Genomic DNA, 57,671 nt, shown 5'->3' on the forward strand with positions numbered 1-57,671 from the left:
TGAAGTTCGTCTGACTACTGAGCAAGTATTGACAATAATCCAGTTTGCTAAAGGTCATGAGACGGTCGAGCGCTGCCAGCAATGGAGCTACTGTACTGGTTATTCTTTGGATTGGCTAGACCCTACCTATAGCGGACTTGCGTAAGTCCTGCTCCTCCGATTGCAACCTCTACTCCAACAACAGGGGATTCATATCAACATTTCTTGGTGCAAGATGTAAGTTGACTCAAATACAAAACCTAACCCCCTTCCCTGCTAGGGAAGGAGGAATATGTCGCTACTATCACCGTGCCGAAAGAGCGATCGCTTAAAATTCAGCCTCACCGTACAATATTAGCGACGGTGGAACTCGACGACATCGCGTTTAATCGTGACATCGTAATTGCCAAAGAAGTCGTGTCCTAACAATCCCATATCTTGTTCTGGGCCAGCGATCGCAACTAGCACTTTGTTAGCGACAGCACCATCCACGGCAATTGATTGCACATAGCCGACGGGAAACTCGACTCCCACCGCACTCGCCGTATCAGCTTTAACAGTCTTCACCGGCACCACTCGCAACGCTGATGCCATCTGGCGGGTAATCATCGTGCCGCTAGCCCCGGTGTCTACAATCATCTCAAAAGTCTGTCCGCCATTAAACATGACATCAATGACGGGTGTGCCACCGGCGCGGCGTTTGATTCTGGCTTGAAAGACTCGTTTGTTCCCCTCATCGGTACCGCAGAGACTCCCCAAGTCTATCGTTCTGCCCCCCGGTGCCACCATGAAGCAAGCCGCGTCCTGAGCCTTAGCCGCCTCTGGCACCCCCGCTACGGCTGCGTAGGAAACCAGCCCAGTTAGAGAAACTACCACGGTTAAAAATCGTTTCATCTTGCTTTCCTGTCTCATTCATTGAGCGCCCAGCAGATTGATTATTGCTCAATTCGTTAATTTCTGACGGCTGCTGAATAGTGTTACAACTCTGGCTTATGGCAAGGGCTTTTGTCGAGGGCGATCGCGCAGCTTATGCGCTTCTAGTCAGACTCCCCTGTAGAGACGCGATTAATCGCGTCTCTACTAATGAAAAATACGGTTTAAGCTCTCAAGAGGAGTGGTGCTTCATCTAGATGTTTGAAACACTCGAAACGCTGAAATATTTAAAATCGCTCCTAGAATCAACTTTAGCGCTGATGCTGGAACGATTCCAGCCAGCATTCCGCCGATAATTGCTCCAATCACTGACCCGATACTCATGGGAGTAATCGTATTTTTCAGCGGAGAGCGATCGCGGAATGCTCCCCGGCTAGCGTATTGAATCAACCCGACTAACACAGTTGGAAAACTGATGAGCAAACTCGCGGTTCCTGCTGTCTTCATATCTACACCGAAGGCAAAAACGAGTGTGGGGATGATAATTTCACCCCCAGCTACCCCTAATAGACTGCTAACCAGCCCAATCGCCAAACCAAACAGAATTCCGGCTAAAATACGCCAAGTTAAGGCAGCAGGTAAGAGAGCGGGTATCTGCTGAGGTAGAAAGCTCTCAACAATTAGAGCAATTCCAACTCCGACTAGCAGCACTAAGATAGTTCGCTCAAGCTGTTCATTTGACAGCCGTCCTGCCAAAGCTACGCCCAAAAAAGCTGTGATAATTGCTCCAGCAATCAAGGACAGCACCACAGGCAATAAAGGTAGCACTGAATCGAATGAGAGTGTTTTACCTCGAATTGCTAGGGATGCGGCAATTGTAATTAAGCTAACAGCCAAATTCAGCGGGACAGCCTGACGGACTGAATAGCCCAGCACACCAGCCAACACAGGTAATCGAAACTCCGCACCTCCTAAACCAATCAGCCCTCCCAGTGCCCCAATAGGTACAGCATAGAGAAATGCAAGTTGGGGATGATGTCGGACAAGAGAACTTCTGTTTGTCTCTACAACGGGTGCGTTGGGCTTCTCCATCGATTTTCCCCCACTACTCTTTCACTCAGATTAGTTGAAAGATAAGGGTTTAAGCGATTGGGCAAGTACAACTAACTTACTTTTACTGGCCTTCTAAATCTGGAAGCATAAGTTGAGGATCTCTCAACCTTGGCACCAGCCAGCACAAAATCTCGCCTTTGACTCGCCTTAGAAAGTATCCTGAAGAAGTGTTTCACCTCGCCGGTATATTTCACGAGCGTAGTCAGTCCACGCTCCTTGTCCCCAGTAACGAAAACAGCTTGTTTGAAGCAAAAGATTATTCATCAGTGCCTCTCGATAGCTGGATTGTTGGGTAATAGATTCCCCCGCCGAATGGCTTGATTCTGCTTCCCCTTGGAGCAATCGGTCGATTTTATCGTGGAATAAAGCACTGAGTTTATTCATCGGAGTCAAGACATTTTCATATCCATTCACCCAACTCAGGTGATTCGTCCAAGAAGCGCCATCCATGTGAAAGTTTGGATTAATCTGCTTCAATTCTGCAATCGCATTGGCAACCGCTTCTGGAGTATAATTTTCGGCGGTTACTCGCTCCCAAATTTGGTGTTGACCAATTGCTTGACAAGTTGGATAATTTTCAGGCGTGCAACCTGCGGCTTCTATGAGTTCCAAGTATTCTGTACCTGTCATTCCGACAACGCCTGTTTTTCCTCCGCCTTCATTTGCCATTTGATACCAGGCTTGGTTGAAAGCGCTAGGAAATTCATTCATCATCACGCCGCCATTTTCACCATCTCCAATCTGGGTAACAATGGGCGGTACCGAAACATTTCCTAACTGCTGCCGAGATAGGGTTTTAGCTTCGTAGTAAGGCTGCATTTGCGCCACTAATTTTGTATCGGAACCTTGAGTCTTAATCAGTGCCGTAATACTAATCGTTTCGCCATTAGAATTTCGCGCCACCAAGCGGTGAGGCAAATGCTTATAGGGCAAAGATTGACCCGTTAGGGTTTCAACAGAATGCTCTTGAACCATTACCCAACGGTATCCACATTCTTTCAGGGCTTTTACAAATTCATACAGCGTATCTGGGTGGTTGGGGAGGTGCATTTCTGGAGGAGAAAATCCTTTCACTCGCGCCAGTGCATCCCATCCAAAAATGGCTGCAAAATGATGTTGCCATGCTTGAATATGTAATTTGATATCGGGAATCGGGGTAGAAGGAACAACCGCATGACTCCACATTGTCCCCAGCCATTCTACATAAGGCTGGTAAGTGGGGTTACAGGTGATGCGCTTGAGATTTTCTAAGATGTCTCCTCGTCCCATTTGTCGCAGTCCCCAGAATAGATTCCCGGAGAAATCTAGCATGACGCGGGGATTGCAACCATTCGCAACCAATTCGGGAATAAAATCTGCCATACGGCTATAACAATAGGCAAATGGCCCTGCATTATGGTTGTCTCCTTCGTAGGGATGCTCAAACATATATTGCAGGTTGCTCTGGAGTTCGCCATTCGCCCCAGCGGGGATGGTAGGCTGGTGCATATGGAGCGCGATCGCAAATCCAGCCGTTACATCTTCTAACCGAATATTCGTAGTAGGTAAAAATACAGGGTTATCCTGGTTTACGACAGCACTAACTTCTTTTTCCCATCCGGAAATGTTAGGCAATCCATCAATTACTTCGGATAAAACGGGAAGCGTCGTTTTAGGAGATGAGGAAACCATTACAGATTGCTCTAATATTAGATGAATTTATTTAATTATTATATAAAGGATTAGTCAAATAATTATATTGTCTTTGGTACTCTAAATAGTCAAAAAGAAATTTCTTCAACCATTTACAGTACCAAAAACGATACAAAAATCGCACTAAAATAATGCGCGGTCAGTAAAGCGATCGCCTGTGGCATCGCTTTCAGATTGCTTTAACCTTTGGTTCGGCGAACATGATCGGAAATTCGCTGCTTGCGTTCCTCTGAGTTTCTAGGAGATGGTTTGATAAAATCCCCCGAACTCCGGGATAAATGTTCCATAATTCGCTTCTTGCGGTCATCTGCACTTGCCATAATTTACCTACTAAGTAAAAGTGTTATTGTGGGCTTTATTCTCTATTATTACTAATAATTTTTAAATCCGCATCCCGCTAAGGGGTTAAAAGTCTTATTACCCGTTTTTCGTTTCAATGAATTTAATGTTAAAGCTTTTACTCAGTTTTAACCGACATCTTGTATCAACAAAATTACTCTAAGTAAAACGATAGGTTAAATTTATAAATTCAACCCCATTCAGGTGGAATAAAGCGATTATAGCAGTTGTATTTTTTTTAGGAACCGCGAAGATGCAAAAAGCGCGCAGAAAGAGGAAGAAGAGAGTTCCAATATTTTATGAATGAATTAGGATTGCTATAGCCTATTTAAGATGCAAGCCGGATAAGAGCAACCTAATCCAACTCATTTAACAGATGACTCTAGCATCCGAATTGTATTCTGATTGGCATCAATTTCTACTGGCACGCCGACTGGCAAAGTAAATTTATCTTTAATATGACCAATCTGCGAACCATACCAAGCTGGAATTCCTAAAGGTTGAATGTGTTCTCTCAATACTTGCGATAAAGTTAGGTAAGGTTGATTATCTTTGGGTTGGCAATCGGTACATTGCCCAAAAATAAACCCAGAAATTTGCTCTAGAATACCGGCGAGTTTTAGCTGAGTCAGCATCCGGTCTATCCGGTAAGCTTCCTCCCCAATTTCTTCTACAAATAAGATACTTTGTTTCCAATCTGGCAGATAAGATGACCCCACCATTGCCGCCAGCACTGATAAATTGCCCCCAACTAATTTTCCCCTAGCCTTTCCAGGCGTAATTATTTCTACTTTAAAGCTAGCATTCGGGGGATTTTGCATTGTGACGGCTTCCCCATTAAATAGAATGCGTTTAACATAATCTACGGTAAACGGATTCCAAGTGGATGTGCCGACGGGGCCATGAAAAGTGACAACGCCACTTTTGGCATAAATTGCTAACAGCAGCGAAGTAATATCGCTGTAACCAATGAGGATTTTGGGAGAAGCTTGGATGAGGGGATAATTCAAGAGTGGCAAAATCCGATTGCAACCCCAACCGCCACGCACAGCAACAATCGCTTTTACAGAAGCATCGGCAAACATAGCGTTTACATCAGATGCGCGATCGCGATCGCTTCCTGCCAAATAACCGTAACGGTCGAGAAGATGCTTCCCTAATTTAACCTTTAACCCCAAACTTGCCAGGGTTTGCTGTACCTGTGCAATGTCTTTCGCGTCAATGGGACTAGCGGGATTAATTAATCCCACCGTATCGCCGACTTTGAGGCGGGGTGGTTTTAAGGCGGTTTTTAAAAATGGATTTGCGATCGCAATCTGCGGGAACTCAGTTGCGATCTCAGTTGCGATCGCGGAAAGCGCAACGGTTTTAAGAAACTGACGGCGATTAATAAGGAATGACAAATGACGATTAACGAATTACGATTAGCTATTGACAGTTTCCCACAGCGTCTTGAGAATCAGATAAGTAGAGGTGGCACCCGGATCTTGATGACCGGCACTGCGATCGCCTAAATAACTCGCCCTGCCTTTCTTCGCTACCAAGGGAATCGTCTGTTTCATCCCTTCCTCAGCCGCAGCTACGGCTTGTTGTAAGGCTTCTGCGGTGCTTGCACCAGCCGCGACAGCTTGCTGAAAAGTATCTGTAGCAGGTGATAGAGAATCCAGCATGGTTTTATCACCCAAATTCGCCTTACCCCGTTGCACAATACCTTCCACAAACGCTTGGAAAAGCGTCGCCATCTCCTCATCGGTCAGTTCCGACTTGCCTGCGACTGCCGTACTAGCCCGTAGGAACATCGTGCCATACAACGGCCCGCTGGCACCCCCAACACTGGAAATGAGCGTCATGCTGACAGTTTTGAGGATGTTGCCAATATCCTTATCTGCCACACTGGGTAGCTGAGTCGCCACTTTTTGAAAACCCCGGTTCATATTGATGCCGTGGTCAGCATCTCCAATTGCCGCGTCTTGTTCGGTTAGATAATCCTTATTTTGTTCTAAAACTACTGCTACGGCTTGCAACCATTGCAGGATTTGTTCTTTACTGACCATATTCAAAACTCTAAACTCAGACGCGATTTGTTGCGTCTCTACAACTCTAAACTCTTTTATATTCCCCACCTTAAAGCTGGTGTCTTCACGGGTGCATCCCAAAGTTGAATCATCTCATCATCTAACTTCAGTAGAGTGATGGAACATCCTTGCATATCCAAAGAGGTGATGTAAGGGCCAATTAAATTACGAACAATTTGAAGTTTTTTCTTTTCGCAGATTTCTGCTAGTTTTCGATAGACAATGTACAACTCAGAAAGGGGAGTGCCGCCCATACTGTTAACAAAGGCAAGAACGCGATCGCCACTTTCAAACGCAGGGTCAATGAGTTCCTGTTCCACCCATTCTCCCTTATCTGCATCCCACTCGCGCACAGTGCGGGTGTAATTTCTGTCTTCGATGATAGAAACCGCTAGCATCTCGGTAATTTCATCGGCTGACTTCAAGGACATTCGCTGTCGTCCCGGTTCTCCGTGAATGCCGATGCCGGATTCTATTTCATCATCCCCCAAACTAAAAGTCGGGCTACCTTTCGCGGGGACGGTACAAGAAGTCAGCGCCATACCCATGCTACGCCCGTTGAGATTAACTTGGCGACAGAGGTTGGCAACCTGCGTGAGATCGTAACCTTGTTGGGCAGCAGCACCGCAGATTTTTTCAGCGAGTACCGTCGCGCCGACACCCCGACGCCCTTGAGTATAAAGGCTATCTTTGACAGCGATATCATCATCGATCAAGATATTGAGTACCGAAATGCCCTCTGAGTGCGCGAGTTCTGCTGCCATCTCGAAGTTCATCACATCGCCGCTGTAATTCTTGACGATATTGAGGACACCCGCACCCCCCGTAACCATCTTGGCAGCTTCTAGCATCTGGTCAGGGGTAGGAGAAGTGAAGACTTCACCCGGACAAGCCGCATCCAGCATCCCCAAACCGACAAAACCGCCATGCATCGGTTCGTGTCCGCTACCCCCCCCGGAGATGAGGGCGACTTTGCCAGGAATGGGTGCCTCGACGCGATAGATAAAGTGGGGGTCAAAATGGACTTTAATCAGGTCGGGATGCGCTGCTGCCATTCCTTCCAGGCTTTCGCGCACTACATTATCGGAGTTATTGATGAGTTTTTTCATATCGTCTTAATTTCGCTAGGAATCACTTTTTAAGTTGATGAGTTTTTTCATGGGCGATCGCATGGTATCTTCAGCATCGGTCAGCTATCTTATTTTTCTTAACTCGCCTCAGTTTTAGGCAAGTGGGATGTTGCGATTCGGTGATGTCTCAATGTTATGCCAGACTGCAACTTTAACTCACCAGGCAACTGCGGGGTTTGCCGTTGTTGAAATCTGGAATCCTTGTATGACTGGCAATTCAAGGATAATTTTCGCAAAGATATTGATAAATAATCGCAATAAGTCTAAAGTAATTTCTAGTTTCCTGGTTGAGCGCACCAAAGCGGCGGTTTCTCATCGTTCCGAGGCGCTTGACGTTACGCCAGCATATTTAGGGTTGCAATAGCAATAAACAAACACAAGGCAGAAGGCATCGATATTGGCACCAATCCAGAAAATAGTGAAAAATCGGTTAATGGGGGAGGTTTTAGGATTTATACAGCCACGACCCTCTCTGCTTGTCGGCTTAATTCTGAGCCTCCTGATTCTCCTAATTTGCCTGGTGGTCAGTATTGGCTATGGTGCAGCCGACATTTCTGCAAGCACCATTTATGCAGCGTTGACAGCGTTTGATGGGTCTGCGGATCACCTGATTATTCGGACGATTAGGCTACCGCGATCGCTCATCGCCATCCTGGTTGGTGCCGCAATGGCGATCGCAGGTGCGATTATGCAAGGCATCACTCGCAACCCCTTGGCTGACCCCGGAATCCTGGGAATCAACGCCGGTGCCGCAATGGCAGTGGTCATCGCCGTATTTGCTTTCGGAACAACCGATCCGAGTTTTTATGCTTGGTATGCCTTTCTGGGTGCCGGTGCCGCTGCGATCGCTGTCTATTTCCTCGGTTCCTTGGGTCGTGGTGGACTCACCCCACTCAACCTCACCATCGCCGGTGCAGCGATTAGCACCTTCCTGTCTTCAGTGACAACCGGCATCCTGATTTTCAGCCAACGCACCCTTGATGAAATCCGCTTTTGGATGGCTGGATCGATTGCGGGGCGGGATTTCACGATTGTCTGGCAAGTACTGCCCTATATTACCCTCGGACTGATATTAGCCTTCGCTTTAGGCAAACAAATCACTACCTTGAATCTTGGTGAAGATGTCGCCAAAGGCTTAGGTCAACGAACCGCATGGGTAAAAATTGCCGCTGCTTTCAGTGTCATCTTACTGGCAGGCAGTGCCGTTGCTGCCGCTGGCCCGATTGGATTTATCGGTTTAGTCGTCCCGCACGTTGTCCGCTTGCTGGTTGGCGTTGATTACCGCTGGATTATGCCCTATTCTGCGGTTTTTGGAGCCATCTTACTGTTAACCGCAGATATCGGTGCCAGATTGTTGATTAAGCCGCAAGAACTCCCAGTCGGAGTCATGACTGCTTTCGTGGGTGCGCCCTTGTTCGTTTATCTTGCCCGCTTCAAGGTGAAAAAATGAACAACTGGTTGGTCGTTCGTTCTAAGGCACTTCCGGTATCCTTCCGGATCGATCGGCGTATCCCGACGATTCTGAGTATCCTGCTGTTCGTTACCCTGGCGGCGATGGTTGTCAGTGTTTCTTACGGGGAATATCCGATTCCCATCATCTCCGTCATCAAAACCCTACTCGGACTGGAAACCGGAAACGCTGACTATCCATTCATTATCAATACACTGCGACTGCCGAGAACCTTAGTCGCGGCTCTTGTGGGAGTGGCATTGGCGGTTTCCGGTACGATCTTGCAAGGCATTACCCGCAATCCCCTAGCAGACCCAGGCATCATCGGGATTAACGCGGGTGCAAGTCTGGCGGCGGTTAGTCTGATTGTTTTGTTTCCCAGTGTCCCGATTGCAATCTTGCCGGTGTCTGCCTTTGGGGGAGCATTGGCTGTCGCTTTTCTGATTTACTTTTTGGCATGGGATCGGGGGAGTTCTCCGGTTCGCCTAATTTTGATTGGTGTCGGGATTGCCGCAGTCATCGGCGCTTTGACTAGCTTGATGGTGACATTCGGTGAGATTAATAGTGTGAGTCAGGCGTTGGTGTGGTTGGCGGGGAGTGTCTACGGTCGCAGTTGGGAGGAGGTATGGTCTGTTGCACCTTGGTTCGCGGTGTTGGTGCCCTTGGCTTTGGGGAAAGCGCGACAGCTGAATGCTTTAAATTTGGGCGATGATGTTGCCAAAGGGCTGGGTAGTTCGGTGGAATGGGAACGCGGCTGGTTACTCGCGATCGCTACCGCGTTGACGGGTGCGGCAGTGGCTACGGCTGGTACGATTAGCTTTGTTGGGTTAATGGCACCGCACATCGCCCGTCAATTGGTGGGTTCAACTCATGAGGGGTTAATTCCTGTCTCGGCAACGATTGGGGCAATGATTGTAGTGGTTGCGGATTTGCTAGGGCGATCGCTATTTGCTCCCACCGAACTTCCCTGTGGTGTCATTACAGCCGTCATTGGCGCTCCTTACTTTATCTATGTGTTGGTGCAAAACCGCAAACAATGAACCCAAAGATGAACCGACTCTCCACCCGCAGGCTCACCTTGGCTTATGAAGGTGTGCCAATTATCAAAAACCTGGATTTGGCGATTCCCGAAGGGAAAATAACCGCTTTAGTGGGTGCCAACGGCTGCGGGAAGTCTACACTGCTGCGGGGCTTGGCGAGATTGCTCAAGCCACGGAACGGGACGGTTTATCTGGATGCGGCTGATTTGTTCAAGTTATCCACGAAAGAGGTTGCCAAGCAACTGGGAATTCTTCCCCAAGGGCCAGTGGCACCCGAAGGGTTAACAGTACGAGATTTAGTGGCGCTGGGGCGTTATCCTTATCAGAACTGGTTGCAACAGTGGTCAAAAGAAGATGAGCGGTTGGTCGCGTTAGCCTTGGCGACGACTGGGATGACCGAATTGGCAGAGCGATCGCTCGATACTCTTTCCGGCGGACAGCGGCAACGCGCTTGGATTGCAATGGCGCTGGCTCAGGATACAGAGATTTTACTCTTAGATGAACCCACAACTTTCTTAGACTTGGCGCACCAAATTGAGGTGTTGGATTTGCTTTTGGAGTTGAACCAGACCCAAGGACGAACGCTGGTAATGGTGTTGCACGATTTAAACCAAGCTTGTCGCTATGCAGATTACCTAGTAGCGGTAAAAGAAGGTTGCGTTTACGCCCACGGAACCCCGATGCAGGTGATGACCGAAGCAATGGTGCGCGAAGTATTTGGGCTGGGTTGTCGCATCGTGGAAGATCCCGTAGCCGGGACACCGATGTGTATTCCGCTGGGGCGGAAACTGAAGATAAGCCAAGAGGCTGTCTTGAAGGGCGATCGCTTTTCTTCTTGAAACTTTAGCAAATCCCAATTATTCACATTTTGATTGAGGAAAGAAGTCGATTACCAATTTGCAAAAAATGTAATGTTTAATTCTTAGAGGATGTCTCAAGAAGTGTCAAAAGTTGCTTCTATCCCCCTAACCCCCGCGAAGAGAGCGCCGCTACGCTAGAAAAAAGTGGGGATAATTTTTTCAAAGTCCTCCTTAATAAGGGAGATTTAGGGGGATTTCTACGGTTTAAGCGCCTCAATTATGACTTTCCAGAGAGCTAATTGCAGCAGATTTTTATTCAAGATTATTTGCCTTTTATTCATCAGTTTACAAAGGGTAGCATGCGCGATAAAACCGGACATTTGAAAAGAAAATTTTCTCGAATTTTCCCATTAATATTAGGTTTCATCTTTACTCTATTTTTGGGGAGCCAGAGTCTAAGCTTACCAGCAGCCTCGACTGAAATTCTCTGGGATACCTACGGCGTACCGCATATCTACGGCAAGGATGCAGGAAGCGCATTTCGCGCCTTTGGTTGGGCGCAGATGCAAAGTCATGGCAACCTGCTGTTGCGCCTCTACGGTCAGGCACGGGGACGAAGTGCCGAATACTGGGGAGAGGAGTACCTAGAATCAGATCAATGGGTACAAACGATGGGAATTCCCGAACGTGCCAGCGAGTGGTATAAAGCGCAAAGTCCGGCTTTTCGCAGTTATATAGATGCCTTTGCCGCAGGAATCAATGCCTATGCTAAGGAACATCCCCAACTGATTGATGATGAAGTGAAGGCGGTGCTGCCAGTCCAGCCAGTAGATATCCTGGCTCACGAACAGCGGGTGATGAATTTCACATTTATTGTCAATCCGCAGATTGTGCAAAGCCTTGCCGATAACAAATCAATGGGTTCTAATGCGTGGGCGATCGCGCCCACGCATTCTGCAAGCGGGAACGCGATGCTACTAGCGAACCCGCACCTGCCTTGGTCAGATTTATTTGTCTGGTATGAAGCCCAGATTACCGCACCAGGAATTGACGCTTATGGGGCGACACTCGTCGGACTTCCCGTACTCGCGATCGCATTCAACAATAACCTCGGCTGGACTCACACGGTCAATACCCACGACGGGTGGGACGCTTACCTACTGGAACTAAAAGACGGCGGCTATCGCTTTGACGGTAAAGTTCAAGCCTTTGAGATAGAAAAGAAAATCTTGAAGGTAAAGCAGGATGATGGCACACTGCGCTCAGAATCACTGGTCATACAACGTTCCCTCCACGGCCCTGTTGTCGCAGGCAAGGAGGGAAAAGCCGTGGCATTGCGGGTTGTGGGGCTTGAGCAACCCGGTGCGTTGGAGCAGTGGTACTCGATGGCGCGTGCCACTAAACTGCCTGAATTTGAGGCTGCCCTAAAGCGGTTACAGATTCCGATGTTTACCGTGATGTATGCAGACCGCGAGGGGCATATCATGCATCTATTTAACGGTCAGGTGCCAATTCGCACATCTGGAGACTTTGAATACTGGGAAGGCATGATTCCGGGCGACACGTCTAAAACCTTGTGGACGAAAACTCATCCCTACCGCGATTTGCCCCGCGTCATTGACCCACCTAGCGGCTGGTTACAAAATACCAACGATCCACCGTGGACAACGACTTTCCCCGTGGCGCTCAATCCAGCAGATTTCCCGCCTTACATGGCACCGCATTTCATGCACTTTCGAGCGCAACGCTCTGCGAGAATGCTGGATGAGGATAAACAGATTTCTTTCGAGGAAATGATTCAGTACAAGCACTCGACACGCATGGAACTGGCAGATCGTTTCCTGGATGACTTGATTCCGGCTGCACGGCAGTATGGAGATAAATTAGCGCGTCGAGCCGCTGATGTCCTGCAAGCTTGGGATCGGAATGCAGATGCAGATAGTCGGGGTGGCGTACTCTTTTACCTTTGGGCGGAAGAGATGGAATTCGATAATGCATTTAGTACCCCCTGGAACGAGAATTCCCCGCGCACCACACCCGACGGCTTGGCAGATCCTCAAAGCGCAGTTAAGGTGCTTTCTACCGCAGCAGCAAAGGTAGAGGCAGCTTATAAAACCCTAGATGTAGCCTGGGGTGAAGTTTTCCGGCTACGGTCGGAGGGTGTGGATCTGCCTGCGAATGGTGGCTCTGGAGACCTCGGTATCTTCCGCGTTGTCAATTTTGCTCCGACAAAAGATGGGCGCTTTCAAGCGGTCGGGGGCGATTCTTACATCGCTGCGGTCGAGTTTTCTAACCCAGTCAAGGCAATGACACTCATTAGCTACGGCAATGCAACTCAACCGCGATCGCTCCATCTTAACGATCAGTTACCGCTATTTGCTCGAAAACAGTTGCGTCCAGTATGGCGATCGCGTCAGGATATCGTTGCTCATTTGGAGCAGCGTAAGGTATTCTGAGGCGCATTCATGAAAATAAAGCCCCTAGCACTAACACTAGAGGCTTTGCGCTTCCAAAGGCGATCGCTCGTCATCAAAAGCGAAGTCGTCAGTGTTACTTTCCAACTGTGCTGATTAAGTTCAGTTCTCTAGAAAGGAATTGAAGCAGCAGGGGTTGAGCTGATTGCACAAAGAAATGGTCGCCGGGAAGCATTTGTAGCGAGAATTTAGCACTTGTCTGCTGTTGCCAAGCCTCAAGACGCTCAACGCTGACTTTGACATCCTGCAAACCACCAAAAGCAGTGATAGGACACTGAAGCGGCGGTTCGGCAGCATAAACATAAGTTTCAAGAACGGCAAAATCTGCCCGGAGGATGGGGAGAAGCAGTTCCATCAGTTCCACATTCTCTAGTACTGCTTCGGGAGTCCCGTTAAGACGGCGCAGTTCCTCGATAAAAGCGGGTTCTGGCAGAGCATGGATGGGCGGCTCTTTTGCCGGGAGTTGAGGGGCGCTGCGACCGGATACAAACAGATGGACTGGACTGATCCCATACTTTCTGCGGAGTAGACGAGCCACCTCGAAGCTGACGAGTGCCCCCATGCTGTGACCGAAGAAGGCAAATGGCTTGTCTAAGTATGGCAAAAGGGCGTGCGCGATCGCCTGCACCAGAGGTAAAGCCTGAGTAAATGGCGCTTCCAAAATCCGCTTTCCTCGTCCGGGAAGTTCGACAGCACAAACTTCGACACCCACAGGTAGACCCTGAGACCAGGTGCGAAAATTGAGCGCCCCACCACCAGCATAGGGAAAGCAGAACAGGCGCAGGCTGGAGAGAGGATTTGGCTTAGGACAATACATGATTGTTAAGGGTTGTTGCAGCGAATTCACCCACTGGGGGAGCATCCAGCAAACCGTTATCAATTAGGTAGGAAAAGTAGGGCGCAAACAACTCAGCCTCTAAGGGCGGACAAACAATAGAAGAACCGGCAAGCCCGTCTAGGGTATTCTGACAGTCAAACTGTAAAATTGCCGGAGTGGAGGCTGGTTCTTGTGATGTTGGTTGATTCATAAAATCCACTAGCGGAGACAAGGCATTTCCTGAAGATTTTTGAGCAGCCTCTAGTAGTTCGCCGTGCCACTGATCGTATGAAATTTCCCGAAGGGGATAGCCAAACGAGCGAACCCAATTAATAACCTGGTTCCAATGGGCGGGATAGGGATTGACGATGTGGAAATCCTTGTTTAAGGATTCTTTTTGCCTGGATAGATAAGCGATCGCTCTACTCGCATAATCTATCGGAACTAAATTCACCATTGCATCACGCTTGGGAACGCTACCGAGTTGGATGCAACCTTTTACCCATCTGAAGGTATTATCGCTTTTGTTGCAAAGCCCGGTTTGGCTATGCCAGGATATCCGTCCGGGTCTGTAAATACAGACCGGAATTCCGCGATCGCGTGCAATCGTTGCTAACTTTTCGGCAACCCATTTACTCTGAGCGTAACCAGTATCTATCACTTCCTCAGGATTGATAGAATCCTGTTCTCGAATGACCCTGACTCCAGAACCGCCCGCCGGAGAAACAGCATTAGTGCTAGAAATAAAATGCACTGGCTTAAGTTTAATTAAACTTGCCAATCTCAAAACTTCCTGAGTTCCCAGTACATTGGCGGCTTTAAGGGCAGAGTATGGGTAAGTAAAATTAACTAAGGCACCATTGTGATAGATGACATCGATTTGACTAGCCATGTCTCGAAATTGTTCATCCGAAAGCCCTAAAAGCGGTTTAGACAGCTCTCCCATAATCGGGATAATTCTGGAGCTGAAATTTTCATCCCAAAGTGAGTAGGATTCCAGGCTATTTTGTAGCCGTTCTTTCCCAGACTCTGCATTAGTAGCACGTACCAGACAATAGATATCTGCTTGTGTTTGTTGCAAAAGTTCGGAGAGTAAAAAAGCTCCTAAAAACCCAGTTGCTCCAGTTAAAAAGATGCAACTTTGTTCAGTGACTAACTCAACAGGTATAGAGTCAGGACGAATTGTCGGATCTAGGACAGCTTCAGCGTCTAGATTTAAATTCGAGGCGGGAGAAACAAAAGGAATAACTCCCTGTTTCATTTCGATGTTTTTCCCTAAATTGGCGATGGCAGGAGCATCAAAAAAATCGCGCAAGGTCAGTTCTATCTGGAAAGTTTCTCGCACCTTGGCAAGTAACTGAGGGATGAGTAAAGAGTGTCCCCCTAGGTCGAAGAAATTGTCATAAATCCCGACCTTTTGAAGTTTGAGAAGGTGAACCCAAATTCCGGCAAGTACCTCCTCAACGCTGTTGCGAGGAGCTACAAACGTATCTGCTACGGGTTTTATTGTCTCCGGTGCTGGCAGTGCCAAACGGTCTATTTTGCCATTTGGGGTGAGTGGCAACGCTTTCAGTATCACGAAAGCAGAAGGCACCATGTATTCGGGTAGCTTCTCTTTGAGGAAGGAACGCAGCTCGTTATCGTTAATGAGTGCTGAATTTGAAACGATATAAGCTACTAAACGCTGTCCCACATCCTCTCGCAGCAAAACAATACTCTGGCGTACCCCAGGATGTTGCGACAGTACCGTTTCAACTTCCCCTAACTCAACGCGGAAACCCCGAAGCTTCACCTGGTCGTCAATTCGTCCCAGAAACTCGATATTTCCATCTGGCAAATAGCGAGCCAAGTCTCCAGTTTTGTAAAGGCGGGATTCAGACCTCTCCTCCAACCCCTCCCCTACTAGACGAGGGGTGTAACTCTCCCCCTTCTCTTGCAGGGAAGTCTGTTGGGGGGTTAGGTTTTGATTAAACGGGTTGGCAATAAACTTTTGCGCTGTGAGTTCCGGTCGATTCAGATAACCACGCGCCAAACCAGCACCGCCGATGTATAACTCACCCGGTACGCCAATGGGAACTGGCTGAAGATGAGCATCCAAGATATAAATCTGCGTGTTCGGGATTGGACGACCTAGAGGAACTGTTTCAGAATTTCGCTCCGCTTTCTGACCTGCTACCTGATAGGTAAGTACGCCTACTGTTGCTTCTGTTGGCCCGTAATGGTTGAAGATTTGGCAGTTGGAAGCTAGTTTTTGAATTGTCTCAATCAAATTCCAAGTTAAAGCTTCACCACCAAGGATTAATCGCTTTCTAGGTAAGATGTGCGCGGGGTTAGAAGCTGTCAGTAAAGCCGATAGGTGAGAAGGAACAATTTTGAGGCAATCAATGGGATGTTTTTGAAAGTAATTTGTCAGTGCTTCTGGGTCAGTTGCGCGTTCTTGGGAGACTATATGGAGACACCCACCCGTACACAAAGCCGGGAAAAGAACTGTATGACCTAAATCGGCAGCGAAGGTGGAAATAATGGCATAACTAGCACCTGCTGGTAAATCTAGTCTATTAATAATACCGTTGACGTAATTCAGCAGTTGTTGATGCTCGACGGCAACTCCTTTAGGTGTGCCAGTGGAACCGGAGGTGTAGATTACATAAGCCAGGTTTGAGGGCTTTTGAATGGAGTTTTGACTTTCGACTTCTATGGTTTCCCAATCTGTATCCAGACATACGACCTTGGCGCTGTGTTGGGGAATTTCTAAAAACTGTTTTTGAGTTAACAACACTGGCACTTGAGCATCTTGCAACATCAAGGCGAGGCGTTCTTTTGGCATTGCCGGATCTAGCGGTAGATATGCACCGCCTGCCTTGAAAATGCCTAGCATTCCCATCACCATTTCTAGAGAACGTTCAACGCAAATACCAACGACGACCTCTGGTTTAACTCCCAAGTTTTGCAGGTGATGCGCTATTTTGTTGGCACGATCGTTGAGTTCTCGGTAGGTTAATTGTTGATTTTCAAATACAACGGCAATGTTGTCTGGCGTGCGTTCTACTTGTTCTTCAAACAGTTGGTGGATGCACTTGGATTGGTGGTAATCAGTTTGAGTGTTGTTGAATTCAACTAATAATTCGTGTTGAGAGCGATCGCTCAGTATATTTAACTCACCAATTGCGGTTTCTGGGCTGTTAGCAGCACTTTCCACTAAGCTATGAAATTGTTCTGCCAAGGCTTGAATCGCCTCTATACCGATGATGCCAGCATCATAGTCAAACTTGGCACTCAGCGACTCATCCCGACGCACGCAAGAGAGTTTGACTTTGAAGCGCTCGCAGCAGACGTACTGCTGGTAAATCGCAAATGATAAATCGCTAGCAGAATACTTGTTTAGCTGTTCTTCAAACTCGAAACCGAAGGGAAAGCCGGATAAGGTTGCAGTGCTAATATTTTCCTGGCAGAAATACTCTTGCCAGTTATTGGCATCGTTTACAGACTGCTGAACTTGCTGTACGATTTCACTAAATCTCAAGCTGTCTTCTAGATGAGTGCGAAGCGGTAAGAATTTGGCAAACAGTCCTAGTGCTGGCTCCAATTCTTCATATTTTCGACCATTAAAAGCAGTGCTAACGATGATATCTGACTGTCTAGTTAGTCGCCAAAGTAGAGTTTTCCAGCAAGCGAGTAAGACGGCTGAAATAGAAGTATTGTATTTTTGCGAGATCGCTGTAATTTTGGTAACTAAATCTGGCTCAATCTGGTACTCAATTGACTTGGGTTTAAACTTAGCTGATAAAGCAAGCAGTTTTTTCTCTAAAGGTAGCTTCAAATTAGCTAAGTTAGAAAATTGCTGTTTCCAGTATTTTTTACCCGTTAAATCATCCTCATCCTCAAGCAATTGATTCTGCCACTCGGAAAATTGCACGTACTGCACAACTTCTTCCTCGGCTATTTCCTCACCTCGAAGACTGGCGGTGTATCCTTTGCTAATTTCTTGTACCAGATTCTTCAATGTCCAACTGTCGGCGCAAAGGGAAGGCAAAGTAACAATTAAAATATGTTGGTCATCCGACAGAGTAATTAGGGATGCACGCAGTCGCGAACCAGTAGGTTCGGAAGTAGAAATTGAGCATTTTTCTTCTTGAAGAATTACCTTTATTTTTGCTTCTTGTTCCTGGGAATTACAATCGCTTAAATTGATAGAACACCAAGAGGTTGCGTCGATGCGATCGCTGATAACTTGGATCGGTATTTTTATCCCTGGTTCTCGATGAAAACTTGTTCGCAGGATTTCGTGCCGATTGATAATTTGCTGAACAGCTTCTTTTAAAGCTGTTGTCTTGAGATTGCCTTCTATCAAAATTGCACATTGGGCGAAATAAGCGGCGCTATCTTGTTGCAATAACCAAAGATATTTTTGCTGAGGAGACAACCGAAATCCATTTATAGTTTGCATTTTTTAATGTTCTCACTACGTATGCTGCTTGCTTAATTTGTAAAAAAAGTTAGACTTGTTACCAAACAATATTTGGTTATAAAACCGCAAAAAATATTTGAATTTTTTGCCAGATTCTACTTAGGCGTTAAGATAAAAACGCAAAAGTTGCTAACTTTTTTTTGCGTTTTTTTGCGTTAAAAAGCCTCTCTCTTAATTTCTTGGTCAGTTGTCATTTCCCCCATCGCTACTACAATCTTCCGCGAACCTATAAATGGGTTACGGCTGTGTGCAGCCAACATATTGTCCAACATTAAGATGTCTCCTTCCTGCCAAGGAAAACTAACAGATGCCTGTTGATAGACCTCTTGAAGTTCTGCGATTACAGAATCCTCGATGGTAGTACCATCTCCGTAATAGACATTCCGGGGCAGGTTTTCTTCTCCAAATACAGATAATAAAGAGGCGCGGACTGCTGGATCTAAGCAGGAGACATGGTGCAAGAAAAGTTGATTAAAAAATACCGTTTCTCCTGTTTTTGGATGCTTGGATATCGCCGAACGAATTTGGCGAGTTCTCAACCCATTGTCTTCTCTCCACTCAAATTCGATTGCCGCTTTCCGGCAATAATCTTCCACGACATTTTTATCGGTGGTTCTAAAAAACTCTTGCCAGCTAACATCTAATCCATCTGTATAGTTGCGGACGTACATAATTTGCTTTTGGGCAAATCTTTCTTTAAGTTGGGAATCGAGTAGCTGGTAAACTTTGCGGCAGTCGATAATCGGAGTTTCTCCGCCTTGCTGTGCAGCTTTGACGCAGAAAAACCAAATTTTTAAAGGCCAACGGTGTAAATGCGAACTCTCGTTATGAAACAAGATAGATTTATCCGCCGGATAAGGAGTGGAACCGTAAACTTGTCCGCTAACTCCTTCTCGGGGTAAGTCTCCGTATTCTCCGAACAAATGGGGACAAATGGCTTGGGCAAATTGCTCAAAAACGGACACTAAAGGTTCGTTAAAGCCTCGAAACAGAATTCCTCCATGTTGTAATAGCTTGGTTTGGATTAAGTCTTGGTTATTTTTTGCCCAATCAACGATATCAACCTCTTTTACGGTAGGTTTGAGAATTAAGGGGAATGTTTCACCTACTTGTAAATATTCAGTTTTGACTAATTCGCCTTTGGGCAGAGTAATTGCTTTTGGTTTAATGTTCTTGAATTTGCTGAAGTTACTCTTTTCGTGTTTAGTTTCTTGCATTGCTTGTTGTTTCTTTTCAGCTTCGGTGAGTGTTTCTAAACGATTGAGTCGCGTATCCGGCTGTGCGACGATGCTGTTGAGGAGAGTTTCAAAATGAGCGGATAGGCGAGCGATCGCATCCGCATCAAATAAATCGGCGTTGTACTTCCAACTGCCAACAATGCCATCCTCTGTTTCAGACACGAATAGCACTAAATCAAATTTTGCTGTCCCGCCCTCTACTTCGATTGGGGTTAAAGTTAAACTCGAAAGTTCTAAAGTGGGTACGGGCGTATTTTGCATCACGAACAACACTTGAAACAGGGGAGTGCGGCTCAAATTTCTTTCAGGACGCAGTTCCTCGACCAACTTCTCAAAAGGCAAGTCTTGATGGACATAAGCTTTTAAAGTGATGTCGCGCACTCGCTTCAGCAACTCGCGGAAACTGGGGTTGCCACGCATATCGGTGCGTAAGACCAAAATGTTGACAAAGAAACCAATCAACGATTCAGTTTCAACTTGAGTGCGATTGGCGACATCGGTGCCAACAATGATGTCATCCTGACTGGTATAGCGGTGCAGCAGCGTCTGAAAGGTTGCTAGCAGTGTCATGAAGAGGGTTACATCTTCTTGGCGGCTAAGTACATTTAGTGCCCCAGACAGTTTTGGAGATAGCTCAAAGGATTGAATGCCAGCTTGAAAAGTAGAAGCAGCAGGTTGTTTGGCGGGTAGTTTCATCTGGGGCGGATTGTGACCTAACTGCTGCTTCCAGTAATCAAGCTTGGTTTCCAAAACTTCCCCTTGCAGCCATTGTCGTTGCCAAACTGCATAATCTGCGTACTGTATGGGCAATTCCGGTAGTGGCGAGGGTTTCCCGGCACAAAAGGCTTCGTAGAGGGTTGCCACTTCCCGAATCAGTACCCCCATAGACCAGCCATCAGCAATGATGTGGTGCATGGTTAGCAGTACCGCATTCTCTGCCTCATCCAGTTGTAATAACGTGACGCGCAGCAACGGCAATTGAGTGAGGTCGAAAGGTCGTTGCGCTTCCTCCGTAGCAAGTCGCAGCACCTCAGCTTCTCGTTCGGATGGTGGCAATCCCAGGTCTATTACTGTCAGTTTGAAAGCCGCAGAGGGGATAATTACCTGAATAGGTTGTCCTGCTTCTGTCGCAAAGATTGTCCTTAAAGCTTCGTGACGCTGGATAATCGCCTGAAAGCTTTGCTCTAGCGCTACGATATTGAGCGCACCAACCAGACGCACTGCTGCCGAAATGTTATAGGCAGAATCGCCTGGATTTAATTGGTCGAGGAACCACAATCGCTGTTGAGCAAAGGAAAGGGGCAGTTTTTCCTCCCGCGCAACTGGCACCAGAGGCGGAATTTGAAGATTTTCTTGGGCGCGACAAGCTGTTTCGATCCGTTCTGCCAACCCAGCGACTGTAGGCGACTCAAACAGAGAACGCAGGGGAATTTCAACTTGAAAGGCTTCCCGGAGGCGAGAAATTACCTGAGTTGCCAGCAGCGAGTGTCCGCCTAAGTCAAAGAAGCGATCGCGCATACCGACTTGCTCTAAACCGAGAACTTGAGTCCAAATCCCTGCGACAACTTCCTCAATGGCGGTGCGGGGAGCAATATAGGCGCTTTCTAACTCTGGTCTAGCGGTGTCGGGTTCTGGCAATGCGCGACGGTCAATTTTTCCGTTGGGTGTTAGAGGAATTGCCTCTAGCAGTAAAAAGCTAGAAGGCACCATGTAATTAGGTAGCTTCTCCTTGAGAAATGAGCGCAGTTGTGTGGGTGTTGTTGCAGCTTCCTCCTGCTTCGGGACGACATAAGCAACCAAACACTTGTCGCTAGAATTATCTTCTCTGGCAATCACTACAGCTTGCTGCACTGCTGGATGTTGGCTCAGTACCGCTTCAATTTCGCCCAACTCAATCCGGAAGCCACGCACTTTAACTTGGTGGTCGATGCGTCCCAAATATTCCAATTCACCATTCGGCAGATATCTCGCTAAATCTCCAGTTTTGTACAGTAATTCAGACTTTTCTGACTTCTCTAAAAATGGATTGGGAATGAACTTCTCGGCTGTCAGTTCAGGTCGATTTAGGTAGCCTCTGGATAAACCTTTCCCGCCGATATACAGTTCACCCGTAACACCCACAGGGACAGGCTGTAGATAACGGTCTAAGATGTAAACTTGCGTGTTGGCAATCGGACGACCAATGGAAACGCTAGCGTCGCTACTTTCAACCGGATGAATAGTAGACCAAATCGTGGTTTCGGTGGGGCCGTACAAGTTCCACAAGCGATCGCCCCGCACCAGTAATTGAGCGGCGAGTTGTCGCGGTAAGGCTTCGCCACCACAGAGGATTTTCAAGTTTTTGTTCCCCTGCCATCCTGCCGCCAAAAGCATTCGCCAAGTTGCAGGCGTTGCTTGCATGATGGTCGCCCCAGAATCGGTCAATGTTGTTAACAACTGTGCGCCGTCAGAGGCGATTTCACGGGTGGCTACAACAACGCGAGATCCTACAGTGATGGGGAGGAATATTTCCAGCGCCGCAATATCAAAAGATAAGGAGGTGACAGCTAATAAAATATCTAGCTGGTTTATTTCTAATTTCTGGCGCATAGAAATTAGAAAGTTGACGACACAGGCGTGGGAAATTTGTACGCCTTTGGGTCGTCCGGTTGAGCCGGAAGTGTAGATAACATAAGCTAATTTGGAGGGATTTTGAACTGAATTTAGACTACCGATTTGTAGGCTTTCCCAATCGTCCAAGCATACAACCTCGGCATTATGCGAGGGTAGGGTATTTAACAGCCGCTTTTGGGTTAATAACACCGAAACTTGAGCATCCTCTAACATGAAAGCAAGGCGCTCTGGCGGATATGCTGGATCTAGTGGAAGGTATGCTCCCCCTGCTTTGAGAATGCCCAGCAATCCGATTACCATTTCTAGGGAACGTTCTACACAAATCCCCACTAAAACTTCTGGCTTTACGCCAAGTTTCTGTAGATGATGTGCAAGTTGATTCGCCTTGGTGTTGAGTTCGGCGTAGGTGAGTTGTTGGTTTTCAAAAACAACTGCAACAGCGTCTGGTGTCCGTTCCACTTGCTCTTCAAACAACTCATGTAGACACCGATCTGTCGAGTCGTTTGTGTGAGTATTATTCCACTCTCCTAACAACTGATGCTGTTCGGTTTGCGTTAAAAATGGCAAAGTAGAGATTGCGCGATCGCTATTTGCAACAATACTTTCTAACAAGGTTTGAAAATGTCCTACCATCCGCTGGATGGTGCTGGCATCAAATAAGTCTTTGTTATACTCAAAGACGCCGATAAGACCTTCTGATTCCTGGGATAAATTGAGTACCAAATCGAACCTTGCCGTCTGGCTCTCCATCTCTTCAAGACTGAGCGTAACTCCCGGCAATTCTAAAGTTTGTGTCGGCACGTTACGCAGAGCAAACAACACTTGAAACAGCGGATTACGGCTCAAATCCCGATCCGGCTGCAACACTTCTACCAGCTTCTCGAAGGGCAAATCCTGGTGACTGTATGCTCCCAGTGCCACCTCGCGCACCCGTCCTAACAACTCCTTAAAAGTAGGATTATTCGATAAATCAGTACGCAAAACTAAAGTATTCGCAAAAAAACCAATAATTCCTTCCAGTTCGGCGCGGTTGCGGTTGGCAATTGGCGAACCAACTAAAATATCCTCCTGTCCGGTGTAGCGGTACAGCAAGGTTTTGAACGCCGCCAACAAAACAATGAATAAAGTCGCTCCTTGCTGCTGACCGACTTTAGTTAGTCCCTCAGTCAGCGCCTTGGACAAGACGAATTTTTCCTCTCCGCCTTGGAAGGTTTGCACCGCAGGTCGCGATCGGTCTGTCGGCAAATCTAGTACGGGAAGATTGCCTCCTAATTGCTTTTTCCAATAAGCAATCTGGGTTTCTAAAACTTCTCCTTGTAGCCACTGTCGCTGCCAAACTGCAAAGTCTGCATATTGGATACTTAATTCAGGAAGGAGTGTAGAGACGTTGCGGGGTGTAGAGACGCGATTAATCGCATCTCTACAAGCGAAAGCTTTATAAAAGGTGGCTAACTCTTGAATAAATATCGCCATTGACCACCCATCTGAGACGATGTGGTGCATCGTGAATAAGACCACATACTCGAATTCGCTCAAATGCAGTAAACTAACCCGTAGCAAAGGTGCCTGTGTGAGGTCAAAGGGTTTTTGTGCTTCTGCGGTGGCGAATTGCCGTACTGCTTGCTCCCCTTCGGTGTTGGAAAGTTCCCGCAAATCGATGACTGGAAGCGTTAATTTCAAATCTGGGGTAATGACTTGAACAGGTTGCCCATTTACTGTTGTGAAGGCAGTCCGTAGGACTTCGTGACGCTCAATAATTGCGTTGAGACTTTGTTCCAGAGCGATCGCATCCAGCGTTCCCTCAACCCGCACAGCCGCAGGGATGTTATAGCTGGTATTTCCTGGCTCTAATTGGTCAAAAAACCACAACCGCTGTTGGGCAAATGACAAGGGAAACGAGTTAGATTCCCGGTTTTGGCGTGGTATTTGGGTTGGTGCAATCGGCTCTTTTTTCTGATTCAGCCGTTTTAGCAGCAATTCGCGTTTTTCTGGAGAAAGTCCGGCGATGCGAACGACGAAGTCGTCGCGCTTCGCTTCGCTTAAATTACTCATTTGCCTACTCCTTCCTTAGCCAAAACTTCTCGAACTTCTTCCTCCGATATTTCATCTAGCTCTGCTAACATCTGAGCCATCATTTCCTCATCGGTCTGTTCAGCGAGTTTTTGCGCGATCGCGACTGCTAAATCCGCGACAGTGGGAGAGTCGAAAAACTGCCGCAAGGGAAACTCCACATTAAAGGCGTCACGTAATCGGGAAATCACCTGAGTTGCTAGCAGCGAATGTCCTCCTAGCTCGAAAAAATTGTCGTAAATACCCACTTGTTCAATCCCAATCGCTTCAGCCCAAATTCCAGCTATTACCTCCTCAACATTGGTGCGGGGAGCAACAAACGTTCCTGCTAACTCTGGGCGAATTTGCTCAGGTGCTGGCAGTTTTTTTCGATCCACTTTCCCGTTAGCCGTTAAAGGCAGAGTCTTTAAAATCACAAAAGCAGAAGGTATCATGTATTCCGGCAACTTCGCCTTTACAAAAGAACGTAAGTCACCCATTAGATTTGATTGAGTAGATTCTTCTCTACTTCCCTGCTGCTGACTGAAAACCGAATAAGCAACTAAACGCTTGTCCCCAGACACATCCTCCCGAACTACAACTACAGCCTGTTCTACGCCTGGATGCTGCTTTAGCACCGCCTCAATTTCTCCCAGTTCGATACGGAATCCCCGGATTTTTACCTGATGGTCAATTCGGCCTAGAAACTCAATGTTTCCATCCGGTAAATAGCGAGCCAAGTCTCCAGTTTTATAAAGTTTTGAGTTTTGAGTTTTGAGTTTTGAGTTTTCTTCTGACTCCTGACTTTTGATATCAAATCCGTTTACCGCATCAGGAAAGCACCCCACCCCCAACCCCTCCCCGCAGGCGGGGAGGGGAGCCGGAGCCGTAGGCTGTGGCGGGGTGGGGTTCAGAGGGAATGCTGGTTCATGAAGGGAACTTGATATGACTGCTGAATTATTGAAAAATGGGTGGGAAATGAATCTTTTGGCGGTTAGTTCCGGCTGATTTAAATAGCCTCGCGCTAAACTCTCTCCACCAATGTAAATCTCGCCAGATACACCAATAGGCACAGGCTGGAGATGATTATCTAGGATATAAATTTGGGTATTTGCTAAAGGACGACCGAGTGGAACTGTCTTTGAAACATTAGCTACGTTCCCACTCTCCACCTGATAGGTAAGTACGCCGACCGTTGTTTCTGTTGGCCCGTAGTGATTGAGAATGCGACATGAGGGAGCTAAGTTCTGGACTTTCTCAATCAAACCCCAATTAGATGCTTCTCCACCCAAAATTAATCGCTGGCGAGGCAAAACAAATTCTGGTTGAGAGGATGCCAGTAAAGCCGATAAATGAGAAGGAACTATCTTGAGGCAATCAATTGGATGCTGTTGAAAATATTGCGAGAGCGCTTCAGCATCCGCAGCGCGATCTTGGGAGATGATATGCAGACATCCTCCCGTACACAAAGAGGGGAATAAGACTGTATTTCCCAAGTCGGCAGCAAAGGTAGAAACCATTGCGAAACTGGCACCATCGGGAAGATCCAATCTTTCCAAAATGCCATTGAGATAGTTAAGAATTTGCCGATGTTCAATCGCAACACCTTTGGGTGTTCCCGTAGAGCCAGAGGTGTAAATTACATAGGCAAGATTTTCGACTGTTGCAACTGATTCTAAGTTGCGATCCGAAGGCTGCGCGGTAGCGCAATCGCTCTCTTGTTGCATTTGCGACTCGGAATCTAAGCAGAAAACGGTAGCTGTCGAGTCGGGAAGGTTTTTGACTAACTGTTGTTGCGTTAACAACACCTTTGCCTGAGTATCTTGCAGGATGAACGCTAGACGATCCGATGGCAAGGTGAGATCTAGGGGGATATAAGCTCCCCCAGCCTTCAGCACTCCCAACAGTCCAACAACCATCTCTAGGGAGCGTTCTAGATAAAGACCGACTAAAACTTCTGGTGCAACACCCAGCTTTCGCAAGGAATGAGCGAGTTGGTTTGCGCGTTGATTTAACTGTTGATAAGTGAGTTGTTCGCCTTCGTAAACGAGCGCGATCGCGTCCGGCGTTTTTTCAACCTGTTGCTCAAATCGTTGATGTATTCCCTGAAATTGAGGAAAATCAATCTTGGTATTGTTAAACTCAATTAGAAGTTGCTGGCGTTCTACGTTGCTGAGAATACCTAACTCACTAATCGCAACATCTGGAGTTTCGAGGATACTATCAACTAAAGTGCTAAAGTTTTCAGCTAATCGCTGAATATCCGCTTCATCAAATAAGTTTGCGTCGTAGTGGAACTCGATACTCAAAGAGTCATCCCGCTCAACGCCAGCCAGTTTGATTTTGAAGCGGTCAATACAGGTGTAAAGCCGTTCAATTGAAAAGGTAACACCAGCAGCAGAACACTTAGCAAGTGACTGATTAAATTCAAAACAAACTGGAAAAAAGGATGAATCAGCCGAGGCATTCAAATCCCAGCTAAAGTATTCTTGCCATTGGTAAACTTCTTGCTGCGCCTGATGAACTTTTTGCAGTAAGTCAACAAATGAAAGCTTTGGTTCTAAATGGCTTTGAATCGGTAAATATTTGGCAAACAATCCCAGCGCTGATTCCAATTCCTCGTATTTTCGACCATCGAAAGCTGTCCCAATTACCAAACAGCCAGATTTGGTGAGCCGCCAAAGCAAAATTGTCCAGCAAGTCAGAAGAAATGACGACACAGTTCCATTCTTACTCACGAATGCTGTTATTTCGGCTAATCGGTCGGGATTGATTGTCTTTGTAATAAATCGCGGTTGAAAATTTGCTGGTTCTGAAACTAACTTTTCAAACGGTAGCTCGATATTTAACCGTGCAAAAAAGTCTTGTTTTCCCCAATAGTTTCGTCCCGCTTCCGTGTCTTCTCCTTCTAGCAATTCATTCTGCCATTCGGAGATATCTGCATACTGCATTATTTCATCGTCGAGTTCCGTACCGAGACAGCAAGCAGCGTATGTCCGGCTAATTTCTTTTGCTAAATGCTGTAAAGTTGCAGCATCGGCACAAAGACCCGGTAAATTAATCAGCAAAATATGCTTCTGCTCGGACAGAGTAATTAAGGATAGGTGTAATAGCGAATCTTGCTCAAAATTGCAGTGTTCATTACTTATTTTGTTAAAAAGCGCTTCCAGTTGTTTTTTTTGCTCTTGGATATTGCTAGAACTCAAATCAATAGATTGCCAGTTAATAGGGCTGCTATCTGAAATAACTTGTAAGGGAATCGTCATTCCAGGTAGACAGCGAAAATGGGTGCGAAGGATTTCATGTCGATTAACAATTTTTTGCAAGGATGCTTTCAACATCTCTACATTAAGAACGCCTTCAATTGAAAGATAGCACTTCGCTTGATAAGCTTGAAGTGAATTAAGTTGTTGCAAACCCCACAGGCGCTTTTGTTGAGGAGATATTTGAAAGCCTTGAATGATTCCATTTTGCATTTCTAGAACTTTATTATCCATTTTTAAAACTCATCTATTCTGGATTAAATATGTTTACTGCTAAAAGGTTCAGCCATACCTACAACAACTTTGCGCGAACCAATGAAGGGTGTTCTTCCATGAGCCGTTAACATATTGTCAAGCATCAGAATATCTCCTGCTTGCCAAGGAAACATCACCGTTTCTTGGCGATAAGCAGAGCGAATTTCCTCCAAAGCTTCCGGTTCAATGGGGGAACCATCTCCGTAATAAGTGTTGTAGGGAAGCTCAATTTCCGAAAATGCTAACAATGCTTGACGAACTTTTGGTTCTAGAGTTGATACGTGAAAGAAAGCTGCATGATTAAACCAAACTGTTTCGCCAGTTTTCGGGTGGTTAACTACCGCCGGACGAATTTGGCGAGTTCGCAGCTTGTCGCCTTCTTTCCACTCCATCTCAATACCGTTCTCATGACAGTATGCTTCGACAACGGTTTTATCTGAAGTTTGAAACGCTTTTTGCCAGGGAAGTCCGAGTCCACCGCTAAAGTTGCGAACATACATCACTTGTTTTTGGAGAAAGCGATCGCGTATTTTAGGGGAAATGCGATCGCAGACTTTCCGAATATCCGCTATTGGCGTTTCTCCACCTTGTTCCGCAGGCTTTACGCAGTGGAAATAAACTTTTAAAGGCCATATATTGGCGTAGGAAAGTTCACTGTGAAGAAAGATAGTTTGGTCGGCTGGATAGTCGGTGGAAGTATAAACATTGTCCTTCACCAGAGTGCGCGGTGATGAACCCTCTTGATACGGTAAAAGTTTACCATCAGAACTGGCTTTAACAAACTGCTCAAATACTTCAATGCTATTAATTTTAAAGTTGCGGAAGAGGATTCCCCCACAATTGGGAAGTTGAGTTTCAATGAATAAACGATTATTTCGCGCCCAACTAATTAAATCCAAACCGTCTACTATTGGTTCGATAACGAGCGGTAAAGGTTGGTTAGGTTGCAGGGGTGCTACTTGAATCAATTCGCCTTCAGAGACAGTAATTGATTTTCTCTGGGCAGTCCCTATTTTTTTAAGGCTGAGTTTGAGCGATTTTGGGATGTTCATTGTCATACTGAGTTTATTGCAGAAAATTGTGTGTAACTCCCTTAATAACCTCTCCCCAACCCCTCTCCTCCTGGGAGAGGGACTTCCGACTCCCCCTTCCCTGCAAGGGAAAGGGGCTGGGTGAATATGGTTCTATCCATGCAGTGCCTTGCGTTTAACTCGCTTTAACTTTTGCAGGCTAGTTTGTGCGAGTTCTTTTTCTTGAGCGATTTGCTGTTGTTGTTCGGCTTGCGTAATTATTGCTGCAAGTTGTTCTAATTTAATCTCTGGTTGTGCTACAACTTGGCGCACAATAGCTTCTAAATGTCCGACGATTCGAGCAATCGTTGCAGCATCAAATAACTCGGCTTTGTACTCGAATGAGCCTTTCAAACCTGTGGGTGTCTCCGTTAAACCCAGCCTTAAGTCGTATCGCGCGATACCGCTGTAAAACTCAACTGGACCCAGGGTTAAATCTGGAAGTTTTACGTCTGGGATGGGGGCATTTTCCAGCGCAAACCAGACTTTAAATAAGGGAAATTCACTTTGTTTGCGATTGGGCTGTAACGCTTCTACTAGCTTTTCAAACGGCAAATCTTGGTGAACATAAGCGCCTAAAGTGACTTCGCGCACCCGCGCTAATAATTCTCGAAAGCTGGGATTTCCAGATAAATCAGTGCGAAGAACTAAGGTATTGACAAAGAAGCCAATTAGTGGCTCTAGTTCAACGCGATCGCGATTGGCAATTGGGGAGCCGATGAGGATATCTTGCTGTCCCGTGTAGGCGTAGAGCAAGGTTTTGAACGCCGCCGAAAGCGTCATAAATAAGGTAGCTCCTTCCCGCTGACTAAAAGCTTGAATTGCATCGCTCAAATCTTTGGGGAAAGCAAAATTATGGATGGCACCTCGATTTGACTGAACGGCGGATCTAGGGCGATCGCTCGGTAATTCTAATGGTAAAGTACCGCTTAATTGCTGTTTCCAATAACTCAAATGCTTTTCCAGCACCTCTCCTTGGAGATATTGCCGCTGCCAAACCGCAAAATCAGCATATTGAATCGGTAACTCAGGCAACAAGGAAATTTCCCCAGTCGTAAAAGCTTTGTAGAGTTCAGTCACTTCTTGCAGCAGCACCCCAATTGACCACAAATCGAAGATGATATGGTGCAGGACGAGAACTAAAATATGTTCTTCCTCACCGAGTTGCAGCAGTTGAATCCGAAACAGCGGTGCTTGAGTTAAATCGAAAGGTTTTAATGCTTCCTGGGCAATTAGTTGTTGAATTTTTCCTTCTCGATCCGCCTCTATAAATGCTTGCAAGTCGATAACAGGAAATGTCACTGTCATACTAGGAGCAATTTCTTGAATCGGTTGCCCTTCCATCACGAAACGGGTGCGTAATATTTCGTGTCGCCGAACAATTTCGTTAAAGCTTTGTTCTAGCGCCGCCACATCTAATTGTCCTACTAGGCGAACTGGTGCAGGAATATTATAGTCAGGCGAACCGGGTTCCAGATTATCGAGAAACCACAGCCGTTGTTGGGCAAAAGATAGCGGTAGTGGCTGATTGCGGGAAACACGCGGAATGGAACTAGAATCTGTTTGTTTTGCTTGTTGAGTTGAGAAAATTACTTCAGCTAATTCTGCAACAGTTGGTGACTCAAATAAAGTCCGTAGCGGTAATTCGACTTTGAGAGTTTCCCGCAGCCGGGAAGTTACTTGCATAGCGAGTAGTGAGTGACCACCTAATTCAAAAAAGTTATCAGAGGAACCTACCTGCTGTAGATTTAGAATTTGGGCATAAATATTGGCAACTGCTTGTTCAATGGGTGTACGCGGCGCAACAAAGGTTTTTTCCAATTCTGGGCGGACTTGGCTGAGAGTAATGAGCGATCGCCTATCGATTTTACCATTCTGATTTAGGGGAAATTCTTCCAGCAGGATAAAGTTAGAAGGCACCATATATTCCGGCAGCTTTTTCTGCAAATAATCGCGCAATTGAGGAACTAATTCATGAGTTAGCTTTCCTTGCAGCGGATTATTTGCATAGTTTCTCCAAGGTTTTACTTTGCCACTTGTTTCCAAAAATGCTGGTAATTTGTCTGGAGATGCCAAGTTTTTATACACAAATACTGCATCATAATGGTCGCCGGAATAATTAAGGTGAATGCAGTAAGATAAGTCTTGACCTAGAGCCAGAATCTCTTCAGGTTCAATCCCCTCTTCCGTATTGCTTTCTCGCAGTAAATTCCGCAAGTCGGCAACAGTTCCTCCTCCATCATTTTTAGCTAGCAATTCTAAAGTTTTCATCTCAGATACCAGACGGGCATTAGGAATTCCCGTGATTCCCAAAATCTCTGGGTTGGTTTCTTCCAGTAACTGACGAATACCAAGAGTCGGATTTTGCTTCTGCCAATTTAGCCAAGGGAAATCTTGCAAACAATCGACTTCAGCACCGACTCGAAGAATCACATCGTAGCGAAACTTGGTCAATTCATTTTGGTATTTACCTGGTTTCAGTTGAATTTGGACGTGACTAATTCTGGAAAATTCATGCTTCAGTGCCCTGAAAAATTCCGGATCGATAATTAGTTCCTGCTCTTGTTGTAAGCGTTTTTGAATCCGCTGCCGTAATTCAGTTATAGAAAGGTTAGAGGGAGCTTGATGCAGTTGTACAGAAGTATGGAAAGCTTCTAATAGCGGCAAACTACGCACATCCCCAATGAAGATAGAACCACCTGGTTTCACAGCATTTACAGCGCCTTCCAAGACGCGCAACAGATAGTCAGTGCTGGGGAAATACTGAATCACGGAGTTAATAATCACCACGTCGAAGGCACCCGCTTCTATTCCCTCAAAGTTATCTGCCAGTCGTCTATCTAGCGTTACTTGGGGCAGGTTTTGCGTTGTTAATTGCTGCTGAATATAGTCAAGTGCAGATTGAGAGAAGTCGGTGCCCAAGTAATGGGAACAATGAGGCGCAATGGGGAACAAAAGTAGACCAGAACCACAACCAATTTCAAGAATGCGAGAGGGTTTTAAGGCGAGAATTTGCTCAACAGTGCTGTCAACCCAAATCCGCATTTCTTCGGCGGGAATTGGTAAGCCTGTATAGCTACTATTCCAACCACTAATATTCAAAGTATCTTCCTGAATATTGGAATTTTGGTGATAAGTCTTTTCAAAGACTGTTTTCCATTCCGATACCTGCTCAGAATGCCATTGTGTTTCTGGCAATTTATCTGAATCTTGAGGAAGTTGTTTTGTTGTCAAATAAGCAACGAGGCGGTGAGTATTCAGGTCGTCCTCTTGAGCTAAGACAACGGTTTGCTCAATGGCTGGATGTTTAGCCAATACAGCCTCAATTTCCCCTAATTCGATGCGGAAGCCGCGAATTTTCACTTGATGGTCAATTCGACCTAAAAACTCTAGGTTGCCGTCAGGAAGATAACGAACTAAATCTCCTGTTTTATAGAGGCGGAACCTCTCCCCCAACCCCTCCCCTAGTAGGAGAGGGGCGTCAGGCTCCCCCTTCCCTCGTAGGGAAGGGGGCAGGGGGGTTAGGTTTTGATTAAACGGGTTGACAATAAACTTTTCGGCTGTCAGTTCTGGACGATTGAGATAACCTCGCGCCAGTCCTGCACCGCCAAGATAGAGTTCGCCAGCAACGCCGATGGGGACAGGTTGTAGAGAGTTATCTAATACATAGGTTTGTGTATTGGCAATCGGGCGACCAATCGGCGGATTTGACTGGCTACCGCGTTCGATTAAGGCGTATGTTGAATAGGTAGTATCTTCCGAAGGCCCGTAGAGATTAAATACCTGCTGGATGTGGTTTAGCTGATAGAGTTGCTGCACCAGATTATTTGGCAGGGGTTCGCCAGCAAGATTCACGGTGCGGACTGTTGCGGGGATAGCGTTATCTCGGAGTAAGGACGCGATCGCACTGGGCACAGTATTGATTAACGTCACCCGATCCGCCACTGGTAAAGTCGGCAAATACAAGGCGTTTTCAGCCAGAATGACCGTACCACCGCAGCTTAAGGGCACAAACAATTCAAAAATTGACAAATCGAAGCAGATAGAAGTAGAAGCTAAAACGCCTGCCATATCCGCTGGTGTAAACACTGTTTTCGCCCAATCAATCAGCGCCACAGTGTTGTGATGCGCGATCGCAACCCCTTTCGGTTTGCCAGTAGAACCAGAAGTATAAATGATGTAGGCGAGGTTATCTGCGCTTACTTGAGTGGCAGGATTTTCCGGGTTTGACTGAGCAATCATGTCCCAGTCAGAGTCTAGAGAAACAACCTTCGCATTGTGTTTAGGAAGACTCTCAATCAGTTGCTGTTGCGTCAACAATACCGATGCTTGCGTATCCTCTAACATGAACGCTAAGCGTTCTTGGGGATACTTGGGATCTAGCGGTACATAAGCACCACCTGCTTTGAGAATCCCCAAAAGTCCAATCACCATTTCCAAAGAGCGTTCCATGCAAATGCCAACGAGAACTTCGGGTTTCACTCCAAGTTTTTGCAGGTGATGCGCTAATTGATTCGCTCGACTATTGAGTTCGGTATAAGTTAGCTGTTGATTATCAAAAATTACCGCAACCGCATCAGGTGTCTTTTGTACCTGTTGTTCAAATAACTGATGAATCGATTGTATAGATGCGATTAATCGTGTCTCTACATTATCCTGCGCCTGAATATTGTTCCAGTCCAACAACAACTGATACCGTTCTGCGGCGGTCAAAATTGGCAAGTCGCCAAGACGCTGATTAGGATTAGCTGCAATACTTTCCAACAATGTTTGGAAATGCCCCAGCATCCGAGTAATTGTGGCGGCATCAAAACGGCGATCGTCGTACAAAATTCTGAGCGACAACTGGGTTCCCGTTCCTGCCATGATCGTTAGGGGATAGTTTGTCTTCTCAAAAACCTGCAAATTGTATATCTTTAGGTTCTGATTTTCTTCCCATTGTTCCGGTTCAACGGGATAGTTTTCTAAGGTGACAATGCTCTCAAAGAAAGATACGTTGGCAGGAATTTCACTCCATCCCTGAATTTTGACGAGAGGGCTATACTCGTACTGACGCATTTCTGCTTGTTGAGCTTGAAAACGATTTAACCAAGGCAAAAGTTCGGCTTCGGGATTGACATATACCCGCATTGGCAAGGTGTTGACAAACATCCCGACAATCGATTCCACCCCCACTAAATCGGTTGGACGCCCAGAAGAAATCGCCCCAAAAATTACATCCTGTTCGCCACTGTAGCGACTCAGCAGAATCGCCCAAGCTCCTTGCACTAAGGTGTTAATCGTTAAGCGATGCTGACGTGCTAAGGCTTCCAGAGCAGCGCTGACAGCCTGCGATAGCTTCATTTGCTGCTCGTTCTCGTTGTTTTCTAGACTCGCCTGATTGTGCATCCGGTCTAGTCCTAGAGGAGTCGGTGCGGTAAAGCCTTGCAGTGTCTTTCTCCAGAACGCTTCCGCTTTCGACAAATCTTGCTGCTGTAGCCAGGTAATGTATTCCCGGAACGGACGGGGGCGTTCCAGGTGTAATTCTTGACCTTGGCAGAAGGCTTGATAAAAGGCGTAAACTTCCTGAAAGACCAGGGGACCCGACCAACCATCTAAAAGGATGTGGTGATGGCTCCAAACCACTTGATAGGTATCATTTGCTAACCGAATCAAGGCGAGACGCATCAAGGGGGCTTGGGAAAGGTCGAAATCGCGATCGCGATCTGCCTGCAAAAACATTTCTAACCGTTCTGCTTGCAACTCCTGCGAATGCCGCCAATCTTGTTCCTCCCAAATTAGTTCAGCTTGGCGGTATACCACTTGATAAGGCTTTTCCAAATCTTCCCAAAAGAAGGCAGTCCGCAAAATCGGATGTCTGTCGATTACCTGTTGCCAAGCTTGCTTGAACGCGAGGGCATTAAAATCTCCTTGCACCGTCCAGCTATACTGCTCGAAATACATTGCCGATTTTGGGGCGTACAGCGTATGAAACAGCAACCCCTGCTGCATCGGTGAAAGTTCGTAAATGTCTTCTAGATTTTCAACTTTCATGGCGGCTGCCTTTGGTAGATTGACTAATTTGGGCAAGCAACTTATCGAAGTCGCTGGTACTAGCTTTGGCGGCGATAAAGTCTGAGGGAGTGTAGCCACCTGCTTCTGGAGATTGACAGTGGGTAATAAGCGATCGCAACGCTTCTATATATCCCTCAGCTAGTCGCTGCACCGTTTCCCGGCGATGTACCGATTCGCTAAAACTCCATTCCAGGCGCAGTTGACCGACTGCAACTAATCCATTAATTTCTAATAGATAGGCTCGGCTTCCTCTTGGGCTGTAAAGGTTTCCAGTAGATTCAGAGGCGATTTTAAATAGCGAGGATGACGGTAAAGTTTGGTCGAATTGACCAAGATAGTTGAAAGTTACCTCCGCTTGAGGCAATGCTTTTAGTGCCAAGGCGACTTCTTCACTGCTGAGGTAGCGCAATGCACCATAGCCAAAGCCACGACTGGGAATCCGGCGGAGTTGTTCTTTAACTGCTTTTAAAGCTTCTCCGGGTTTGCTATTTTTACCCACATTCAGCAGCACGGGAAAGACTGAAGTAAACCAGCCTACAGTGCGGGATAAATCAATTGATTCTGAGAACGTCTCTCGTCCGTGTCCTTCCAGATCCACTAGAACCGAATCCATCCCTATCCATTGCGAAAAAGCTTGTCCCAAAGCGGTTAGTAACACATCATTTATTTGGGTGTTATAAACTTTGGGAACCTCTTGTAATAGAGCTTGAGTTTCTGCTTGGCTCAAGCTAACGGATACAGTTTGAGCCGTAGCCATTGTATTGATTCCGTTAGCATCTATTCCGTTAGCATCTATGGGTAAGCAAGAAATCGGTTTTTGCAATTCCGTCAGCCAATAATTTAGTTCTTGCTGTAATGCGGCTGAATTTGCATAGTCTTGTAGTTGTTCAGACCACTGTTTAAACGAAGTTGTTTTAGCTGGAAGTTGAATAAATTCGCCTTGACTGATTTGTTCGTAACTTGTCTGTAAATCTTCTAGTAAAACTCTCCAGGAAACACCATCAACCACTAAGTGATGGATGACAATCAGCAAACGGTTCGGCTGATTGTCGCCAAGCTCAAATAAAGCAACTCGAATCAGCGACCCTTCAGATAAATTTAAGCTAGCTTGAAGTTCATTAGCCGTGTCTTCAATCGCTTGCTTTTGCTGATTTTCTGGCAGGTTAGAAAAATCAAGTTTGATGAGTGGTATTACTTCATCAACATCAGCGTAAAACTGTTGCCAACCGGATGCATCCTTGACAAAATGTAATCGAAGGGAATCGTGATGCTTCAGTAATGCCTGTACCACCTTTTTTAACTGATTGACATCCAGGCGTTGCCGGGTTTCCAGCAAAACTGCCTGATTCCAGTGGTGAACATCGAGTAAATTTTGTTCAAAGAACCATTGCTGAATTGGTGTCAGAAGTACCGATCCAGTGACGATACCTTGTTCAGCTTCAATTATCGTTTGGGTGGTACCCGCTACCGCCGCTAACTCTGCAATTGTTTGATATTGAAAAATTTGTTTTGGACTTAGCTGAAGTCCTGCATCGCGGGCTTTAGAGATTATCTGAAGACTCAAGATAGAATCTCCACCTAACTCAAAGAAGTTATCGTGAATGCCAATTTTATCAACTCCCAGAGCCTGCGACCAAACTCTCGCTAGAACTTCTTCCCTTGTGGTTTGAGGTGCGGTGTAAGCTGCTTCAGTTTGGGAACGAGTGGGATCTGGAACTGGAAGCGATCGCCTATCTAATTTACCATTAGGTGTTAGCGGTAAAGCCTCCAACACCACAAAAGCCGATGGCACCATATAATGCGGTAGCTTTTCCTTCAAAAAACTACGCAATTCTTTAATTAATTCTGAATCTTGTAGGGACGCACAGCCGTGCGTTTGCCCTAATTTAACATCATTAAGATTGCTCACTATATAAGCAATCAAGCGCTGGTTTCCTGGTTCATTCTCGCAAGCTAAAACCACAGCCTCACGCACCGCAGGATGTTGACTTAACACCCCCTCAATTTCTCCTAGCTCAATCCGGTAGCCGCGAATTTTTACTTGATAGTCAATTCTGCCAATAAACTCAATATTGCCATCAGGTAGAAACCGCGCTAAATCTCCAGTTTTATAGAGACGGGACTCTGGCTCATTACAAATTTTTTGTCCCCTTACTCTGCTTGCGGAGAGAGGGCTATGGGATGAGGTTCTTACTCTAAAAGGATTAGAAATAAACTTCTCTTGTGTCAACTCAGGACGGTTGAGATAACCCCGCGCCAAGCCAGCACCGCCAACGTACAATTCGCCAGGAATGCCGACAGGTAGTGGCTGTAAATGGGAGTCTAAGATGTAAAGCTGAGTGTTGGTAAAGGGACGCCCAATTGGTACTAACTGCTCACTAGATAAATTAGGCGTTTCTTCAAAATAAGAACTATCAATCGTGGCTTCTGTTAAGCCAAAAGAGTTAATCAGTCGCGTCTGACTTCCACAAAATTTGCGATTTATTTCATACTCTCGTACATACCAACTATCAGAGCCGCAAATTAGCAGCCGCATAAAATCGAGACGTTTTTTGTTATCCTCTACATATTGAACTAAACCCCTTAAAACAGCCGGAACAAATTCCGCACAATTCACTTTTTCCTGGATCATCAACTCATAAAGCTTTGGCGGCTCTAGTAAGAATTCGCGGGGACACAGAACCAACTTCCCACCAGAACATAAGGCGCGAATGAAGTCTCCTGTAAATACATCAAAGGAGAAATTCGCCATCTGAAGATGACAACTAGATGCAGCGCGAAGTTGATAAGTTTCTTCCCAAGCTAGATAGATACTAACCAGGCTGCTATGCTGAATCATTACTCCTTTAGCTGTACCAGTAGAACCAGAGGTATAGATGATATATGCTAGGTTCTCGGCAGTTATTTTGGTAAGTGGATTCTTGGTACTATTTTGTGAAATTACCTCCCAATCTGCATCCAGGCACACAACTTTTGCTTTGTGTTGAGGTAGACTCTTTAACAGCAGATGTTGAGTTAGCAACACAGGCACTTGGGTGTCTGATAACATGAAAGCTAAACGCTTTGGAGGATAGGCAGGGTCTAGCGGTACATAAGCACCACCCGCTTTGAGAATGCCTAAAATTCCGACAATCATTTCTAGGGAGCGTTCTACACAGATGCCTACTAAAACTTCTGGTTTTACCCCTAGTTTTTGCAAGTGATGCGCTAGTTGATTCGCCTTGGCATTGAGTTCTGCGTAGGTTAGTTGTTGGTTCTCAAATACAACGGCAACAGCATCTGGTGTCTTCTCTACCTGTGCTTCAAATAACTGATGAATACAGTGATTTTGAGGGTAATTTACTTGGGTGTCATTCCAGTCAACTAGCAACTGATGCTGTTCAGCTTCTGTCAGTAATGGCAAATGTGATAGGGGGCGATCGCAATCAGCGACAATGCCTTCCAGCAAGGTTTGAAAATGCCCCACCATGCGAGTAATCGTGGTCGCGTCAAACAGGTCAGTATTGTACTCAAACGAGCCAATCAATTCTTCTCCCCGTTCGACCATATCCAGGCTCAAATCGAACTGTGCCGTCCCGCTATCCACTTCCAAGGGACTCAAAGTTAGTCCCGACGCCAGTTGCATCGCTGGCATGGGAGCGTTGTTCAAGGCAAACCACACCTGAAATAGAGGATTTTGGCTCAAATCCCGTTCTGGTTGGAGTTCTTCTACTAGCTTTTCAAAGGGCAAATCCTGGTGAGCATAAGCACCTAACGTTACTTCCCGAACTCGATTTAGTAACTCTTTGATAGTGGGATTGCCACTTAAATCTGTTCGCAGCACCAAGGTATTGACAAATAACCCGATGAGTCCCTCAACTTCTGCTCGGTTGCGATTTGCGATCGCGCTCCCCACAATCAGGTCATCTTGGTTTGTGTAACGGTGTGCTAGCGTCTTGAATGCCGCCAGCATTGTCATAAACAAAGTCACACCCGTTTGCTGACTTAGAGATTTAAGCGCTGCTGTTAAAGACTTGGAGAGGGTGAAGAATTGTTTTCTACCCGTGTAAGACTGAATAGCAGGTCGAGGGCGATCGCTTGGCAGTTGCAGCACTGGCAAAGAACCACTCAATTGTTGTTTCCAGTAATTGAGCTGAGTTTCCAAAACTTTCCCCTGAAGCCAGTCACGCTGCCAAACAGCAAAGTCTGCATACTGAATTGGAAGTTCCGGAAGCGGTGAGGGGTTGCGATTAGAAAAGGCTTCGTAAAGTGCTGCCATTTCTCGCAGAAATACCCCCAAAGACCAACCATCAGAGATGATATGGTGCATGGTCAGTAGCAACACATGATCTGCTTCATCTAGTCGTAACAGCGTGACTCGCCACAGAAGAACTTTAGTTAAATCAAAAGGTTGTTGGATTTCCTCATTTGCTCTTGCATAAATCTCAGCTTCTCGCTCACTTGCAGGTAGCGCTGTTAAATCTACAATCGGCAAGTTTAGAGTCAAGCTGGCTCGGATAACTTGCACTGGCTGACCATCTTCAACCGCAAACGTCGTCCGCAAAGCTTCATGGCGTTGCACCATTTCATTGAGACTTTGCTCCAAAGCGACAACATTCAGCTTCCCTGTAAGGCGGACAGCGGCAGGAATGTTGTAGAAAGGACTGCCTGGTTCAAATTGATCCAGAAACCACAATCTTGCTTGTGCAAAAGAAGTTGGAAGAACGAAAATATCGTCTTCTTGAATGTCTGTTGTAGCGTCCCAGGAAGAATGCAATGTCATTGTTTACTCTCCCTTTTTTGATTGATTATGGGAACCGCGATGAGCCGTTCTGGAAATTGGCTGAATCGCCGCTTTCTGAGCATCAGCGTTACTCTCTTTAGTTTGGGAAATGCTTTCAGCAAGTCCAGCAATTGTTGGCAACTCAAATAAATTTCGCAAAGGAATTTCTACTTGAAATGTGCGACGCACCTTAGAAATCAGTTGAGTTGCTACCAACGAGTTACCACCCAACTCAAAGAAGTTGTCGTAAATGCCTACCCGTTCAAGGTCGAGGACTTCAGTCCAAAGTTGCGCTAGCTTTTCTTCAACCGGATTCCGGGGAGCGATATAAACAACTGCCGATGAAGATAGATTTTCCGGTACAGGTAATGCTCCACGCTCGATTTTGCCATTTGCAGTTAAAGGTAAAGCCTCTAAAAACATGAAGGCAGATGGCACCATATAACTCGGCAGTTTCTGCTTCAAGAAGTCGCGTAGATCGTGAATGCCGGTTGCTTGTTCTTTCGGCACAATGTAAGCGACTAAACGCTTGTCACCTGGGTTATCCTCTCGCAGCAAAACTACTGTTTCTCGAATAGCTGGGTGCTGCATTAGCGCTGCTTCAATTTCTCCCAGTTCGATGCGGAAACCCCGCAGTTTTACCTGATTATCAATCCTGCCGAGAAACTCAATGTTGCCATCAGGTAGATAACGCGCCAAATCTCCAGTTTTGTATAAGCGACTCTCTCCCCTCCCCTCCCCTACGAGGGGAGGGAAGCAATTCTCCCCCTTCCCTCGTAGGGAAGGGGGCTGGGGGGTTAGGTTTTTAAACGGATTAGAAATAAACTTCTGGGCTGTTAAATCAGGACGATTGAGATAGCCTCGCGCTAAGCCAACGCCGCCGATGTGAAGTTCCCCAGCCACACCTACTGGAACGGGTTGCAGGTGGCGATCGAGGATATAGAGTTGAGTATTCGCGATCGCGCGACCAATCGGAACGATAGGGAGTTCGCTTTCCCGTTGACAAGCCCAATACGTGACATCAATGGCTGCTTCCGTTGGGCCATAAAGATTGTGTAATTGGGCGTCCAACCGCGCAAAGAAGCGTTGCTGAAGTTCGTAGGATAAAGCCTCGCCACTGCAAATCACTCGTTTGAGACATTGACATTTTTGTACTTCCAATTCTTCTAGGAAAACCTGAAGCATTGGCGGCACAAAATGAATGGTAGTGATTTGCTCTTGGGCAATCAGCTCCACTAAATAAGCGCTATCTTGATGTCCTCCTGGTCGAGCCACAACTAGACGAGATCCAGTTAGCAAAGGCAAGAAAAATTCCCAAACAGAAACATCAAAGCTGAAGGGAGTTTTCTGTAAAACTCGGTCTGTTTCTGTTAGTTGATAAGTGTCCTGCATCCACAGTAAGCGATTGCAGATACCCAGATGGGTATTCATCGCCCCTTTGGGAGTTCCTGTGGAGCCAGAGGTGTAAATAACGTAAGCTAAATTTTCCGCAGTCACCCTGGTAGAAGGATTTTCTACGCTCTCTTTGGCAATGCTTTCCCAATCTGCATCGAGGCATAAAACTTGAGCATTGTGTTTGGGAAGATTTTCGACTAAATGCTGTTGAGTTAGCAGCACGGGAACCCCAGCATCTTCAAGCATGAAAGCTAGGCGCTCTTGGGGATAGGATGGATCGAGTGGAACATAAGCTCCACCGGCTTTCAGAATGCCAAGTAATCCCACCACCATTTCTAGGGAGCGTTCCATACAAATACCAACCAAAACTTCTGGTTTTACGCCTAGCTTTTGCAAGCGATGCGCTACTTGGTTGGCTTGTTGATTTAATTTTTGATAAGTTAATTGTTTGCTTTCAAAAACAACAGCAATATTATCTGGTATTTTTTCTACCTGAGCTTCAATCAGCTGATGAAGACACGCATCTTTCGGGTAATCAACCTGAGTCTCGTTCCACTCTACGAGTAACTGATGTTGTTCTGGTTCAGAAAGCAGAGTCGATAACTCATAACGTGCCGAAGGTTGGCTTGCCATGACTTCAAGAGTCTTAGCGTAATATCCCCTAATCGCCTCTCTTTCTTCTTGAGAAAATGAGGCTTGATATTCCAGCTTTACTTGAACGCGATCGCTTACTGGATTCAAAACAAAATTAGCAATTAAAGCAAAGTTTGTCTCTTCAAAGAAGGCCGCGTCTAATATCTCAATATTTTCCAACCCTAAAACACTTTCATAAACGTGAAAATGCGTAAAGTTAAAAGCTGTTTCAAAAAGCGATTCTCTACTTAGCTCTTTCTGCAACTCTGGCAGGGGATAGCGCCGAAAAGGTAGCAATTCCCGCTCAGAGGTAAAAGTTTCTTTTACCAAATCTATCCAGGTTCCTCCTGGCAATTCTTGGCAAAATGGTAGCGTGTTCAGGAAAAGTCCTAGAACCTTTTCACCATCTTTTTTTGCTAGTCTGCCATTGGAGACTAAGCCAGTTAAAACTGCTGATTGACCGCTCAACAAACTTAATACTCGCAGATGTGCTGCAAGCAGAACACTTTTTAGGGAAACGCCTGCTGATTCAGCGAGTTGCTTTAAACTTGCGGAAGTTTCAGAAGAAAGAAAAATTTCCTGCACGCAAGGTTTCTTTTGATGCGTTTCTTCAGCGATAGGAAACCAGCGAGGCAGTTTGGTAATGGTACTGTCTTTTAACTTTTCGCTCCAAAAGTTGCGACATTCCTCGGAAGCGATCGCTTCCCGTTCTAAAGATACAAAGTCTCGGAAATGACTAACGGGTGATGGCAAAACTTCCAGCGTTTCTTCCCCTTCCAGCAACGCAGAATACTGTTGAAACAACTCGGAGAATAAAGAAGCTACACTCCAGCCGTCGAGAATAGCATGGTGGAAGCTGAGGGTAAGTTGAAATGTTGCGTCAGTACGGCGATGTACCTGAAATTTCAGCAGAGGAGGACGAGTCCAATCAAAATTTCGGCTTTTTTCAATTTCAAACCAATTCGTGAGTGCGTCTGCTTGTTCAGAATGACGCCAATCCTCTACTTGCAGAGGAACTTCAACTGCCTGATAAATGAGTTGTAGGGGTTCTTTGAAAGTAGTTAAGTCGAAGCAGGTGCGTAACACTGCATGACGACTGATTAGAGATTTGATAGCTGTTTGCAGTGGTTCAAGGTCAAAAGTTGCTTGCACTTGGAAGCTTACAATGTCGTGATAAACTGCTGTTTCTGGACTGTATTCGCTATGAAACAGCATCCCTGCTTGCAACTTGGTGAGGGGATAAGCGTCCTCGATTCCATTGGGTAATTTTTGACGATCTGCTTCGGAAATAAGGCTAAAAGGTGCAACAGAAGCAGTCTTGTCAATTTCATTCGCTTCTAGATGTGGAGCGAGTTCGGAAATTGTCTGATATTGGAAGAGTTGTTGGAGAGAGAAGTTTAAGCCTCGGTTTTGGACAAGCGATCGCACTTGGATACTCCGAATCGAATCTCCACCCAAAGCAAAGAAGTTGTCGTAGATGCCAACTTGCTCCAGGTTGAGAACTTCGCGCCAAATTTCTGCCAAAACCTGCTCTGCGGGCGTTCTAGGTGCCACAAACGCATCGTCTAAGTTGGGTCTAGCTACCCCCGGAGATGGCAATCCTTGACGATCTACCTTGCCGTTAGGAGTTAGCGGTAAAGACTCCAAAGTCACAAACGCAGATGGGATCGAATATTCTGGCAGTTTCTGTTGTAAGTAAGAGCGCAATTCGCTAACTGTGGGGACTGCTGCTGACTTAGGAACAACATAAGCCACCAATTTAGATCCCGCTTCATCTTCCCGAATTAGCACCACCATGTCTCGAATTTGTGGGTGCTGTGCTAACACCGATTCAATTTCTTCTAGTTCAATCCGAAAGCCTCTGAGCTTGATTTGGCGATCGCATCTTCCCAGATACTCAATCGTGCCATCAGCTCGGTAACGCGCCAAATCCCCCGTTTTATATAGGCGAGACCTCTCCCCTAACCCCTCCCCTACCAGGGGAGGGGAGCAATTCTTTCCCTTCCCTAGCAGGGAAGGGGGTTGGGGGGTTAGGTCTTTAAACGGATTGGGAATAAACTTCTCTGCTGTCAATTCAGGACGATTTAGATACCCTCGCGCCACTCCTGCACCGCCGATATGTAGCTCACCAATTACGCCAATCGGGACAGGTTGCAGATGCCGATCCAAAATATAAAGTTGCGTATTCGCAATCGAACGACCAATCGGAATCGATCCAGATTGATGCTTGCCTAAAGGAACTTGATAAATGCAGCATCCCACAACCGTTTCTGTAGGGCCATATTCATTTACCAACACAGTATCTGGAGCAAATTTTCGCCAAAATTCAAGGCTTTGAGCTAAAAGATTTTCGCCGCCAATAATAAAGGATTTGGTTCGACCCGCCACTTCTGCTGGGGCTAACTGATGACGCAGCAAATCCAACTGAGCCGGGGTGATTTTAACCAAACTAAAGTCACTACCCTGCCGTAGCGCCATACTCAAAGCTTCGATACCCTGCGCTTCAGACAGCAAGATTACCCGATTTCCCACTAATAAAGGTGAAAATAACCCGGTAATCGTCATATCGAAGCTCAGGGAAGAGTGAACTGGAGCGCCTTTTCCGGCTTCGACGGCGTAAGCTTGCGAACACCAACTTAAGTAATTAACCAATCCTCGATGGGGAATTAATGTTCCTTTTGGCTTACCTGTGGAACCGGAAGTATAGATGACATAAGCGAGGTTATCAGCGTTAACTTCTTTGGCTGGACTGGCTACACTTTCTTGGGAAATGCAATCCCAGTCTGCATCTAAATAAATAACTTTAGCGGTGTGGTGAGGTAGCTTTTCGACCAAATGCTGTTGAGTTAACAACACCGGCATCTGAGCGTCTGACAGCATGAAAGATAGGCGCTCTTGGGGATAGGAGGGGTCTAACGGCACGTAAGCTCCCCCTGCCTTGAGAATGCCGATAAGTCCGACCATCATCTCCAAAGAGCGTTCTACACAGATGCCAACCAGAGATTCGGTTGTTATCCCCTGTTTTTGCAGGTAATGCGCTAGTTGGTTTGCACGTTCATTTAGCTGTTTGTAGGTGAGGTGTTGGTTCTCAAAGACGATAGCAACAGCATCCGGTGTTTTCTGTACCTGCTGTTCAAACAACTGATGAAAGCAGCTATCGGCGGGGTAATCAGTCTGAGTCTGATTCCACTCCACCAACAATTGATATCTTTCCGCCTCCGTCAATAACGGCAAGCCCGACAAACGGCAATCGGGATTCGCCACAATACCTTCCAGCAGCGTTTGAAAATGCCCCAACATCCGAGTAATCGTGGCTTCATCAAACAAGTCAGTGTTGTACTCTAATGACCCTGTCAACCCTTCCTCGGTATCCGTTATCTCTAGCGTCAAATCAAACTTGGCGGTGCCAGTTTCCACCTCCAAAAGGCTCAAACTCAGACCTGGTAACTGCAACGCTGTTTTAGGGGCAGTGTGGAGGGCAAACATCACCTGGAACAGGGGTGTATAACTGCGATCGCGACTTGGCTGTAGTTCCTCTACCAGCCTTTCAAAAGGCAGCTCCTGGTGAGCATAGGCTTGTAACGCCACTTCTCGCACCCTCGCCAGCAATTCTCGAAAACTCATGTTTTCAGACAGCAGCGTGCGTAAAACCAGCGTGTTGACAAAGAACCCAATTAGAGGCTCGATTTCCTTTTGAGTACGATTGGTCATGGGAGTGCCAATCGAGATATCTTGCTGCCCCGTATAGCGGTAAAGCAGCGTGTTAAAAGCCGCTAATAGAGTCATAAATAGTGTGCTTTCTGACTGCTGACTCAACGTTCTTAGAGATAAGGCAAGCGGTTGGGAAATGGTAAAAAATTGCCTAGCACCCCTAAAAGTATTAACAGTTGGTCGCGGTCTATTTGTAGGGAGTTCCAGAATTGGGGAAGCACCCGTTAATTGCTGCTTCCAGTAGTTAAGCTGAGTTTCTAGAACTTCTCCCACAAGCTGCTGTCGTTGCCATGCAGCAAAGTCGGCATACTGAATCGGAAGCTCAGGCAAAGGTGACGGCTTGCCTTGACAAAAAGCTTCATATAATTCTGCCAATTCTTGAATAATCACACCACGAGACCAACCATCAGAAACAATGTGGTGCATCGTGAACAGCATTAGGTGTTCTGTCTCACTCAGCTGCAACAGCTTCACTCGCAGCAGTGGTTCTTGTGATAGGTCAAAAGGTCGTTGCGCTTCCTCCTTTTTCACATCTTCTAATAACTGCTGCCGTTCGTTTTCAGGCAAATCCCGCAAATCAATTACGGGCAGATTTAACGCCAAATCTGAAAGCTTTTCCTGCACGGCTTGCCCCCCCACCGCTCTAAAACGGGTTTGCAGAACTTCGTGGCGTTGCCGAATTTGATTCAGGCTTTGTTCCAGCGCTTTTACATTCAAAAATCCTGTCAATCGTATAGCGATGGGGACGTTGTAAATAGGGCTATCTGGCTCTAGCTGATGAAGAACCCACAGCCGTTGCTGATGAAAAGATAAAGGCAACGACTTGGAATCTTTTCGTTGAGAAATTGCTTGGGTTTTAACAGGAGTCAAACCCTTTTGTTTAAGTCGTAGTTCTAGTAACGCCCGTTGTTCCGGAGATAAAGCAGCAATTCTTTGAGAAATATTATTCATAATTAATCACCTATAAAAGCTTAGTGCTTTAAAAAGAAGTGAGAGCATATAGCATTTTCATTTGATTCGTGAGATTTTTTAAACGAACCGCAGAGGACGCCGAGGGCGCAGAGGAAAGAGAAGAAGAGAGAAGATGAGTTCGCGAATCAAATAGGATTGCTATATAGCACCATAAACAATTTTTAAGATTTTCCATTTCTCTTCCTCTCTTCCTTGGCGCTTTTTGCGTCTTGGCGGTTCATTCACAAAGATAATGTTCGCAAATCAGATATAACCGATCTAATCTTTCTGCTTGCTAACGAAAGCTTGCTTGTGATTCTTTATCAACCAGCGCTTGTATTTCATCCAAGGAGAGATTTTCTACCTCCGCTAACATCTGCTCTATCTCGGCAATTTGTTCTGGATCAGGCTGTTTTTCGGCAATGACAGTAGCAAGTTCAGCGACTGTAGAAGCTTCAAAAAGGAGAGTACGCAACGGTAATTCCACTTGGAAAGTTTCACGCAGTCGGGAAATCGTTTGTACAGCGAGTAAAGAGTGTCCGCCTAACTCAAAGAAGTTGTCGTAAATTCCCACCTTTTCAATTCCTATCAGTTCTTGCCAGATATTAGCGATACCTTGCTCAATCTCATTACGAGGAGCAACATAGGCATTTGCTTGCAGGGGTCTGGGATGTCTAGTTGCCGATAATTGACTAGACTCATCTGATGTTTGAGCGTCATAACTTGATAAAGAAAAGTTAGAACCTTGCTCAATGACATCGGATAAATCTTGCGTTGAAATGACCACTTGAGAAAGTGAATTCTCCAAAATTCGGCTCAAGGCATCCACAGCTTCTGCGGGTAAAATCCCACTTTTTAAACTTTCTTCACGCCACTTTTTGAACTTTTCAGGAACGGCAGTATTGACCGCCATGCCGACTTCTTGCCACGCATCCCAGTTAATTGAGATTGTGCGAGCATTAAAATGATTGCGGTGAGCAAAGGCATCTAAAAAGGCATTAGCAGCACTATAGTCTACCTGTCCAAATCCGCCTTGGATTGAGCTAAGAGATGAGCAGAAAACCACGAAGTCTAAATTGACATCCTTGAGGACATTCTTTAGTACCAAAGTTCCCATCACTTTCGGAGCAAAAATACTTTCAACAATTTCTGGTGTTTTGAGTTGAATCATGCCACCACCCGCAACTCCGGCGGCGTGGATAACACCGTGAATCTCACCAAAACGTTCTAGGGATTGCGCGATCGCATTCTGCATTTGTTCATCATTCGCAACATCGGCAGCGACTACCAGAACATCAGCGCCTAATGCTTCCAATTCCTGCAATTTCTGAATCTTACGGCTGGTAGGATCGAGCGCATCATGGGTTGCTAGCCATTGCTGCCACTGCTCTTTTGCAGGCAGTGCAGAACGTCCGATTAGAATTAACTTGGCTTGTACTGTCTTGGCAAGGTATTCGGCGAAGACTAAGCCCATCCCTCCCATGCCACCTGTAATGAGATATACTCCCCCTTGTCGTAACCGGGTTTGGCTGGCTTTTTCTAGCGGGACTGGCTCAAATGTCTGAACCCAGCGATGATTGCCACGGTAGGCAATCATCGAGTCTTTTGAATCTGCCCCTAGTTCTGCTAACAGTTGTTCTACTAAGTTGTTCGTTCCTGATTCCGAGATTGCCACATCAACTTGACGACAATTGATGTGAGGATACTCTTGAGGAATGACTTTGCATGAACCGATGATGGTTGCTTTTTCAGGACACAATAGCTCGTCGCCAATAATGTCATGAAGATTGTTACTGGCAACTAGAAGTTGAATCGAATTGCTAACAGGTTCTTGTCCTAATGCTGGCGCTAAATAAATCAGACTATAGAAACCGAGATTTTGGCTAGTTTCCAAGGACTGCGGCGGTGATTGGGTGATACTCCAGAGATGCGCGATCGCATTCGGTGTTTTCCCTTGTTCCCGCACGGCTTGAATCAAGGCGTGATAGTCATCCTGGCAAGCCGGATTAATCGTGTAAGCGTTGCTATCCAGTTGCTTAAATTGCTCTCCAACCCAAACAGAAATCGCATCTTGTCCAGCTTGTTGCAATCGTTGGACAATTTGAGAACCGATCCCACACTCATCAACAAAAACTAGGTAACAAGCAGATGAAATCTCTCTCGTTTTAACTAAGGGAATTTGCTTCCAAGAAGGAACATAAAACCAGTCAGTAATCTTCGATTTCCCAAGCTTGCTTTCGTCTGTACTGTTTGCTCGGACTTGCGTTTGAGGTTCAATCCAGTAACGCTGACGTTCAAACGGGTAAGTCGGTAACGGCACGCGGTGACGCTGTTCGCCAGCATAAAAACCAGACCAATTCACCGCAACTCCTGCTAGCCAAAGCCGCCCTAAGATATTGAGTAAAAAGGCAATATCTGAGTTTTGCTCTTGGGGATGGCGTAATGAAGGCAATACCACTTGCCCAATTGCATCATGGGAATGCTGTTTGGCAAGGGTACATAAACTACGCCCCGCACCAACTTCTAAGAGGATGCGATTTGGCTGTTGCAGTAATGTCGAGATTCCCTCAGAAAAGCGTACTGTCTGCCGTAAATGCGTTGCCCAATAACCGGGATCTGTGGCTTCTTCTGCCGTAATCCAGGTTCCCGTAACGTTGGAGATAAAGGGAATTCGAGGAGGATTCAGTTTGACTTTTTTCACTTCCTCAATGAATGGCTCCAATATAGAATCCATCATCTGAGAATGAAAGGCATGAGAAGTATGCAACCGGCGACACTCGACCCCTTTAGCCGTAAGTTGCGCTTCAATTGCGTCTACAGCGTCAAGGGTTCCGGAAACGACGCACAAAGAAGGTGCGTTACTGGCGGCTAAAGATAACTTCTCATTCAGTAACCTGTTAACCTCCGCTTCTGGCAAGGAAACGGCAAGCATCGCCCCGGCTGGCATTTGCTGCATCAGTCGCCCACGAATCGCCACCAAAGCTAAAGCGTCTTCAACAGACATGACACCTGCAAGGCAAGCCGCTACATATTCGCCAATACTGTGACCCAGCATCGCTTGGGGAGAAATGCCCCAGGACATCCACAATTGAGCTAAGGCATACTCGATCGCAAATAATGCAGGTTGAGCAAAGCAAGTTTGTTTGAGTTTTTCTGCGGCTGCTTCCGGATTCGGCTGGTTGGGATAAAGTAGCGATCGCAAATCCATCCCGATATGAGGTTGAAGAAGGACAGCGCAATGGTCTACTTGCTCTCGAAATATCGGCTCACTCTGGTACAGTTCCCGCCCCATATCCACATACTGCGCTCCCTGTCCGGGAAACATGAAGGCGATGGAGGGTTCAGTAGGCTCTTGGAAGTGAGTTAAAACTTTTTGAGAATGAGGGGTTTCCAATTGGTTTACTAACTCCTCAACCGTCTGGCAAACCAAGATCCGGCGATGTTCAAAAGCCCGACGACCTACTTGCAGAGTGTAAGCAACATCTGCCAAATTGAGATCGGGATGCTGCTTGAGATGAGCCGCCAAATTTGCCGTAGCCGTCTCCAGTGCCGATTCCGTTTTCGCGGAAAGTACCAACAATTGCCAGGGACGAGAAGAACCCGATGCTTTTACCGTTGGCGCTTCTTCGAGAACCACATGGGCGTTGGTGCCACCAATCCCCAAAGAACTGACTCCGGCGCGGCGCGGGGTCGAAGCCTTCCATTCTGTCAGCTGGGTATTGACGTAAAAAGGACTATTGGCAAAATCAATCTCAGGATTTGGCTGTTTAAAATTTAAGCTGGGTGGAATCAACTTGTGTTTTAGTGCCAAAACCGTCTTAATGAGTCCCGTGACTCCCGCGGCTGCATCCAGATGACCGATATTGGTTTTGACAGAACCGATGGCGCAGAAATTCTTTTTCTCGGTATTGGCACCAAAAACATTAGAAAGTGCGGTAATTTCAATCGGATCGCCTAATCTGGTTCCAGTTCCGTGAGTTTCGATATAGGTGATGGTTTCCGGATCGACTCCAGCGAGGGCGAGTGCTTCTGCGATCGCGTCTGCTTGTCCGTTGACGCTGGGTGCTGTATACCCGACTTTCTCAGAACCATCGTTATTGATGGCGGAACCTTTGATTACCGCCTGAATGCGGTCGCCATCTGCGATCGCATCCTCTAATCTTTTTAAAACGACCACTCCCACACCATTCCCAATAATGGTTCCCTGTGCATCAGCATCAAAGGCGCGGCAATGACCATCAGGAGATAAAATTCCCCCTTCTTGATATAAATAACCTGTTTTTTGCGGTACCCGAATCGAAACTCCACCCGCCAATGCCATATCGCATTGGTAATTTAATAAACTTTGGCAAGCCAGAGTTGTCGCCACTAATGAAGTAGAACAAGCTGTTTGAACGGTCAGGCTTGGCCCTTTAAGATTTAATTTGTAAGAAACGCGAGTCGTGAGGAAATCTTTATCGTTGCTAATCAACTTTTGGAAACTGTCCGCCGACCCAATTTGGTCGCGATTTAAATTAAAAGATAAATAATTATTCAGGCTGGCACCTGCATAAACGCCAATGCGACTTTCACATCTTTGGGTGTCGTAACCAGCATTTTCCAGCGCTTCCCAAGCACATTCTAAAAATATCCGGTGTTGCGGGTCGGTCATTTCCGCTTCTTTGGGGTTAAATCCAAAGAAAGAAGCATCAAAAAATTCAACATCTTCTAATACGGCACCAGCTTTTACATGATTGGGATTATCGAGTAAACCTGGAGCGATTCCAGCATCTATTAATTCTTCATTGGTGAAGACCGAAATTGATTCGACTCCATCGCGTAAATTTTGCCAAAATTCTTCGACATTCTTCGCACCGGGAAAGCGCCCACTCATGCCGATAATGGCAATGCCTTCCAGAGAATCGTAATTTGTAGCGCTATCCATGAGTCTTTCTACCTTGCTTGCTCAATAATTCTTTTTGGCGATTGATAGCCTCTATTTGCTTTCGAGCGCGCTGGACACTATCGCGTCCAGCTTCGCGATCGCGCATCTCTTCAAAAGAAGGCTGTTGTTGGCTTAAATATTGCGCCAGCGAATAAATGGTTGGGTTTTGAAACAAAGTAACGACTGATATCTCTCGGTTAAAAACTGTCCGCAGTTTGTGATTCACCTGAAGCATCAGTAATGAATGTCCCCCGATATCAAAGAAATTATTGTGAATCCCGACTTTCTCTAAGTTCAGTATTGTTTGCCAAACAGTTGCAATTGTTTTTTCAATCTCTGATTGGGGAGGTTGATAAACTGCTAACTCTAAACGCTGATTTTCCGGAGCAGGTAAGGCGCGACGATTAACTTTTCCATTGGGTGTCAGCGGCAAAGTGTCTAGGAATACGAAAGCCGAAGGCACCATGTATTCAGGAAGGCTTTGTTTTAAGCGATCGCGCAATTCATTAATCGAAAGTTCAGCATCGTGATTCGGAACTACATAAGCGACTAAGTGGCGGTCGTTGGGCATATCTTCTCTGGCAAGCACCACCGTTTCTCGCACCTGGGGATGTTGTAACAATACCGCTTCAATTTCTTCCAATTCGATACGGAAACCCCGAATTTTTACTTGGTGGTCAATTCTCCCCAGAAACTCAATATTTCCATCGGGTAAATAACGAGCTAAATCTCCGGTTTTGTAAAGGCGGCTCTCCCCCAACCCCTCCCCTAGCAGGGGAGGGGAGCAATTCTCCCCCTGCCCTTTTAGGGAAGGGGGCTGGGGGGTTAGGTCTTTAAAAGGATTCTGAATAAACTTCTCTTGGGTTAACTCTGGTCGATTCAGATAACCTCTAGCCAAACCAAAACCGCCAATATGCAACTCTCCCGGAACGCCAATCGGAACAGGTTGTAAATGCGAATCTAAGAGATATATCTGTGTATTGGCAATCGGACGACCGATGGGAACAATTCGCCGTTGGCTGTTACGCTGACAGGCCCAAAAAGTAACATCAATTGCCGCTTCTGTCGGCCCGTAAAGGTTATGTAATTCTACTGCACCTAGACGGATAAAAAAGCGCTTTTGCAAATCAAACGATAGAGCTTCACCGCTACAAAATACCCGCTTAAGACTGTTACATTTTACTACACTTAACTCCTCTAAGAATACTTGCAGCATGGAGGGAACGAAGTGCAGTGTCGTGATTTTTTGCTGAGCAATCAGTTGGACTAAATAACCGCTATCTTGATGACCACCTGGTTTGGCTAAAACGAGGCTAGCACCCGTTAACAAAGGCAAGAAAAATTCCCAAACTGACACATCAAAGCCGAAGGGAGTCTTTTGCAAAAATCGGTCGGTTGTTGTTAATTGGTAAGTGTCTTGCATCCACAGCAAGCGATTGTTTAACCCCAGGTGGGTGTTCATCGCTCCCTTGGGCTTTCCTGTGGAACCGGAGGTGTAAATTACATAAGCCAAGTTCTCTGGTGTAGCAGATGAAAGAGGGTTTTCTGTACCCTTTTGGGTAATCGTTTCCCAGTCGGTATCTAAACAGATAATCGCTTGATGTCGCGGTAATTGATGAACCAAATGTTGTTGAGTTAAAAGCAGTGACACTTGGGCATCTGCCAACATGAACGCTAAGCGCTCTTTCGGATACGTAGGGTCTAAAGGTACATAAGCACCACCCGCTTTTAAGATGCCTAAAAGAGCGACTACCATTTCCAGCGATCGCTCCATGCAGATGCCAACCAAAATATCTGGCTGCACGCCCATCTGTTGCAGGTGGTGCGCTAACTGGTTCGCTCGGTTGTTTAACTCGCGATAAGTAAGAGACTCAATGAATCCCGTCTCTACATTGTCGAAGATTAATGCGATCGCATCCGGTGTTTTTTCTACCTGCTGCTCAAATAGTTGATGGATACACTTTTGGGGATAATCAACTTGAGTGTCATTCCATTCCACCAGCAAAGTATGACGCTCAGATGCACTGAACAGCGGCAAATCTGATAAACACTGCTCTGGATCGGCAACAATTCCTTCCAGTAAGGTTTGGAAATGCCCTAACATTCGGGTGATGGTGTCCGCGTTGAACAAATCGGTGTTGTATTCCAGCGTCCCGCTCAATCCCTGTTCCGTATCTATCATTGATAGGAATAAATCGAACTTTGCGGTTCCACTCTCAACTTCCGAAGTTTTTAAAGTTAACTCTGGTAACGAAACCGTCGAAAATGCGGGATTCTGGAGGACGAACATTACCTGAAATATCGGGTTATAGCTCAGATCCCGACTCGACTGTAATTCCACCAGCTTCTCGAAAGGCAAATCTTGGTGAACATAGGCATCAATTGCCATCTTTCGCACACGCACCAATAATTCTTTAAAGCTGGGATTTCCCGCCAAATCGGTACGCAACACCAAAGTATTGACAAAGCACCCAATTAAGGATTCCAGCTCAGCGCGATCGCGGTTGGCAATCGGCGAACCAACTAAAATGTCCTCCTGTCCTGAATAACGGTAAAGCAACGTCTGAAACGCCGCCAGCAAGGTCATAAATAAGGTGACACCCTCCTGCTGACCTAGCATTTTGATTGCCTCAGTCAATGCTTTGGGCAGCACTAACGTTTGCTGCGCCCCCCGAAAAGTCTGAATTGGCGATCGCGCCCGGTCAGTCGGCAACTCCAATACGGGAACTCCCCATAACTGCTGCTTCCAATAATTCAGATGAGTTTCTAGCCTCTCCTTGGAGAACCATCGTTGTTGCCAATCGACATAATCAACATATTGGATCGGAAGTTCAGCCAGTGGCGAAGGCTTTCCGGTCGAGAAAGCTTCGTAAAGTGCTGTCAATTCTCGGACGAAAACTTTAACCGACCAACCATCGGCAACAATGTGGTGTAGCGTGAGCAGCAACATCGACTCTTCTGCGGTTAGATGCAGCAGTTTTGCCCGGAATAACGGGGGTTGTGCCAAGTCGAAGGGCGTTTGAGCCTCTGCGATCGCAAATTGTTGCGCTTGCGCTTGTCTCTCAGCATCGGGCAATTGCCGCAGATCCACCTCTGGTAAATTTAAGGTGACGCAGCTTTCCCCAGAAGTCGCTTGCACGGGTTCGCCCTCCACTACGGCAAAGCTTGTCCGCAAGATTTCGTGTCGCCGGATAATTTCGTGAATACTGCGAACCAGCACTGGCACATCCAGCCGTCCCGTCAGGCGAACTGCGATGGGAATGTTGTAAGCCGGAGTTCCTGGTTGCAATTGATTGACAAACCACAATCTAGCTTGAGAAAAAGAAAGTGGATACTCGTCAGTAGTTTTCTCAACTCTGCACAAAGGTATCGATGCAGACGGAACCACTTGAGTCAGTTGGTCGAGTATCTGCGTTGCCAGTTGCGTAATGCTAACTCCCTCAAACAAATCCGCGATGGATACAGCTACCCCCAAATCAACCTCGATCCGATTCTTCAACTCGAAAACCATCAACGAGTCGAGGCCAAAACGGCTCAAAGGCTGCTCAACACTAATATTTCCTCTGTGATTCTTCCTCTGCGTCCTCTGCTTCCTCTGCGGTTCGTTCCCAAAATCTAATTCAAACGACGCAACACCCAGCACCCGCGCCACTTGCCTTTGCAGATAAGCCTCTAATCGCTGCTGACGTTCTTCCGACTCAACAGCCAGTAACTCTTCGCGAGTGAGATTATCTTCATTTTCGAGATGATAGGAATTCTCTAAAATACTGCTGCCAATAACATCCAATTCGCCTGCCAGAAACTCAGCACGAGTGGCGCGGCGTTGAATCTTCCCGCTGGAAGTCTTGGGAATACTGCCACCTTTAATCAGAACTACCGCATAAACTTGTATCTCATGTTCTTCTGCAACTGCCTGACGAATGGCGGCGGTGACTTCCTCAACATTCGGTTTCGAGCGAAATTCTACCTCTTGCACTACGACAAGCCGTTCTTCATTGCCGACTTCTACCGCAAAAGCTGCACCACTGCCTGAACGTAATCCTGGATGGCTGCATTCTGCCGTTCGTTCGATGTCTTGCGGATAAAGGTTGCGACCCCGGATGATAATTAAATCTTTGGCTCGACCTGTGATGAACAGTTCCCCGTTGTGCAAAAAGCCCAAGTCGCCTGTTCTTAAAAAAGGCTTTTCGTCCGTATCTGCGAGGTAGGCGCGGAAGGTTTGCACCGTCTCCTCTGGTCGATTCCAATAGCCGTGACCTACACTAGGGCCTGAAACCCAAATTTCACCAATTTCATCTGGCGCACATCGGGTTAAAGTTTCAGGATTAGCAATAACAATCTCCTGTTCTGGTAAGGTGTTCCCGCAACCGACGAGCGGCTGGGAATTGTCGTCATCATCAGCATCAATGACTTGGTTGCGTTCTAATGCCGTTTTTTGAACGGTTTTCGTTACCGCAACCGCTGCCTTGACACCACCAGAAACGATTAGGGTTGCCTCCGCCATCCCGTAACAGGGATAAAAAGCTGTTTTTAAAAAGCCGCAGGAAGCAAAGGCATCTGCAAACCGCTCTAAAGTATCTTGGCGAATCGGTTCTGCACCGTTAAAAGCGACACTCCATCTGCTTAAATCAAGGGTTTCTTTTTGCTCAGGTGTAATTTTCTGAACGCACAGTTCATAGGCAAAATTCGGGCCACCGCTGGTCGTTCCTTGGTAATCAGAAATCGCTTTCAGCCAGCGATACGGACTCAGCAGAAAAGACGCGGGTGACATTAAGTAGCAAGGGAACCCGCCATACAAGGGTTGCAGGACACCGCCGATAAGTCCCATGTCATGATATATCGGCAGCCAGGAGACAAATTTGCTACTGGGCGCATGTTCCATGAGTCGGTAAGTCATGGCGGCATTGTGCAGTAGATTGCCATGACTGAGCATGACTCCTTTCGGTGTCCCTGTAGAACCGGAGGTGTATTGCAGAAAAGCTAATGTGTCTTGATGAATGCTTGGCGGTTCCCAATTCTCTTCGATGCCGTTGGCTAAGTTGTCCGTAGTTAGCCACTGGATGTCATTTGGCTCAGTTTTTTGAGCCAGAAGCGATCGCACTTTCGCAAAAATCGCCGTTGTGGTGAGCGCGATTTTCGCCTGTGCATCTTGCAAAATTGCTTGAATTCTCGGCGTGTTGCGTTGGTTGCGAGGCGGATAAGCGGGAACGGCGATCGCGCCTGCATACAAACAACCGAAAAATGCCGCTAGATAATCCAAACCCGGTGGATAAAGCAATAAGGCACGTTCGCCACTTAAACCCATCGCTTGCAGCTGGGATGCGATCGCTCTACTGCGCCGATCCAACTCTCGATAAGTCAGGTTCTCGGCTGATATTTCCCCATCCTGCAAGAAGGTAAACGCCAGTTTTTCCGGTTCGTTTACGGCTCGATAGCGCAGAAGGTCTGCTAAAGTGGCAATTTTCTTAGGCGGGTTTTCTGGAAAATCTTGGCAAAAATCGACCATGTTACTTTTTCTGCTTTTTCAACCCTGAACTGTTGAATCCGACGACAGAGTTTGAACTAGAGAGTTTGAACTTTGTGGTCAAAGATTCGCGTTGCCGAACGGAAACCGCGCATCTCTAGCTCCAACCGAGTCGTCGATTAAAAGCTGAGCGCTTCATCTGTATTTGCTGTTAAATCGGCGTTTTTGGGAGTTTTAGGAACCCTCGGCAGAGCAAAAAACTTCACAAATCCTGGTGTTGGCGTTACGGTCAACGCTCCTCTTCAAGAGGTTTTTTAGCGGCAAATTTTCACTGCTATTGACATTCATTTTTAATAAGCTTGGATAACCTTAGTACAAAGCTTGCAAGTTTGGCAAGTAGCAATCGCAAAATTTTTTCAGAAATAAAATTCCGGCTTTTGCTCTTCTAGGGTTGGGGGAAGCATGACTTAAACTAGCCGGAAAGCTTACCCCGACGCTTGTGCAGTAGAGTCTGACATAACCCCAGCCCTTCTCCTACAAGGAACGAGACTTGCTCCGCTTCCCTATCACGGAATGCGGCTGGGGGTTAGGCTTTGTAGATGAGCGAACGGAAAACCGCTATAGTTTCATGCTCTCCCAGTCAAGGCGTGCAAATTTTTCTGGACGCTAAATCGCGTATTTTCAGAAAAAACTGACATGAGTTCTCAATAGACTAATTTTTTTTATACCCTTGACATTGGCAGATAAGACGTTATATGTTGCTGACCTAGTGATAATAACTTTCAATAACCAACTAGGTCGTAGCGAGCGCATCGATTGGGCGTGAGGAAATTTGAAGCAAACAAATTGTTACACCGCAAGTAATCAAGCGATGAATGGATTCTTTTGCGCCGAAGAGTCACGCCAAGCTGGAGAACAGATTATCGGGTGTGCAACGAATCACAAAATCTATGTACTGATTGAGTGTCCACCGCCTTGGACACCCGATCCACTTGATTCAAAATTCCTCCCGGCTAATTTAAAAGCCTTGAAGGAGGAA

Annotated in this window: 23 protein-coding genes and 2 pseudogenes (1 of these 25 running past the window's edge); 6 read left to right on the forward strand and 19 right to left on the reverse strand. The window is 46.3% G+C overall.

Annotated elements, in window-relative coordinates:
* Positions 1-333: 333 nt before the first annotated feature.
* The 7 genes from NC997_RS03055 to dhaK all read right to left on the reverse strand — a co-directional run bounded on the left by NC997_RS03055 (position 334) and on the right by dhaK (position 7,180).
* Positions 334-873 carry a retropepsin-like aspartic protease gene (locus NC997_RS03055; protein ID WP_190526642.1) on the reverse strand — a complete coding sequence of 180 codons (540 nt, stop codon included), beginning with the start codon at positions 871-873 and terminating at the stop codon, positions 334-336.
* A 228-nt stretch (positions 874-1,101) separates the two neighbouring features.
* The gene (locus NC997_RS03060) at positions 1,102-1,944 is read right to left on the reverse strand and encodes a sulfite exporter TauE/SafE family protein (RefSeq protein WP_190526644.1); all 843 of its coding nucleotides are present in this window, start codon (positions 1,942-1,944) and stop codon (positions 1,102-1,104) included.
* A 168-nt stretch (positions 1,945-2,112) separates the two neighbouring features.
* Positions 2,113-3,636, reverse strand: a complete 1,524-nt coding sequence (locus tag NC997_RS03065) for a glycosyl hydrolase family 57 (RefSeq protein WP_190526646.1) — start codon at positions 3,634-3,636, stop codon at positions 2,113-2,115.
* A gap of 200 nt (positions 3,637-3,836) precedes the next feature.
* Positions 3,837-3,977, reverse strand: a complete 141-nt coding sequence (locus NC997_RS03070) for a hypothetical protein (protein WP_190415779.1) — start codon at positions 3,975-3,977, stop codon at positions 3,837-3,839.
* 384 nt (positions 3,978-4,361) lie between these two features.
* Complete coding sequence (locus NC997_RS03075) at positions 4,362-5,399, reverse strand: LD-carboxypeptidase (RefSeq protein ID WP_190526647.1); 1,038 nt, start codon at positions 5,397-5,399, stop codon at positions 4,362-4,364.
* Between the two features lie 21 nt (positions 5,400-5,420).
* Entirely contained in the window at positions 5,421-6,050 is a 630-nt protein-coding gene (gene dhaL, locus NC997_RS03080; RefSeq protein WP_190526649.1) for a dihydroxyacetone kinase subunit DhaL, read from the reverse strand.
* Positions 6,051-6,106: 56 nt separating this feature from the next.
* The gene (gene dhaK, locus NC997_RS03085) at positions 6,107-7,180 is read right to left on the reverse strand and encodes a dihydroxyacetone kinase subunit DhaK (protein ID WP_190526651.1); all 1,074 of its coding nucleotides are present in this window, start codon (positions 7,178-7,180) and stop codon (positions 6,107-6,109) included.
* A gap of 127 nt (positions 7,181-7,307) precedes the next feature.
* Between dhaK and NC997_RS03090 the strand changes: the two genes are divergently transcribed.
* The 5 genes from NC997_RS03090 (at position 7,308) to NC997_RS03110 (ending at position 12,947) form a co-directional block, all read left to right on the forward strand.
* Positions 7,308-7,565 carry a hypothetical protein gene (locus NC997_RS03090; RefSeq protein WP_190526653.1) on the forward strand — a complete coding sequence of 86 codons (258 nt, stop codon included), beginning with the start codon at positions 7,308-7,310 and terminating at the stop codon, positions 7,563-7,565.
* Between the two features lie 69 nt (positions 7,566-7,634).
* Positions 7,635-8,651: an iron ABC transporter permease gene (locus NC997_RS03095; protein WP_190526735.1), complete on the forward strand. Its 1,017-nt coding sequence runs from the start codon at positions 7,635-7,637 to the stop codon at positions 8,649-8,651.
* Positions 8,648-9,691, forward strand: coding sequence for an iron ABC transporter permease (locus NC997_RS03100; RefSeq protein WP_190526655.1), 1,044 nt, complete (start codon positions 8,648-8,650; stop codon positions 9,689-9,691). The genes NC997_RS03095 and NC997_RS03100 overlap by 4 nt, the downstream gene beginning before the upstream one ends.
* Positions 9,692-9,699: 8 nt before the next feature.
* Positions 9,700-10,530, forward strand: coding sequence for an ABC transporter ATP-binding protein (locus NC997_RS03105; RefSeq protein ID WP_190526657.1), 831 nt, complete (start codon positions 9,700-9,702; stop codon positions 10,528-10,530).
* Between the two features lie 320 nt (positions 10,531-10,850).
* Positions 10,851-12,947 carry an acylase gene (locus NC997_RS03110; RefSeq protein WP_190526659.1) on the forward strand — a complete coding sequence of 699 codons (2,097 nt, stop codon included), beginning with the start codon at positions 10,851-10,853 and terminating at the stop codon, positions 12,945-12,947.
* Positions 12,948-13,041: 94 nt separating this feature from the next.
* Here the strand turns inward: NC997_RS03110 and NC997_RS03115 are convergent, their stop codons facing one another.
* The 12 genes and pseudogenes from NC997_RS03115 to NC997_RS03170 form a co-directional block, all read right to left on the reverse strand.
* Positions 13,042-13,782 carry a thioesterase II family protein gene (locus tag NC997_RS03115; protein WP_190526737.1) on the reverse strand — a complete coding sequence of 247 codons (741 nt, stop codon included), beginning with the start codon at positions 13,780-13,782 and terminating at the stop codon, positions 13,042-13,044.
* Positions 13,769-18,229, reverse strand: a complete 4,461-nt coding sequence (locus NC997_RS03120) for a non-ribosomal peptide synthetase (RefSeq protein WP_190526661.1) — start codon at positions 18,227-18,229, stop codon at positions 13,769-13,771. The genes NC997_RS03115 and NC997_RS03120 overlap by 14 nt, the downstream gene beginning before the upstream one ends.
* A 176-nt stretch (positions 18,230-18,405) precedes the next feature.
* Complete coding sequence (locus NC997_RS03125) at positions 18,406-24,153, reverse strand: non-ribosomal peptide synthetase (RefSeq protein ID WP_190526663.1); 5,748 nt, start codon at positions 24,151-24,153, stop codon at positions 18,406-18,408.
* Positions 24,150-27,647 carry a non-ribosomal peptide synthetase gene (locus NC997_RS03130; RefSeq protein ID WP_190526665.1) on the reverse strand — a complete coding sequence of 1,166 codons (3,498 nt, stop codon included), beginning with the start codon at positions 27,645-27,647 and terminating at the stop codon, positions 24,150-24,152. The genes NC997_RS03125 and NC997_RS03130 overlap by 4 nt, the downstream gene beginning before the upstream one ends.
* A gap of 23 nt (positions 27,648-27,670) precedes the next feature.
* Entirely contained in the window at positions 27,671-28,720 is a 1,050-nt protein-coding gene (locus NC997_RS03135) for a TauD/TfdA family dioxygenase (protein ID WP_190526667.1), read from the reverse strand.
* Between the two features lie 132 nt (positions 28,721-28,852).
* Positions 28,853-31,783, reverse strand: coding sequence for a condensation domain-containing protein (locus NC997_RS03140; RefSeq protein WP_242031340.1), 2,931 nt, complete (start codon positions 31,781-31,783; stop codon positions 28,853-28,855).
* A gap of 246 nt (positions 31,784-32,029) precedes the next feature.
* A pseudogene (locus NC997_RS03145) lies at positions 32,030-33,460 on the reverse strand (amino acid adenylation domain-containing protein); the annotation flags it as partial.
* Positions 33,434-34,771, reverse strand: a pseudogene (locus NC997_RS03150) (condensation domain-containing protein); the annotation flags it as partial. The pseudogenes NC997_RS03150 and NC997_RS03145, both read right to left, overlap by 27 nt.
* Positions 34,761-39,554, reverse strand: a complete 4,794-nt coding sequence (locus NC997_RS03155) for a non-ribosomal peptide synthetase (protein WP_190526671.1) — start codon at positions 39,552-39,554, stop codon at positions 34,761-34,763. The pseudogene NC997_RS03150 and the gene NC997_RS03155, both read right to left, overlap by 11 nt.
* Positions 39,555-39,557: 3 nt before the next feature.
* On the reverse strand, positions 39,558-46,244 hold the full coding sequence (locus NC997_RS03160) for a non-ribosomal peptide synthetase (RefSeq protein ID WP_190526673.1): 6,687 nt from the start codon (positions 46,242-46,244) through the stop codon (positions 39,558-39,560).
* Positions 46,245-46,539: 295 nt separating this feature from the next.
* On the reverse strand, positions 46,540-51,168 hold the full coding sequence (locus NC997_RS03165; protein ID WP_190526675.1) for a type I polyketide synthase: 4,629 nt from the start codon (positions 51,166-51,168) through the stop codon (positions 46,540-46,542).
* Positions 51,161-56,674 carry a non-ribosomal peptide synthetase gene (locus NC997_RS03170; RefSeq protein WP_190526677.1) on the reverse strand — a complete coding sequence of 1,838 codons (5,514 nt, stop codon included), beginning with the start codon at positions 56,672-56,674 and terminating at the stop codon, positions 51,161-51,163. Before NC997_RS03170 ends, NC997_RS03165 begins: the two co-directional genes overlap by 8 nt.
* A gap of 829 nt (positions 56,675-57,503) precedes the next feature.
* Between NC997_RS03170 and NC997_RS03175 the strand changes: the two genes are divergently transcribed.
* Positions 57,504-57,671, forward strand: the 5' portion of a protein-coding gene (locus tag NC997_RS03175) for a sucrase ferredoxin (protein WP_190526679.1). 786 nt of this gene lie beyond the right edge of the window; 168 of the gene's 954 nt are visible here — the first part of the coding sequence; it begins with the start codon at positions 57,504-57,506; its stop codon lies beyond the right edge, outside the window.

The sequence above is a fragment of the Trichocoleus sp. DQ-A2 genome (assembly GCF_039961915.1).
Lineage (GTDB): Bacteria > Cyanobacteriota > Cyanobacteriia > Cyanobacteriales > FACHB-T130 > FACHB-T130.

What these genes read in the sequence shown, in the direction of transcription:
- NC997_RS03105 (WP_190526657.1), top strand. Translation starts at nt 9,700, where the DNA reads ATGAACCGACTCTCCACCCGCAGGCTCACCTTGGCTTATGAAGGTGTG.
- NC997_RS03140 (WP_242031340.1), bottom strand. Translation starts at nt 31,783, where the DNA reads ATGCGGATTTGGGTTGACAGCACTGTTGAGCAAATTCTCGCCTTAAAA.
- NC997_RS03160 (WP_190526673.1), bottom strand. Translation starts at nt 46,244, where the DNA reads ATGAATAATATTTCTCAAAGAATTGCTGCTTTATCTCCGGAACAACGG.
- NC997_RS03155 (WP_190526671.1), bottom strand. Translation starts at nt 39,554, where the DNA reads ATGACATTGCATTCTTCCTGGGACGCTACAACAGACATTCAAGAAGAC.
- NC997_RS03100 (WP_190526655.1), top strand. Translation starts at nt 8,648, where the DNA reads ATGAACAACTGGTTGGTCGTTCGTTCTAAGGCACTTCCGGTATCCTTC.
- NC997_RS03065 (WP_190526646.1), bottom strand. Translation starts at nt 3,636, where the DNA reads ATGGTTTCCTCATCTCCTAAAACGACGCTTCCCGTTTTATCCGAAGTA.
- NC997_RS03090 (WP_190526653.1), top strand. Translation starts at nt 7,308, where the DNA reads ATGTTGCGATTCGGTGATGTCTCAATGTTATGCCAGACTGCAACTTTA.
- NC997_RS03170 (WP_190526677.1), bottom strand. Translation starts at nt 56,674, where the DNA reads ATGGTCGATTTTTGCCAAGATTTTCCAGAAAACCCGCCTAAGAAAATT.
- NC997_RS03095 (WP_190526735.1), top strand. Translation starts at nt 7,635, where the DNA reads ATGGGGGAGGTTTTAGGATTTATACAGCCACGACCCTCTCTGCTTGTC.
- NC997_RS03070 (WP_190415779.1), bottom strand. Translation starts at nt 3,977, where the DNA reads ATGGCAAGTGCAGATGACCGCAAGAAGCGAATTATGGAACATTTATCC.
- NC997_RS03165 (WP_190526675.1), bottom strand. Translation starts at nt 51,168, where the DNA reads ATGGATAGCGCTACAAATTACGATTCTCTGGAAGGCATTGCCATTATC.
- NC997_RS03125 (WP_190526663.1), bottom strand. Translation starts at nt 24,153, where the DNA reads ATGAGTAATTTAAGCGAAGCGAAGCGCGACGACTTCGTCGTTCGCATC.
- NC997_RS03135 (WP_190526667.1), bottom strand. Translation starts at nt 28,720, where the DNA reads ATGAACATCCCAAAATCGCTCAAACTCAGCCTTAAAAAAATAGGGACT.
- dhaK (WP_190526651.1), bottom strand. Translation starts at nt 7,180, where the DNA reads ATGAAAAAACTCATCAATAACTCCGATAATGTAGTGCGCGAAAGCCTG.
- NC997_RS03120 (WP_190526661.1), bottom strand. Translation starts at nt 18,229, where the DNA reads ATGCAAACTATAAATGGATTTCGGTTGTCTCCTCAGCAAAAATATCTT.
- NC997_RS03055 (WP_190526642.1), bottom strand. Translation starts at nt 873, where the DNA reads ATGAAACGATTTTTAACCGTGGTAGTTTCTCTAACTGGGCTGGTTTCC.
- NC997_RS03060 (WP_190526644.1), bottom strand. Translation starts at nt 1,944, where the DNA reads ATGGAGAAGCCCAACGCACCCGTTGTAGAGACAAACAGAAGTTCTCTT.
- NC997_RS03115 (WP_190526737.1), bottom strand. Translation starts at nt 13,782, where the DNA reads ATGTATTGTCCTAAGCCAAATCCTCTCTCCAGCCTGCGCCTGTTCTGC.
- NC997_RS03110 (WP_190526659.1), top strand. Translation starts at nt 10,851, where the DNA reads ATGCGCGATAAAACCGGACATTTGAAAAGAAAATTTTCTCGAATTTTC.
- dhaL (WP_190526649.1), bottom strand. Translation starts at nt 6,050, where the DNA reads ATGGTCAGTAAAGAACAAATCCTGCAATGGTTGCAAGCCGTAGCAGTA.
- NC997_RS03130 (WP_190526665.1), bottom strand. Translation starts at nt 27,647, where the DNA reads ATGGATAATAAAGTTCTAGAAATGCAAAATGGAATCATTCAAGGCTTT.